Source organism: Sporosarcina sp. FSL K6-5500, assembly GCF_038005665.1.
Taxonomy (GTDB): Bacteria; Bacillota; Bacilli; order Bacillales_A; family Planococcaceae; genus Sporosarcina; species Sporosarcina psychrophila.
The window spans coordinates 1-56,284 of the sequence record NZ_JBBOTP010000002.1 but is presented as its reverse complement, the minus strand read 5'-3'; the positions used below and the strand labels follow the sequence as shown (position 1 = coordinate 56,284).

The 56,284-nt window shown below is 37.0% G+C and carries 56 protein-coding genes and 3 pseudogenes; 26 read left to right on the top strand and 33 right to left on the bottom strand.

All coding sequences use genetic code 11. The features are described from left to right. Nucleotides 1-253: rhodanese-like domain-containing protein (locus MKX62_RS23875; RefSeq protein WP_340742685.1), on the top strand; the 253-nt coding region annotated here is incomplete at its 5' end. A gap of 207 nt (nt 254-460) precedes the next feature. Here MKX62_RS23875 and MKX62_RS23870 read toward each other — a convergent pair. Next, complete coding sequence (locus MKX62_RS23870) at nt 461-733, bottom strand: hypothetical protein (RefSeq protein ID WP_340742684.1); 273 nt, start codon at nt 731-733, stop codon at nt 461-463. Between the two features lie 627 nt (nt 734-1,360). After that, a complete protein-coding gene (locus MKX62_RS23865) occupies nt 1,361-1,813 on the bottom strand; it encodes an Lrp/AsnC family transcriptional regulator (RefSeq protein ID WP_340742683.1) in 453 nt (150 codons plus the stop codon). 169 nt (nt 1,814-1,982) lie between these two features. On the opposite strand from MKX62_RS23865, the gene MKX62_RS23860 reads away from it, so the two are divergent. The 5 genes and pseudogenes from MKX62_RS23860 to MKX62_RS23840 all read left to right on the top strand — a co-directional run. After that, nucleotides 1,983-2,876, top strand: coding sequence for an alpha/beta hydrolase (locus MKX62_RS23860; RefSeq protein WP_340742682.1), 894 nt, complete (start codon nt 1,983-1,985; stop codon nt 2,874-2,876). 443 nt (nt 2,877-3,319) lie between these two features. Next, nucleotides 3,320-3,751 (top strand): MarR family winged helix-turn-helix transcriptional regulator, encoded by a 432-nt coding sequence (locus tag MKX62_RS23855; protein WP_340742681.1) that lies wholly within the window; start codon nt 3,320-3,322, stop codon nt 3,749-3,751. Between the two features lie 7 nt (nt 3,752-3,758). After that, a complete protein-coding gene (locus tag MKX62_RS23850; protein ID WP_340742680.1) occupies nt 3,759-4,151 on the top strand; it encodes a rhodanese-like domain-containing protein in 393 nt (130 codons plus the stop codon). Nucleotides 4,152-4,161: 10 nt separating this feature from the next. Next, nucleotides 4,162-4,593, top strand: a complete 432-nt coding sequence (locus tag MKX62_RS23845; RefSeq protein ID WP_340742687.1) for an EVE domain-containing protein — start codon at nt 4,162-4,164, stop codon at nt 4,591-4,593. A gap of 170 nt (nt 4,594-4,763) precedes the next feature. Then, nucleotides 4,764-5,099, top strand: a pseudogene (locus MKX62_RS23840) (transposase); the annotation flags it as partial. Nucleotides 5,100-5,228: 129 nt separating this feature from the next. Here MKX62_RS23840 and MKX62_RS23835 read toward each other — a convergent pair. The 3 genes from MKX62_RS23835 to MKX62_RS23825 form a co-directional block, all read right to left on the bottom strand. Beyond that, on the bottom strand, nt 5,229-6,530 hold the full coding sequence (locus MKX62_RS23835; RefSeq protein ID WP_340742679.1) for a hypothetical protein: 1,302 nt from the start codon (nt 6,528-6,530) through the stop codon (nt 5,229-5,231). Beyond that, entirely contained in the window at nt 6,523-8,160 is a 1,638-nt protein-coding gene (locus tag MKX62_RS23830; protein WP_340742678.1) for a sensor histidine kinase, read from the bottom strand. Before MKX62_RS23830 ends, MKX62_RS23835 begins: the two co-directional genes overlap by 8 nt. A 110-nt stretch (nt 8,161-8,270) precedes the next feature. Continuing rightward, nucleotides 8,271-8,951 (bottom strand): response regulator transcription factor, encoded by a 681-nt coding sequence (locus MKX62_RS23825; RefSeq protein ID WP_340742677.1) that lies wholly within the window; start codon nt 8,949-8,951, stop codon nt 8,271-8,273. A gap of 609 nt (nt 8,952-9,560) precedes the next feature. Here MKX62_RS23825 and MKX62_RS24540 point away from each other — a divergent pair. Further along, nucleotides 9,561-9,688: pseudogene (locus tag MKX62_RS24540) on the top strand (transposase); the annotation flags it as partial. Nucleotides 9,689-9,932: 244 nt separating this feature from the next. On the opposite strand, the gene MKX62_RS23820 reads toward MKX62_RS24540, so the two are convergent. Further along, nucleotides 9,933-10,094, bottom strand: coding sequence for a hypothetical protein (locus tag MKX62_RS23820; protein WP_340742676.1), 162 nt, complete (start codon nt 10,092-10,094; stop codon nt 9,933-9,935). A 7-nt stretch (nt 10,095-10,101) separates the two neighbouring features. Further along, nucleotides 10,102-12,168 (bottom strand): MobQ family relaxase, encoded by a 2,067-nt coding sequence (gene mobQ, locus MKX62_RS23815; protein WP_340742675.1) that lies wholly within the window; start codon nt 12,166-12,168, stop codon nt 10,102-10,104. Nucleotides 12,169-12,389: 221 nt separating this feature from the next. On the opposite strand from mobQ, the gene MKX62_RS23810 reads away from it, so the two are divergent. Beyond that, nucleotides 12,390-12,605: a hypothetical protein gene (locus MKX62_RS23810; protein ID WP_340742674.1), complete on the top strand. Its 216-nt coding sequence runs from the start codon at nt 12,390-12,392 to the stop codon at nt 12,603-12,605. After that, nucleotides 12,598-12,840 (top strand): hypothetical protein, encoded by a 243-nt coding sequence (locus MKX62_RS23805; RefSeq protein ID WP_340742673.1) that lies wholly within the window; start codon nt 12,598-12,600, stop codon nt 12,838-12,840. The genes MKX62_RS23810 and MKX62_RS23805 overlap by 8 nt, the downstream gene beginning before the upstream one ends. Nucleotides 12,841-13,067: 227 nt before the next feature. Here MKX62_RS23805 and MKX62_RS23800 read toward each other — a convergent pair whose 3' ends face one another. From MKX62_RS23800 to MKX62_RS23775, 6 genes are all read right to left on the bottom strand, one after another. Then, nucleotides 13,068-14,627, bottom strand: a complete 1,560-nt coding sequence (locus tag MKX62_RS23800; protein ID WP_340742672.1) for a primase C-terminal domain-containing protein — start codon at nt 14,625-14,627, stop codon at nt 13,068-13,070. Between the two features lie 743 nt (nt 14,628-15,370). Then, on the bottom strand, nt 15,371-16,309 hold the full coding sequence (locus MKX62_RS23795) for a hypothetical protein (RefSeq protein WP_340742671.1): 939 nt from the start codon (nt 16,307-16,309) through the stop codon (nt 15,371-15,373). A 9-nt stretch (nt 16,310-16,318) separates the two neighbouring features. After that, entirely contained in the window at nt 16,319-16,927 is a 609-nt protein-coding gene (locus MKX62_RS23790; protein WP_340742670.1) for an antibiotic resistance protein VanZ, read from the bottom strand. 421 nt (nt 16,928-17,348) lie between these two features. Beyond that, on the bottom strand, nt 17,349-18,041 hold the full coding sequence (locus MKX62_RS23785; protein WP_340742669.1) for a MerR family transcriptional regulator: 693 nt from the start codon (nt 18,039-18,041) through the stop codon (nt 17,349-17,351). Nucleotides 18,042-18,156: 115 nt separating this feature from the next. Then, complete coding sequence (locus MKX62_RS23780) at nt 18,157-18,444, bottom strand: hypothetical protein (protein ID WP_340742668.1); 288 nt, start codon at nt 18,442-18,444, stop codon at nt 18,157-18,159. A gap of 108 nt (nt 18,445-18,552) precedes the next feature. Further along, nucleotides 18,553-18,948, bottom strand: a complete 396-nt coding sequence (locus MKX62_RS23775; RefSeq protein ID WP_340742667.1) for a MerR family transcriptional regulator — start codon at nt 18,946-18,948, stop codon at nt 18,553-18,555. 198 nt (nt 18,949-19,146) lie between these two features. Here MKX62_RS23775 and MKX62_RS23770 point away from each other — a divergent pair, with 198 nt between their 5' ends. The 3 genes from MKX62_RS23770 (at nt 19,147) to MKX62_RS23760 (ending at nt 22,533) form a co-directional block, all read left to right on the top strand. Then, nucleotides 19,147-19,953 (top strand): AAA family ATPase, encoded by an 807-nt coding sequence (locus tag MKX62_RS23770; RefSeq protein WP_340742666.1) that lies wholly within the window; start codon nt 19,147-19,149, stop codon nt 19,951-19,953. After that, nucleotides 19,946-20,347 carry a hypothetical protein gene (locus tag MKX62_RS23765; RefSeq protein ID WP_340742665.1) on the top strand — a complete coding sequence of 134 codons (402 nt, stop codon included), beginning with the start codon at nt 19,946-19,948 and terminating at the stop codon, nt 20,345-20,347. The genes MKX62_RS23770 and MKX62_RS23765 overlap by 8 nt, the downstream gene beginning before the upstream one ends. Nucleotides 20,348-20,784: 437 nt before the next feature. After that, nucleotides 20,785-22,533, top strand: coding sequence for a DUF4041 domain-containing protein (locus tag MKX62_RS23760; RefSeq protein WP_340742664.1), 1,749 nt, complete (start codon nt 20,785-20,787; stop codon nt 22,531-22,533). A 121-nt stretch (nt 22,534-22,654) separates the two neighbouring features. Here MKX62_RS23760 and MKX62_RS23755 read toward each other — a convergent pair whose 3' ends face one another. Beyond that, nucleotides 22,655-23,287, bottom strand: a complete 633-nt coding sequence (locus MKX62_RS23755) for a hypothetical protein (protein ID WP_340742663.1) — start codon at nt 23,285-23,287, stop codon at nt 22,655-22,657. Between the two features lie 503 nt (nt 23,288-23,790). Beyond that, nucleotides 23,791-25,476 carry a methyl-accepting chemotaxis protein gene (locus tag MKX62_RS23750; protein WP_340742662.1) on the bottom strand — a complete coding sequence of 562 codons (1,686 nt, stop codon included), beginning with the start codon at nt 25,474-25,476 and terminating at the stop codon, nt 23,791-23,793. A 472-nt stretch (nt 25,477-25,948) separates the two neighbouring features. Between MKX62_RS23750 and MKX62_RS23745 the strand changes: the two are divergent. From MKX62_RS23745 to MKX62_RS23715, 7 genes and pseudogenes are all read left to right on the top strand, one after another. Next, nucleotides 25,949-26,050: pseudogene (locus tag MKX62_RS23745) on the top strand (IS3 family transposase); the annotation flags it as partial. A gap of 709 nt (nt 26,051-26,759) precedes the next feature. Then, on the top strand, nt 26,760-27,707 hold the full coding sequence (locus MKX62_RS23740; protein WP_340742661.1) for a PAS domain-containing protein: 948 nt from the start codon (nt 26,760-26,762) through the stop codon (nt 27,705-27,707). After that, complete coding sequence (locus tag MKX62_RS23735) at nt 27,674-28,897, top strand: putative bifunctional diguanylate cyclase/phosphodiesterase (protein WP_340742660.1); 1,224 nt, start codon at nt 27,674-27,676, stop codon at nt 28,895-28,897. Before MKX62_RS23740 ends, MKX62_RS23735 begins: the two co-directional genes overlap by 34 nt. A 16-nt stretch (nt 28,898-28,913) precedes the next feature. Continuing rightward, nucleotides 28,914-29,066: a hypothetical protein gene (locus MKX62_RS23730; RefSeq protein ID WP_340742659.1), complete on the top strand. Its 153-nt coding sequence runs from the start codon at nt 28,914-28,916 to the stop codon at nt 29,064-29,066. Then, nucleotides 29,066-29,287, top strand: coding sequence for a protoglobin domain-containing protein (locus MKX62_RS23725; protein WP_340742658.1), 222 nt, complete (start codon nt 29,066-29,068; stop codon nt 29,285-29,287). Before MKX62_RS23730 ends, MKX62_RS23725 begins: the two co-directional genes overlap by 1 nt. Before the next feature lie 102 nt (nt 29,288-29,389). Then, nucleotides 29,390-30,199: an alpha/beta fold hydrolase gene (locus tag MKX62_RS23720; RefSeq protein WP_340742657.1), complete on the top strand. Its 810-nt coding sequence runs from the start codon at nt 29,390-29,392 to the stop codon at nt 30,197-30,199. A 28-nt stretch (nt 30,200-30,227) separates the two neighbouring features. Continuing rightward, complete coding sequence (locus MKX62_RS23715) at nt 30,228-31,205, top strand: sensor domain-containing diguanylate cyclase (RefSeq protein WP_340742656.1); 978 nt, start codon at nt 30,228-30,230, stop codon at nt 31,203-31,205. A gap of 79 nt (nt 31,206-31,284) precedes the next feature. Here the strand turns inward: MKX62_RS23715 and MKX62_RS23710 are convergent, their stop codons facing one another. Then, complete coding sequence (locus MKX62_RS23710) at nt 31,285-31,902, bottom strand: recombinase family protein (RefSeq protein WP_340742655.1); 618 nt, start codon at nt 31,900-31,902, stop codon at nt 31,285-31,287. Nucleotides 31,903-32,277: 375 nt separating this feature from the next. Between MKX62_RS23710 and MKX62_RS23705 the strand changes: the two genes are divergently transcribed. Together MKX62_RS23705 and MKX62_RS23700 are read left to right on the top strand one after the other, a co-directional pair. Then, nucleotides 32,278-32,901 (top strand): DUF6088 family protein, encoded by a 624-nt coding sequence (locus MKX62_RS23705; protein WP_340742654.1) that lies wholly within the window; start codon nt 32,278-32,280, stop codon nt 32,899-32,901. Next, complete coding sequence (locus tag MKX62_RS23700) at nt 32,898-33,908, top strand: nucleotidyl transferase AbiEii/AbiGii toxin family protein (protein ID WP_340742653.1); 1,011 nt, start codon at nt 32,898-32,900, stop codon at nt 33,906-33,908. The genes MKX62_RS23705 and MKX62_RS23700 overlap by 4 nt, the downstream gene beginning before the upstream one ends. A 286-nt stretch (nt 33,909-34,194) precedes the next feature. Here MKX62_RS23700 and MKX62_RS23695 read toward each other — a convergent pair whose 3' ends face one another. From MKX62_RS23695 to MKX62_RS23685, 3 genes are all read right to left on the bottom strand, one after another. Then, the gene (locus MKX62_RS23695; RefSeq protein ID WP_340742652.1) at nt 34,195-35,199 is read right to left on the bottom strand and encodes a hypothetical protein; all 1,005 of its coding nucleotides are present in this window, start codon (nt 35,197-35,199) and stop codon (nt 34,195-34,197) included. 130 nt (nt 35,200-35,329) lie between these two features. After that, entirely contained in the window at nt 35,330-36,220 is an 891-nt protein-coding gene (locus MKX62_RS23690; protein ID WP_340742651.1) for a hypothetical protein, read from the bottom strand. 201 nt (nt 36,221-36,421) lie between these two features. Then, complete coding sequence (locus tag MKX62_RS23685) at nt 36,422-36,910, bottom strand: JAB domain-containing protein (RefSeq protein ID WP_340742650.1); 489 nt, start codon at nt 36,908-36,910, stop codon at nt 36,422-36,424. Nucleotides 36,911-37,595: 685 nt separating this feature from the next. Here MKX62_RS23685 and MKX62_RS23680 point away from each other — a divergent pair. The 4 genes from MKX62_RS23680 (at nt 37,596) to MKX62_RS23665 (ending at nt 42,919) form a co-directional block, all read left to right on the top strand. Next, nucleotides 37,596-38,300, top strand: a complete 705-nt coding sequence (locus MKX62_RS23680) for a DUF5986 family protein (protein WP_340742686.1) — start codon at nt 37,596-37,598, stop codon at nt 38,298-38,300. A gap of 15 nt (nt 38,301-38,315) precedes the next feature. Beyond that, nucleotides 38,316-39,500, top strand: a complete 1,185-nt coding sequence (locus MKX62_RS23675) for an XRE family transcriptional regulator (protein ID WP_340742649.1) — start codon at nt 38,316-38,318, stop codon at nt 39,498-39,500. Nucleotides 39,501-39,524: 24 nt separating this feature from the next. Beyond that, nucleotides 39,525-41,327: a hypothetical protein gene (locus MKX62_RS23670; protein WP_340742648.1), complete on the top strand. Its 1,803-nt coding sequence runs from the start codon at nt 39,525-39,527 to the stop codon at nt 41,325-41,327. A 626-nt stretch (nt 41,328-41,953) separates the two neighbouring features. Then, nucleotides 41,954-42,919 (top strand): bacteriophage abortive infection AbiH family protein, encoded by a 966-nt coding sequence (locus MKX62_RS23665; protein WP_340742647.1) that lies wholly within the window; start codon nt 41,954-41,956, stop codon nt 42,917-42,919. Nucleotides 42,920-43,094: 175 nt separating this feature from the next. Here MKX62_RS23665 and MKX62_RS23660 read toward each other — a convergent pair whose 3' ends face one another. From MKX62_RS23660 to MKX62_RS23595, 14 genes are all read right to left on the bottom strand, one after another. Beyond that, entirely contained in the window at nt 43,095-44,594 is a 1,500-nt protein-coding gene (locus MKX62_RS23660; protein ID WP_340742646.1) for an ArdC-like ssDNA-binding domain-containing protein, read from the bottom strand. Continuing rightward, nucleotides 44,594-44,773, bottom strand: a complete 180-nt coding sequence (locus tag MKX62_RS23655) for a hypothetical protein (RefSeq protein WP_340742645.1) — start codon at nt 44,771-44,773, stop codon at nt 44,594-44,596. Before MKX62_RS23655 ends, MKX62_RS23660 begins: the two co-directional genes overlap by 1 nt. A gap of 64 nt (nt 44,774-44,837) precedes the next feature. Next, entirely contained in the window at nt 44,838-45,194 is a 357-nt protein-coding gene (locus tag MKX62_RS23650; RefSeq protein WP_340742644.1) for a hypothetical protein, read from the bottom strand. 16 nt (nt 45,195-45,210) lie between these two features. Further along, nucleotides 45,211-46,047, bottom strand: coding sequence for a conjugal transfer protein TrbL family protein (locus tag MKX62_RS23645; RefSeq protein WP_340742643.1), 837 nt, complete (start codon nt 46,045-46,047; stop codon nt 45,211-45,213). A 39-nt stretch (nt 46,048-46,086) separates the two neighbouring features. After that, nucleotides 46,087-47,622 carry a VirD4-like conjugal transfer protein, CD1115 family gene (locus MKX62_RS23640; protein ID WP_340742642.1) on the bottom strand — a complete coding sequence of 512 codons (1,536 nt, stop codon included), beginning with the start codon at nt 47,620-47,622 and terminating at the stop codon, nt 46,087-46,089. 263 nt (nt 47,623-47,885) lie between these two features. Beyond that, entirely contained in the window at nt 47,886-48,296 is a 411-nt protein-coding gene (locus MKX62_RS23635) for a hypothetical protein (RefSeq protein ID WP_340742641.1), read from the bottom strand. Further along, the gene (locus MKX62_RS23630) at nt 48,293-48,847 is read right to left on the bottom strand and encodes a hypothetical protein (protein ID WP_340742640.1); all 555 of its coding nucleotides are present in this window, start codon (nt 48,845-48,847) and stop codon (nt 48,293-48,295) included. Before MKX62_RS23630 ends, MKX62_RS23635 begins: the two co-directional genes overlap by 4 nt. Then, entirely contained in the window at nt 48,844-49,875 is a 1,032-nt protein-coding gene (locus MKX62_RS23625) for a bifunctional lytic transglycosylase/C40 family peptidase (protein WP_340742639.1), read from the bottom strand. Before MKX62_RS23625 ends, MKX62_RS23630 begins: the two co-directional genes overlap by 4 nt. Before the next feature lie 4 nt (nt 49,876-49,879). Then, nucleotides 49,880-51,238, bottom strand: a complete 1,359-nt coding sequence (locus tag MKX62_RS23620) for a type VII secretion protein EssB/YukC (RefSeq protein WP_340742638.1) — start codon at nt 51,236-51,238, stop codon at nt 49,880-49,882. Nucleotides 51,239-51,352: 114 nt separating this feature from the next. Continuing rightward, nucleotides 51,353-53,290 (bottom strand): VirB4 family type IV secretion system protein, encoded by a 1,938-nt coding sequence (locus tag MKX62_RS23615; RefSeq protein ID WP_340742637.1) that lies wholly within the window; start codon nt 53,288-53,290, stop codon nt 51,353-51,355. 13 nt (nt 53,291-53,303) lie between these two features. Further along, complete coding sequence (trsD, locus tag MKX62_RS23610) at nt 53,304-53,975, bottom strand: TrsD/TraD family conjugative transfer protein (protein WP_340742636.1); 672 nt, start codon at nt 53,973-53,975, stop codon at nt 53,304-53,306. Between the two features lie 13 nt (nt 53,976-53,988). Further along, on the bottom strand, nt 53,989-54,333 hold the full coding sequence (locus MKX62_RS23605; RefSeq protein WP_340742635.1) for a hypothetical protein: 345 nt from the start codon (nt 54,331-54,333) through the stop codon (nt 53,989-53,991). A 65-nt stretch (nt 54,334-54,398) separates the two neighbouring features. Further along, a complete protein-coding gene (locus tag MKX62_RS23600; protein WP_340742634.1) occupies nt 54,399-54,737 on the bottom strand; it encodes a CagC family type IV secretion system protein in 339 nt (112 codons plus the stop codon). A gap of 36 nt (nt 54,738-54,773) precedes the next feature. Next, on the bottom strand, nt 54,774-55,322 hold the full coding sequence (locus tag MKX62_RS23595) for a hypothetical protein (RefSeq protein ID WP_340742633.1): 549 nt from the start codon (nt 55,320-55,322) through the stop codon (nt 54,774-54,776). Nucleotides 55,323-55,705: 383 nt separating this feature from the next. Here MKX62_RS23595 and MKX62_RS23590 point away from each other — a divergent pair, with 383 nt between their 5' ends. After that, a complete protein-coding gene (locus MKX62_RS23590; protein ID WP_340742632.1) occupies nt 55,706-56,137 on the top strand; it encodes a MarR family winged helix-turn-helix transcriptional regulator in 432 nt (143 codons plus the stop codon). The last annotated feature ends 147 nt before the right edge of the window (nt 56,138-56,284 follow it).

The following is a 56,284-nucleotide window of genomic DNA, read 5'->3' as shown; positions in this document are numbered from 1 at the left end:
AATTAAGGATGCTAATGTCATCCCCCAACAAGAGCTGCAAGAGCGTTTAAATGAAATACCAAAAGACAAGGAAATTATTGTTTACTGTTGGGATGTCTGGTGTAACACTGCTGCCAAGGTGGCCAAGTATTTATTAGAAGATGGATATAATGTGAAAGAGTTGACGGGGGGGATTGCAGCATGGAAAGAAATGAACTTTCCTGTTTCAGACTCTTCTCAAGGCGTTAACATGTCTGATGGCTGTGGATGTTGACTCTGGTGCAAAATCAAAATTAAGGTGGAATTCGGTGGAAAAGGCGTTAAAACAGGAATAACTTTAGCAGCTAACTTCAGTATCTCGAATTCATCCAACCTTTACGAATACTTCGATAATAGTGGAACGCACTTTGCCTATAATTAAGTGAATATATGAAAACGGAGATAAAATATCTCCGTTTTTTTGTCTTTTTCTTATCTAAATCTATTTTCGATGTTTTTTAAAAAAACGTGAGAAGAAACCTGTTTTTTCTTCTTCGAATGCCACAGCAACCTCCAGCTGTTTTTGTTCCATCGTTTCGGTTAGATCATGGATCAACTTCCTATCTCGCTGCTCAATGACATCTAGAAACTTCTTAGATAAATGCTCGGCTGCTCGTTCAACTGCTTCATCTGCAACCCGATTTATCAAATCATCTAATTCCTCTTTAGAAAACACGATTTTATCCTTACTTTCTTCAATAACGCCTAGCATCATTTCAGCGTTTTTCTTATCATTAACCCTTGAAACGACTGCTTTTGCGGTGATTTCTAAGCTCTGTGTTTTTTCAATGATTTTTTTGAAGTCCGATAACGGGTGTTATGTCAACCGATCGTGCATTCTTCATGCATCCACGCCAAGTGCAAGAACAAGGATGTATGAGCCTAAAAACTTCTGAATTCGGAAGTAAACCTGGGTAACCACTGGTAAATCGTGATTTTTATCAGTTAACCTAAATAAATCGAGTTAACAAATACGTAGAGAAAATCAAACCTTCAAAAAAGTCTACAAACCTTTTTAAGGCTATTCAAGAAAAATCATATATAAATTAAGCAAAAAGCCTTTAAAGCGTTCAGAACGAAATCCGAAGCGCTCCAAGAGCTTTTTTTAGCCTTTACAGGGTTTTCTAACACCTTATAAATAAAGGGTCTATGAGGATCTTCCCCATCGACTGATGTTCAATAACTCATTCACTTATCTCTGTTCACTTAATAGGTCGAAAATAAGTTTCGTTACACTATTGATGGACTTAGCGTATAGAGAATGCGTTTTTCTATGTCGAAATGTGCTTAACGTATGTTTTCCGCGAAATGTAGGCTGTACCCCATTTAGAAGTTATTTAACTCATCCCAGGACAGCAACTTCTTCAATGGAATGCATGAGAGACATATGTTCTATTGGTGACGACATGATAATCAGAATTGTATAGGTTCCATATTTATCGCACTGATTGCCAAACTTTTCAATTGAGTGCGTGGAGTCAGTTACTATTTTTAATAAAAAATTGTGATCACCACTGATACGATGACACTCTTTAATATAAGGAGATGAACGGGCAAATTCAAGAAATGCAGGGCAATCTCTAGTTCGAAACAGTATATACGCTGCCGAACCTTTACCTATTTTTTCCGAAGAAATGATTGTACGATAACCCTCAATAATTCCATTTTCCTCCATTCTTCTGACTCTTTCCGTTACAGCAGGTTGGGAAAGACTCACAAATTTTCCTAGTTCCGTCATTGAAATTCTCGCTTGTTCCTGAAGATAAAACAGGATTTTTTTATCTATTTGGTCCATTTTTACTTCCTCCTTTAAATTTAAGGTTCTATATGCAAAATAAATAGTATTTCTTAGTAAATTGACCATAATTAATGGATTAAGCCATGTAAAATAGGTGATTTAACTAATATAATAAACTTGTCTTATTAAAGTAGCAAGACATTAAAATTCAGTTAGGAGAATGTTTATGAAAGTTTCATTGCAGAAAGCACATCGTTTATTTAAAGGAAACCTGCCGAGTTATTCAGCATCTGTTGAGGAGATTCGTGAGCATATAGAAGCTATTTTTGCCCAACTTCCTGTAGCAAGTGATTTGATTACAGAGGATGTAGACATTGATGGAATGAAAGGTGAATGGCAAATCGTACCAGAGTCGAAAGAAAACCGTGTGCTTTTATATTTACATGGTGGTGGGTTTATGTATGGAAGTATAGCTACACATCGAGGTGAATCCAGCGAATTAGGGAGGGTTGCTAAAGCTCGTACATTATCTATCAATTATCGTCTGGCACCAGAACATCCTTTTCCTGCTCAAATTGACGATGCGATGAAGGCTTACAGTTGGTTGCTGGATCAAGGATATCGGGCCAAAGATATCATTATTGCTGGTGACTCAGCAGGTGGTAATCTTACTGCAGCTCTTATGATGAGCATTCGGGATACCAAGACGCCCTTGCCAGCGGGTGGGGTAATGATTTCTCCATGGATTGATTTGGGACAAAACGGAGAAACATATATAACCAAAGAAAGTGTAGATCCGGTGAACACTAAGGAGGCAATCAAACAATTAGCTGATAATTATTTAAATGGTGTCTCACCGACCGTACCGTATGCCTCGCCTATTTACGGCGATTTGAGAGGATTGCCCCCGATTTACGTAATGGTGGGAGAAGCAGAAATTATGTTAAGCGAGTCATTAACTTTTGTAACACAAGCTGCATTGGCAGGAGTTGATATCCGTTTCAGCTCATGGCCTACTATGATTCATAACTGGTTGTGCTGCCATTCTTTTTTAGAAGAGGCAAAGGATGGGATAATAAGTGCAGGGACATTCATGAACGAATTGTACGAAAAACATTAATCATTTTGGAACAAAAATATAACTATGTTAGATTTACGAAAAGTCTCTCTTTTATTTAGAAAGGGAGACTTTTTTATTTATTATAGGTATCGTAAGCTTTAAGTTTTGATACCTGTTACCTACTGGGAGGCAAGGCCCCTGTCTCTTTTGGAGTTAATTTGCACCTGCTTTAAACGTTATTTTGCACATATCCAAATAAAAAGAGGTGGCAAACTCTACCTCTTAATCGCTTTTATCCAACAATCAGAGCCTATTTGTTTAAGTAAAATTTTTCATGAACTTTGGAACTAAAAATTGCATTTTTTTAGTGCCGGAGTCCCCTATAGACTTTCAGGATTCACTACATTGCTTTTATTTTAAGAACAAAAGGCTTGAAATATAAAATTTAGTCAGTTATGCTGATTATGTGTTAAACTGATTGTCACCGTAGGTGAACACTAAATATGGAGAAATGGAATCAATCATATGGCTTTTTACTTGGAAAGGTTGTTCAGCAAATGGAAACCAATTTCGCTGAGGGACTTGCACCATATGGCATTAATGCTAGACAATATGGAGTACTTTTATTTATAGAAGGAAACCCTTATTCTTCACAAAAAGATATTTCTGAAAACCTACAAATTGATCGGACGACAATGGTAAGTCATATCGATCATTTAGAAAATTCAGGGTTTGTGGAGAGAACAAGGAATCCTAATGATAGAAGGTCCTATAGCCTTTTGCTTACATCAAAAGGTAATGATGTATTAGAATCACGTTGGGAGTTTTTAATCAATACGGAATTAGAAGTTTTAGCACCTTTAAGTCATCAGGAAAGAAAATTGCTAAAGGATTTGCTCGTTAGAATTTGGAGTACATTACAATATGGGAGGTAACAAAATTATGCCCGCACTTGATTATTTTAATGCACGTTTGGAAGCAACAATTAGCCCTATGGATTATTTGAAATCAACACAAATGAATCCAGATAAATACTTTTTGATTGATGTTAGAAACGGCCCAATTCATGTAAGAAGTTTAACAATTAAGGATGCTAATGTCATCCCCCAACAAGAGCTGCAAGAGCGTTTAAATGAAATACCAAAAGACAAGGAAATTATTGTTTACTGTTGGGATGTCTGGTGTAACACTGCTGCCAAGGTGGCCAAGTATTTATTAGAAGATGGATATAATGTGAAAGAGTTGACGGGTGGTATTGCAGCATGGAAAGAAATGAACCTTCCTGTTTCAGACACTTCTCAAGGCGTTAACATACCTGATAGTTGTGGATGTTGACTCTACTATGATGCAAGATAAAAGGTATTGGATTGGCGTTGCTTCACGGGACCATGTGATGAATGCCGTTCAGGGTGGGTTTGCCCAACTTTGTCATGGCAAACAAGCTCCGTTAAAAAAGATGAGCACTGGTGATTGGATTATTTATTACTCTCCAAAGGTGACATTTAAAGAAAAAACTCTGCTTCAAAAGTTTACTGCTATTGGAAAGGTTATTGAAGATAGTGTTTACCAGGTAGAAGTGGGAAGTGATTTCATACCTTACCGTAGAAGTATTGGTTTTGTTTCTTGCAAAGAAACGTCAATTCAGCCATTAATTTCACACCTTTCATTTATTAAAAATTCAAGGTATTGGGGTTATTCTTTTCGATTTGGCCATTTCGAGATAAGTGAAAAAGATTTCAAACTAATTGCAGGAAATATGGTTAATCGAGTAGAGTGAACGAGTCAGAAGTTTGATTCGTTCGACCCTCTCACACCGTGCTTGCGCTATTCACGCACACGGCTCTTCCTAGTCACCATTCACAAAATGTAGCTAATCTTCTTTCTTAAGTCATATATGGGATCCTACCAACAAAAAGCGCAAGACATACGCTAAGTAAAATTTAACATAAGGAAGGGTATCGTCAATACCCATCGACACCATCCATTTGTGGATCTTTCCCTGTAATTGATCAGTGCACGAAAAATAAGAAGCAACAAAAACTAATTCAACGTCATGTCTGGCAAGACTATCCAGATGCAGCAGAAGACTAGAGACACCATTATGAAATCAATGAATTATATGGGGAAAGCAAAGAGACGGTTGAAGGAGTCGTTGTCGTTGCCGATGCCAAAGAAAAGCATGGTATGCGATAAACAAACCTTAGGGGTCTTAAAAAATTGTCTAGGCAGGCGATGCTAACTTTTGCTGCCCAAAACCTGAAAAAGTTAGCGAGCTGGACGTAAAAAACGCCAGCGAGGGCGTAATAGAAGATGAGATTAGGTTGGATTACGGCTAACTCCCTTAAATAAAACGTCGAAATGACATCATCAAAAGGATGATGTCATTTCGACTTCTTCTTGATGAATCACAACTTAAGCTTGGTAGGGGGGAAGTTCCATCACTTTCAGTTTGCCATTCACCATTTTAACTGTGTACGTAAAAGTATTGGTAATTTTGTCGAACTCCCTTACCCCGAACCGCGTGCCGTCTTCATTTTTAAACGCAACGACAAACGTATACACGTCTTTGCTCACTTCAGTCCGACTCAGAATCTCTTTCAGTGAAACTTTAGGTCCTAACTCCAAATACTGTTTTACTAGTGCATGCTTATCATTAAGGTCAGTTTCAGGAAATAAGTTTCTGAGCCCTTGATAGCTCCCTCCGTATAACTCGACAAGTGCTTCAGCATCCTGACTAGCGATAGCCTGCATATAGACCTCAAGCGTCTCTTGTGGGTTCACAGTGACAACTTCCTTTTTACTCTCTTTCTGAGAAGTTGCTGAAGAATTCAATGTTACATCCTTCTTCCACGTTATCACTTTTCCTTTGCTATCGGTAAATAGAAAAACAACCTCCCCTTGCTCACCCTTCATCGTATCCGGATAGATGAATCCTGAAAACTGCCCGTTTCCACTAATGTAAAAGCCATCTTCCCCATTAGCACCGTGTTCCCTCGCTGCTTGGACTGTGTTGACGATCTGGTGTTTCTTAGAATTCCACTTCATTTCAGCTAGCGTAAATCCTTCCGGCACCTGCTTCACGACGAAATCGAAACTATTGCCCTCAGTCGGTTTTGGCGTCTGGTCAATAATGACGAAAATTTCCTTCATAGGCTCCGCTTTCACGACCTCTTTATCGTCAGCAATAACACCATTAGCTGCATTATCCTCTTTTTCTAGAAGCATCAACGTCAAGTTCTTTTTCCACGTTACTTCTTCACCATTCGAATTGGTGAATCGGAAGACAACTTCTCCTTCATCCCCTCTCATCGTGTCTGGATAGATAAATCCAGAAAATTGTCCGTTTCCACTAATATAAAATCCGTCTTCCCCATTAGCACCATGTGCTTTGGCTTCTAAAACCGTATTGACAATCCGGTATTTCTTGGAATTCCACTCCATTTCGGCTAGCGTGAATCCTTCCGGCACCTGCTTCACGACGAAATCGAAACTATTGCCCTCAGTGGGTTTCGACGTCTGATCAATAATGATGAGCACTTCCTTCTGAGGATTTGCTTTAGCATCTTCTTCTTTCGTAGCATTGCCTTGATTGGTTTCAGTTGGCTTCGCATGGATGGTATCCGATGCGTCAGGTTCTTTTTCCGAGGCACAACCACTCGTCATGAGAAGCACGAATAGTACTGAAACGATATAGCCGTATTTTTTGTTATTCATGTAGTTCTCCCCCGCTTTCATATAAAGTAAAAGAAAATGCGACTCCGTTATTCGTATTCATCACACCAAACTCACTATGATGGAGCTCCAGGATGTGTTTGACTATAGATAGTCCCAGACCCGTTCCTCCAGATTTCCGATCTCGAGAGCGCTCAATTCGGTAGAATTGATCCCATACTCTGCTTAAATCGTTCTCAGCAATTGGCATTCCCATATTCTCGATGACCGTAAGTATCTTTCCGGAAGAATCCCGGTCGATGGTAATCGTAATGACACTGTTTTCCACTGCATGGCGTATGGCATTGCTCATTAAATTCAGAATGACTTGTTCGATTCTCCTAGAATCTGCCGTGACGTATTGCTCTTCTTGATGATTAAACTTGTACTGAATACTTCTGTTTTCCATTTGATGAGAAAACGAATCCGCCAAATTTTGAACAAGTCTTGTCATAGAAAAGTGTGACCATGTTAATTGAATCGCCTTGGCCTCGAATTTGGAAAGCTCTAGCATATCCATGATTAATGCATTCATCCGATCTGTCTCATTTACAATGTGATCCAGATACCGTTCTTTTTTATCTCTCGCTACTCCATCCTGCAATCCTTCCGCGAATCCTCTCACAATACCTAATGGGGTTTTTAATTCATGTGATATATTGGCAATCAGTTCTTTCCGAAGTTGTTCCGACCGTCGTTTTTCTTCCATCTCCGCTTGCAACTTATCATTGGTATTGGTCAGTTCCTGTAAGGCCGTATCCAGGTTCTGAGACATCACTTCCAGATTACGGGACAGTTCTCCGAATTCATCCTTCGAGTTAAGTCCGGGACCTCCCGTGAAATCCAAGTTAGCCATACGTGCTGCAGCATGGTTGAGTGTAACTAAAGGACGGGATACAATTCTGGAGAAAATCATTGACAGAATTGTAACGAGCACTAGAATCATAGGAGCAAAATAAACAAAGTATTTCTTAAGTATATCGACTGCTTCCCCAACTGGTTGTAGAGAAGTCATGACAAATAAATAACGAGCAGTAGGTTCATCCGTTGCTAGCGGTTGAATCACAATCGCATATGGAACACCACTCCAATTATCTACCCATTCCAACTGAACAGGCGATCCATCCTGCAAGCGCGATTGATAGTGCTTCAATTTGGGCATCCATTCCTGGAGCGCTTCGTCGATTAGTGTATCCTGATAGAGAGGGTTATACGAGCGATGCTCCGGCACCATCAGATCAATAATCTCCCCTTGCACCCGTGTTAACCCCATTGTGAGTTCCGTTTGATCCTTCTGAATAGTAATAGGTTGCATGACGGTATCATCTTCGTCCATAAAAATACCGTCTATTACCAAATGATCGCCGATTTGAATCCCCTTTGGAAGGGAGTCATATTCCATTCCATCCGTAGGCAGAGGAACAATGATGGTCTTATGGTTTGTTTGCAGCTCTAAAAAGTAAGGATTAAAAATTATCTGTTCAAAACTTTGATTTAAGAGTGAAGTACTCGTATCGTTCTCATTCATAAATGCACCGAGCAACCGTGAGATTTTCTGACGATCGGGTACAACTTGTTCGTATTGTTCCTCGAAGTGACTCATATTCTGTTCTAGAGTATGGATCTTGGACATTCGGTAAAACCGCTCGAAAAAAAGTCCTTCTGCAATCATTACAATTGAAAAAACAATCAAGATCAAACTAGTCGTAACAACAAAAAGTTTAAGGACGACCCCCTGCCTCCTCATCCTTCCAACTCGAACTTGTACCCTACACGGATGACAGTTCCAATGCATTTGCCCTCTGCGCCTAGTTTCGCCCTCAATTTTTTAACGTGGGTGTCTACTGTCCGCAAATCACCTATATAATCGTAGCCCCATACAGCATTTAGAATAAAATCTCGAGACAACACTTTCCCATAATGCTTCGTAAGAAAGAGAAGCAACTCGTATTCTTTCGGTGACAAGGAAATCGATTTTCCCTCTATGGAAACAGTATGGGACTTTCTATTTACCGTCAGCCCGCCAAAGGTGAGTAAATTTCCTTCTCGACCAATCGTACCTTCCGTCCGTTTCAACAGTGCAGTAGCACGGGCCACTAATACTCTTGGACTAAAAGGCTTTGTGACATATTCATCCGCACCAAGCTCGAACCCTCTCAATTGATCATCATCTTCCACCCTAGCTGTGATCATAATAATCGGAACATCTGAATTCCTGCGAATCTGCCTGCACACTGAAAACCCATCCAGTTCGGGCATCATAATGTCCAGCACGATTAGGTCAATGGCTTGTCGTTCAAAAATCTCGAGTGCGAGATTACCGTTCTCCGCTTCGTACACGTCCCATTGTTCCTTTTTGAAATAATCCGTTATAAACTCACGCATCAGCAAGTCATCTTCGACTAACAATAGATTTCTTTTCATGGCTTTCCTCTCCATATCTATCCACGTCGCCCTATCACTATGGGACATGAATACTAATATGATTTCATTCTTCATACACCTCCAGCAGGACTATCTAAACCGAGTATAGAAGATTCCTGTGTACGTCGTGTGTACATCTTGTATGAATTTCATTAAGAATAGCACGGACTTGTTTGTGATAGGAGAGTAACTGTGTTTATCTCCAGCAATAAAATGATATTTTAGAGTACCCCGTCATACTAGCCCATAAAGGGTAAACTCTCTTGCTTGTTCTTCCAACAATTGTTGTCGCTCTTCTTTTGCACTTTCTTTATATCTTCTTCTTTTGGAGGTATTTGATCAGGTGCTTCAAAGTTAAATACACAATTGCAGGAATCTTTTTCACATATCGTAAAAAAACTAATGATCATACTCCATAATTAACTCTACAGGTGCGCTGACAATGGATTTCTTATTAATTGCGCAGAATATTGCATCCAGATCAATGGCACTCACGCCTTCAAACCCTAGATATATAAGCACAGTGGCAATACGTTAACTTTAAAAATCGAGTGAATTGGAAATATAATCGCATTGGATTCCAAAATTCTCGATTTTCAGGTATACCCTTTACTCGCTGAAATCGGCGATATTAAGCGTTTTGACGCTCATCATGCATTAGTAAAATATGCAGGGCTTGTTTGGAAACAGTATCCATCCGACGAATTTGAACTGAGAATACCGGTCGAATGCGCACGAGGTGATAGATGCTTTCTCCATTTTCCAGTTTGCCGCTATAGAAGAATTGGCTGATCATATCGCATGCTAGCTGGCATGCGATATTGTGTATCAAGCGTTTAAATGTAGCCTTTTCAAGAGTTAAAAATGATTTACTAATTATTGGTTCACTGAAGTATTTAAAATCATATGGTGAGACGCATATTGTAAACAAAGTTTCTTCCTATATTGAAGAAAATGGAGACATCTTTGAATTATCAGCACTTAAATCATTAAGGCAGGTCCATGTGCACTAATAAAACTTATCTGTTTCATAAAATAAATTCTAAATGTACACACCTCAATGATACGTGTGATAAATAGCCGTCTGTATTGATTTTTCAAATCGATACGGACGGCTATTTGCATGATTGGATTCTTAACCATAACTTAATTACTTCCTTCTTTGATTCATCCCCTTCTGTTGTTTCATTTGTCTCTGCTGCGCCTTCAATTTCTCAAATTCTTCATACTCCAACTCATCCAATATCCGATCAATTGCTTTACCTTTAAAGAACTGCTCAAATAACGTTTGGGAACTGTAAACGTTCATTTGTTTGCCTCCAAATGTGTCATTGTAAAAAACAGTTCCTTGTTCTGTTGGCACTTCTACAGCTGCTAAAAAAGCATTCGCTTTCTTTTCGGATAATATGTCTTCTGCAACACAATCACTCAACACAAAAGTCTGATAACGAGGGTGTGCCAAATCCTTCAATAATACTGGATCTATTCCTTTCTGTACTCGCAGCAACTCTTGTGCGGACACCTGCTCTCCTCGTAAAACGGCTACATCATACGCTCGTTTCACTCGTACATAATCGGGCACAACTACTAATTGCTCTTTCTTGTATTTTTTCGGTGGCTCACTTGGAAAATTGGCCAATCTTTCTTTTGTAAAAGCCTCTCCGTAATAATCCATTGCCGTCATCAGCCACTCACGCTCAACTAACGACTTATCCGATACATCTAAACTTGGCATCCGTAAATGAATGCGCTCGTCATAATAAGACCCAAATAAACGCAATGCCAGTTGCAATCTTTTGATTTCCTTCAACATACTTTCAAAGTTGTCTTTTTCAGCAGTAGACAGACGGTCCATAGATGCTTTCTGTTGAAGCGATACCCCCTGGTGTTGCATAAAGGTTGCCGCTCGTGTTTGCACAGCTTGTAAGCGCTCCTGTGCTTCTATAACAGTCGTAATCGGTTGTTTTAAAATCGACTGGACTTGTTCCACCACTTCTTCCTCACGCGCCTGCAGCAATGTTTCATTAATTTCCACTTCATTTAAAACACGATCCAAGCGAGCCGTTTCATTGACTAACGCTCGCTTCTCATAAGACGTCCACTGACTCGTTTCTAGCGTTGGATAATACTTCACAGTCAATCGGTCTGCCTCACGATTAAAAAGCTCCTCAGCACGCTCGAAAGCCTCCTCCTGCGCCTGATATCCTTTATAACTTGGCTCATTAAATAATCCGAGATCTACTTGGACCTGCAACTTAACATCCCATAAATAAAGCATCCTTCTTTTATCAGCCAATGACTCAGGTTTCACATACATTTTTAACACTTTAGATAGTTGGCCAAGTTCCTTTTTTTCCGCTGGAGATAACGCTTGTAAAATCAGCTGATGATTTTCTAGATTCATCAGTTTCTCATCCACATCTAGTAGAGAAACAACTTTTTCATTACGTGCTTTCACTTGCCGATTTATTTCCACACGATCTGATGAACGCCCCTCATGCTCCATTTTACGAGCCACGTATCCTTCATGAATCATAGGCTCTTGTTCCAAACCTAACGCTGCATGAGACTTCTCTGTAATTTCGACAGTCACACCAGCAAGTGCTAAATGCTGATTAGCATAGAGTGCCCATGCCTGACGCCACTCCTGTATTTTCTCTCTTTTATTCCAGTCATTCATATCAATTTTCCGAGATTTCTTCGCGCCACTCGCAGTATATAAAGACTCTCCATCTTCATCTAAAATATATTCTTTTTTCGACTTGGCTCCCCAGCTACCATCTTCTAAAAACGGACGCATCGTTAACATCACATGCGCATGAGGATTCTTATCATCATCCCGATGAATCGCGATATCTGCTACCATCCCTTCATCGACAAACACTTCTTGGACAAAGTGCTTTAACAACTCTTTTTGCTGTTGATTCGATAATTCAATAGGGAGTGCCACTGTATACTCACGAGCTAGTTGCGCGTTCTTTGCCTTTTCAATCTTTTCAACTTCATTCCACAAACATTCCCGATCCACACACCAATCTGGCGCGTGGGTTGGTTTTAATATCATCGTATCCGGCATGACCTGACGATGCTGATAGAAATTCTCTTTGTTATAGCGTTCACTAAATAATTTTTCACCACTGCGATATGCTGCACTGGCAACTGCTGACTGCCCTTTCCCTCTTGAAATCACTTGCATACTAAAATGATAAATTGCCATTGAGTATTCCCTCACTTTACATGAGCGCAAGCGAATTTTTCACGTGCTAACGTGACCAATCTTTTAGCACGACACCATTTGGAAGCATAGCGGACAACATGGTGTATAAGTGCGCCCTTAGTTTTCATTTATTCTACCATAGTTGCCTTATTATTTGAATTGTTTTATCTTTTATGTTCTACTATTCTATAATTCCAATCCAACAATGAGGAGTGTTAGACATGAATGAAATACGTAAAAAGATCGAGAAAATTGAAGAAATGAAAGAACAGATTCGCCTGGAAAAAGAAAAGATGAATACACAAATCGGTCGTCAATTACTTGCTAAGTTAAATATTCAGCATGAAGATCTATCAAAAGAAAAAGTTGACGAATTAATTGATACACTTACCACTCTTTATCATGAATATCAAACGCCTGTAAAAACAAATGACTAATGAGCATCTCAAAAAACTTATAGCCGAAAAAAATAAGTTAGAACTTGAACTCAATCGTCTTCAATACACCAAGAACAAACAGCAGCACACCACCTTGTTAATTCAAAAAGGAAAGCTGCTTAATCATTATCTTGATGCAGATCATTTATCCATCGAAGAAACAGAAGAAATGCTCCAGCTGTTCAGTCAATTCATTATTGATAAACGCCCAGAACGCTTCAATAAAACTACTTAACCAAGGTGGAAATTTCTACTTGTGTTAAGTAGTTTTTTCAATACGACCCTTCATACGAAGCGCAAAGGTCCTCGCCCAGCAAGCTGGACTGTGGAACGCCTCCCGCTGTGGGCTCTGCTCCCCTACAAAACCCCTTCTAATATATCTCTTTTCCAGAACTCTAGGATACTCCTAGAAACGTCAAGAACACGTAACTAGAAATATGTAAGGCAGAGTGGAGTATTAATTTAACCTGAGCCATCGAGCGACGAGAGTGACGGGTAGTGCTTGTCAGGGAGCACTCTCAAGAGACTTAATTTTCGGATTAATTCATGGTAGCCTGCAACTGGCTCCAGCTCATTCACATGTTCTTCGATGATTTGGTATACATAAGCTGTGTAAGATTTCTTTTGCGCTCTTACAAGATTGAGTGCATAGGTAATAAACATCTGTACAGTTGTCCAGCCAGTTTTACTTGCGCGTCCTTTTCCTGTAACGGTTTTGATTAGTTTTGTGGAACTTTTCAGTAATACATTTAACGAACTTTGAGGGATACCGATTGCTTCGCACATCTCTTTTTGAGTAAGCCAAATAAACGGCTCTGTCGTCTGTTTTTGAGCCGTAATGTATTCTATGACATCTTCTTCCCATTCATCGTAATGGCTGCGCTGACGATCTTCTCTTGCCTTCTTCACCTTATACCAGCATCTATGCCCAAGTGACACTTTATAAGATGCACCATTTCTCACGTGCAGAGCTAATAATGCCTCTACATATTCTTTGCTCGGCCCGTGGTATTTTCCTGAATATGCCGATTGTAAGATCGTATGTAAATCAGATGCATTCAGAGGAGCTTCTAAGCGCGCGTTAAACTCGTCTAAAAAGTTTTCTGTCCTCTCCATATCCCACCCCTCGCTATAACCAATTAAAGCTAGGGTAAACAACGTATTATTGCGTCCTAACTTCCCTTTGTCCCCATTAATATTTACCGTATGAACAAGCGCATCGAACCACTCACTCTGTAAAACACTGCTTGCTAGTTTTTTAGTAGCCAGGACAAATAACGGACGATCTTTGTTATCATCCTGACGCATTGACCAATCAATGAGCGAACCCACTCCGTACACATTCTCAAGCCCTGTATAAACGATATTAGTCGCATTCGGTAAACGGAAGAAGCCAAAATCATTGCAAAAAACATCTGCCTCCACTGCTTGCAGACTTTGTTTTAAATTATCACTAATACGCTTGGCCACTTTTAAACCGCGAAAATCATTTTTAGGTGAAATAAAGAATGGCTGCTGCAAAGTAAAAAACAGCTGGTAGCCACGTGTTGATTCGACAATGAGTGTCGGTAATCCGATAGAATCGTCCATGCACGTTAAAAGCAGTTCATTTACGGTGTACTTCTTTGTATCAATATCTACGACAAATGTATTGATTTGCTGTAGGTTACGTTCTTCAAAGCCGTTGATATAACGGCGCATTTCATCCGTGTAACCAAATGTGCGGTAAACATTCGGTGTGAAGTGCGTCAATGCTGGTGCATCTTCAAGCAAGGTTTCTTTCGACGTGACGATATAGCCACGTACCCCATTTGCTGTGAAGTGGGCTTTGTCACGCACGACAAAGACAGCACCTTTTTTATGTACTCGATCTTGTTTCTCAGCCTTCACACGAGCCGGTAAGCTCGTCTTTGACTGTTTCTTTTTATATGTCGTGATGCCTTCATGGAGCAACACGTTATAAATTTGCGCCAGTTCTTCCGCTGTCTTTTCCTCTGAAAACGCACAAATAGCCATGGACATATACTCTCCTTCTGTGGGTGAGCGTCCATAGCTATCTCGTTAAAAAGCGCACTTAAAAAAGAGTACGCAAATTTTCAATACAAGGATATTGAAAATAAGGTCTACACTTGCTATAATCAACGTAACATTGAATTATATAATGGTGTGTTACCAGCACTCCATTACATTTATAGCAACAAGATAAGCGATCTTTAATCGGACGCTCTTTTATTTTGTTGTAGACTAACGACGATAAGTCAGTTACCAGCTAACTTATGGACGCTCACTTATTTAGTTGTTGGTTAAAAGTTGGAGTCATTCCTTGTCCCTCGAAAGACATTTAGGAATGGCTTTTTTATTTTGTCTACTACTAGATTACTACTAACTTAAACACAAACAAATAGACTTGTAAACTCATAAAAAACCTAGTTTAGACAGCAGCTTTGTCGATTTTTGCGAATTTCCACTTTCGTGAGGAAGTTGGAGTTAGGTAGAAATTGCAAACTTCTACTTTTCCACCTTTGCTAAGTAGAAATATTTTTCATGTGGAAAAAATCAGTAAAAAAAAACCTTCATGCTTACTCGCACTAGGGTTTTTATGATATGTGTATAAATCAGTATATATTTCAAAAGTAGAAATTTCTACTTTTGATAAGTAGTTACGTTTCTTACGGAAGTGGAAAAGTGGAAATTTCTACTTCTGTTAGAAAGTTGGCGTTATATTACATTTTTGTTACAGTGATTTATTTTGTTAAAAAGGGCTATTATATAGGAATTTCAACATCTCCAGATATCAGCCTTTCAACGATGATATTATTAATTATCCCCACAAATGTTTTAGCTGTTTCGGGTGTAACAATTATAAGATTGTTTTGATCATCAAATGTTACTCTTAAATTTTCTTCCAATCTATCTACAGCTTGCTTAATTTGATCAATTGTATGACTGTTATCTGGTTCATTATATTTAGACAACCTTCTAACTGCACGTGCACTACTGAATAATTTTTGTGTAACCCCTGACTGTTCTAGCCCACTAAATCGGTAATTGGATGAGGATATTGTAAATGTTCCATCTATAAATTTTGTAATTACAGCTTGCGATTTAGCTTTACGATTTTCATTGAGCGTCAACATACTTTCGAATCTATTAACATCATAAACAAATAAATTCAAAGTAGTTCTATCAAGTCTTGCTGTAACTGCAGGAGGAAGTTGAATTCCTTTAGGCACATCCACAACCGTAGTATTTTGTGTAACTGACAAAGATAGTACAGGCTTATTTTTTATAATAGAATTATTAGAGATGGATAGAAAATAGTAAGAGCTTTCATCTTGAATAATTAGAAATTTAATCCCCTCATCTTCTCCGATGTTATGAACTTCTCCCTTTAAAGGACCAAATCTAGAAAACTGAACTATATTATTATTTGGATTAGCTATCAGATTTTCAACTTCTTGCCTAAAAGAAAACAGATAACTATCTTCCGCTATATTGCTAAAGTTAATGTAGTAAGGAATGTCTTCAATTAATGCTGATCCACTCAAAACATTCATTTCAGATTCGTTAGAAACTTTCTCTAATAAATCTGATTCGAAGTGGTGATATATTAGCTCTTTTTCTTCATCTCCAGTTTGTAATAAATAGACTCTGTACAATTTAGAGTTTTTAGATGTGCATACATAAACACGCTCTATAGTCATTTCATTTCCTCATTTCTTATACATCGTTATATGCATTTTTGTTTTTTGTGGATCACCAAGAACATAAACCTTAAATTCTTGATATTTTTTTGATTTAAAAATAAATACATAGTTATTATGTTGTGTTTTACACAAACTAACACCCATTATTATTAATAATATATTCGGAAAGATATCTGTGCTTTTCATGATTAAAATATATATAAGGAATTGAATTATAATAAATACTACGAATGCAATAATTATATTGTTTTCAATAATTAGTACAGCCGGTATAACGATTCCTAATAGGAAAGAAATGACGTTACCATTTATCTCCTCTAGTTTATTTTCTTTAAAATAATCTTTATCTGGAGGCAAAACTTGATTTGTTGATGAATGTGTATATTGTCTTATTAATAATTTTCTCAATAAAAATGAGAGTGTGATAACTAATATCAATAAGATCCCACACCACCAAAAAACATTTAGTTGTAATGAAGTCCCTTTAAAAGCCAAATTCACCTCCAACGGCTGATTAAACTTATCGTCAATTTGCAATAAAAATAAGAAATATGCAGGCGCCATAGCTGTTACAAAATACAACATTCTATAAAACCATCTAGTCCCGTAAAACAAAAAATCCCCCCTTGCATTCTGAATAACCCATTTACTTCCAGACCAAATGCAAAAGATTCATGTATTCTCTTCATCATAGCCCAAATTACAATATTCGACAAAAAATAGTAGAGTTGTTTAGAAAGAAATATTTGCAAACATTTTACTAAGTTTTGATAATAATTGATTTTAAGTTTCGAACTTGACAATTGGATATTATAGAAATCAAAATACGAGGTAATCGTAGAGAAATTTTAAGATATCATAGACGGAATGTAGTTTTTTGGCCGAAACTCATCCAAAATAAAAAGAAGCCCCTTTAAAGTTTGAAAAGAGCTTCGATTAATACGTTCTCAGCAGATAATAAAGCATACTGTATTTTTTGTGCAACTAATATTTTCGTTCAATACAAAATTAAAGTAATTTCATCTTATAGTCAGCATTATATTTCACTTTTTAAGGAAATTTCAATGTTTGCATCAACAAAGTTGCGGATAAATCGGTCTTTCTCCATGTAGTTTTCTTCTGATTTACGGAACCATCTTTTTATAAGCCGTTTCTCTTCTGGCTCCAGTTGCCACAAGACTTCAGCTTCTTCCCGAAGTTTGAATTTAAGCCTGTGCACAGTCAAAAAATCAGTGGTGTACTGGCTTCTTTTTGCTCCCTTTAGGGCATGATTCTCTTCGGTCACTGTCGCTAGCTGCTGTTGAAATCCTGCCATCATTTCTTTCATCGAAATTACTGCATTATTGACGTTTTGAACGTTACGGATAAGGTCGTCTTGTTGATCTAAGTAACGTTGTACCCCGTCAACTCCCCTTGTTTCATCAGTTTTAACCGACGATATGGAAACGGACGGTGGTTCATTCCCCGTATTATCAGAAGTCCCATGACCGGCAACAACAACGTTAGCAGCCGCTACCCGACTCATCTTGGCAACCTCGATCAAATGTTTCATCTGAGAAAGTGCATTTAAGTCCTCACTTGTAAAATCTCTGTTCTTCCCATCGTTACGCTGAAAGACGAATCCACGCTTCTCTAATTCAAGACAATACTTACGTATCGTAACGGTCTCTAACCCCAATCTGCTAGCTATTTCACTAGTTTTCATACTGGTTTCGATAACGTTCTCCATATCATCACCCCAATGACTTATTCAACGCTTTGTTGATTGTTTAGCCCATCAATAAACTTTACAACTAGTAATTCGTTTTTTTGTATAAGTACTCTGAAAAAACACTGATTCTCACTTATTCATTTTCAAATATTTTATTTAAAATATATTTCTCCCCTTTTTCGGTTATCATAATTATGAAGTTTTTATGATTCCTACCATATTGATCAAATCCTTCTGATGTTTCAACTTCCTTTAAATAAACAGATCTTTTAGCCGGATTTGTAGCTCTTATTTTGTTATATCCATCTGTATAAATCATTTTCCAATCCCGCAACATGACCTTTAATTCTTTCTGATTTATCATTTGACCTCTATCAATAATTTTCGTCACCATTTCTTTTAAAGTAATTTCATTTTCCACATACAAACTAATCCCTCCCTTTTATTAAAATATTTGAACTTCCACTTTACTGGAACTCTAATCTTAATTTCTTTGTAGTAAGGTACAACATGCAAAACATTTACATTATTATGCGTTATTGACGTTTTGAACGTTACGGATAAGGTCATCCTGTTGATCTAAGTACCCTTGTACATCGTCCAATCCCCATGCGCCATCGGTTCTAACCAACGATACGGAAACAGACGATGGTTCATTCCCCGTATCATCAGAAGTCCCGTGACCGGCGACAACAACGTTAGCAGCCGCAACTCGACTCATCTTGGCAACCTCAATCAAATGGTTCATCTGAGAAAGTGCATTTAAGTCCTCACTTGTGAAATCCCTGTTCTTCCCATCGTTACGCTTAAAGACGAATCCGCGCTTCTCTAATTCAAGACAATACTTGCGTATCGTAACGGTCTCTAGACCCAATCTGCTGGCTATTTCACTGGTTTTCATCCTGGTTTTGATAACGTTATCCATATCATCACCCCTATGACTTATTCAACGTTACAAAGGCTTTTCCCTTCAACGAAAAATCACCCTAAGATCAATCAACGAAATATTAAAAATAATAAAAGTAGAAGTTTGCAAAGAAGTATTTTGCAAAGTGTTTTTTGTTAAGTTATACTTATTTTATAGATTGAGAACTTGATAACCCAGTATTAAGGAGATGAAAAGATGGCAATTACGATTGTAGTAGGGAACTTTAAAGGTGGCGTAGGGAAAACTAAGGTATCTGTCATGGCAAGTTGGGAACTAGCTTTTGACCGCAATAAAAAGGTGCTACTTGTCGATATGGACCCGCAGGGCAATGCCAGTACATTAATTGCGCGTTCCACAGGGGTCACTGAAATCAATACAAGCATCTTTGAGGGCTTTCAAAATGGCTCGTTGAAGGAATGTATCGTAGAGATGACGGACAATCTGCACGTGATTCCTGCACAGGTATCCTTTAAAAATTTACCGAAATTCTTATATGCCAATGTAGAAGAAGAGATTGATCAAGTTTCGTACTTAAAGAAGCTTCTTGATCCGATTCGTGATGACTATGACTATATTTTCATTGACGTTCCTCCGACAATCAGTGACTTCTCTGATAACGCGATGATGGCTGCTGATTATGTATTAATCATCCTGCAAGCGCAAGAACTATCGTTAGAAGGTGCTGAAACGTATATCAAGTATCTGCAATTCATGGCAGATAACTACGATGCAGATATCCAAGTCGCGGGTGTTCTTCCTGTTCTGCTTCGACCAGGTGGGCGTGTCGATATTTCTACGCTCGAACGTGCAAAAGAAATGTTCGGCAGTGATAACGTCATGGACAGTGTCATCAAGCACTTAGAACGGCTAAAGGCGTGGGATGTCACAGGGATTACGAATAATGATATGCATGACCGCAAAGCACATCAAGTTTTCTTAGATGTCATTGACGAGTTGGAAGCGAAACTGTCCCAATTCGAGGAGGCCGGTAAGTATGAGTAATGAAAAAGGTGGATTAATCAAAAAGAAGAAGAAATCGCCTGTCATGCAGCCTTCTGTACCTGTAAAGAAAAACGATATGGACTTTGGCTATACAGAGCCAAAAAAACAAGAAAAACCTGCATCTGTTAAACCAACAGTAACACCAGAAACAACAAAAATCGCTCCACCTACACCACGTAAGAAATTAGGTGTCGGTAAGGCAAACAGTACAAAAAGCTTAAAAGTACCTACTTTGATTCATAGTGAACTGAATTTACTTGGCTCCTTTATGGACGAGCACAAAACATACGTCATTCTTCAAACGTTGATTGATAGCTATGTTAAAAACGAACTAACAGATCGCCAGCAACGGCAGTTTGAATTTATGGTTGAGGCGTTTTTTGAGGATAAGTAACAAAAGAACACTTAACGAAAGTAGAAATTTCCACCTCTGATATAAGTGATAATAAAAAAAGAACATGTGTACCACACGACACGAGTTCTTTTTTTGTTATCTATAGTTTGCCACAATGACAACTAACTTAAGACTACGTACAAATATCTTTATTCATATTTACATTATTTCTATCAATATTTTACTACAAAATAAATATGAGTATAGACATTACGGGACATTGTCATAACTAAAGGGATAATATGAGGTTTTAGGGTGAATGGATAATTAAGTAATAAGTCTTACGTAATATGGTAGAATTGTCTTATACAGATTAACTGAATGTAAGGAATATACAATGACTCGTCAGTCGAAATATCGAAATCGAATGAATCCGCCTGGTGCAGCATTTTTGTATCTAGGTATAATTTCAAGTTAACGGAGGGGGGAAGGTAGAAATGATAGTTAGTAAAAAGAAATATTTAGAAGCAATAACTATTATTTCAAAGCTCGAGCTAGAGTTTCTAAATCAAAAAGAGCTTTTAAAAAATAAAGAAGACGAATATAACAATCTGCACAATGAAAATCAAAAATTACATAATAAATTTCAATCTCTAAAAAGTGAGATAATAAATTTTAAAACGTTGTCCGCTGATTTAGAGAAGCTTAAAGAGAATTTAATGGATATTGAAGTGGAAAAAGAAGTTTTACTAAGCGATATTAAGACTCTGCATTCTAAAAAAAGTATTCTTGAACAAGAATTAAAAGAATTAGAAATTCAAATACTCAATCTTAAAAGTGAATTTAATTCTCAAAAAGAGCAAAGTAGTTTAATACAAGAAAATATAAAAAACTTATCAAATCAGCGTAATATTCTTAAAAGTCTAGTTGAGGAAATTGAGGTGGAGATTAAGCATCTGGGAGAAAGTAGGTTTATAAAGTCGTCAGAACATGAGCAAACCCTCCGACAACATCTATTAAACGAAATAGAATTATTAACTAAAAGTATAGAGGATAAGAAAGCAACAGTTGGAGAACTGGAATCTGAGACTTTGAAATTGGATGAAGTGAAAGATGAAATAAAGGTTTCAAAAAATAAAATAGACGATTTAAAAAAAGGAATAATCTCTGTACAAGAAGAAAACGATTTACAAGAAGTCGCATTTTATAAAAATATATTTCCATTTACAACAACTGAAAGATTTAAAGAGGAACTTCTAGATAATAATCAAGAACAAAAATTTATGATTAAGAGTAAAACCGTTGTTTTAGAAGGAACTAATTGGACTGTGAATGGTAGTGTCACAGAAGGTAGAAAAATGGCCAACTTAAATATAAAAGCAATGGTACGTGCTTATAATACAGAATGTGATAATACCATTTCATCATTGAGATATAGCAATTTTGAAACTACATTAAATAGAATTGAAAAATCGTTTAAAGACGTAAATAAGCTTAATCAAGGAAATGACTTGTCCCTAAGCACAGAGTATCACAATTTAAAGATTCAAGAACTTCACTTAGTATATGAACTGAAGAAATATGAAAAAAATGAAAAAGAGAAATTACGTATACTTCGTGAAGAAGAACGTGAAAGAAAACAAGTAGAAAAGGAAATAAAAGAAAGGCTAGATGAATTAGATCAACACGAAAAGGTAATTAAAAAGGGCTTAAATGCTACTAACAAAGAGTTTGTAGATTCTAAGGGGACAAATCTAGAGCTCCTAAATAAAGTTAAAGAACTGGAAGATGCTTTGAATCTAATACAGAAGAAAAGGTTTGAAGTAAATGAAAGACATCTAATTGGTAAGTCAGGATATGTTTATATAATTTCTAACATTGGTACTTTAGGTGAAAATGTATTTAAAATTGGCATGACTAGACGATTAGAGCCTCTTGACAGAATAAAAGAATTAAGTGGTGCATCTGTACCGTTTGAATATGATATTCATGCAATGATTTTAACGGATGATGCTCCAAAACTGGAAACTCATTTACATACAAAGTTCTACTCGGATAGAGTAAATATGATTAATAATAGAAAAGAATTCTTTAACGTTACATTAGATAAAATTAAGACAGAAGTATTTTTGATGGTTGGGAAAGATGTAATATTCGAAGATACACCGCATGCCGAGCAATATTATAAAACAATAGCTTTAAGAAAAAAAACTTCAGATGATCTTCAGTATGCTTACTTTAATTAAGGTGACTACTGGAAGAACTTCTTCCGGAATTAAAGAATCACAATTAGAAAAACAAAAGCAATCAGGGAAATTCTTGGCTGCTTTTGTTTTTTAGCTACTTCATTAATTTTAGCAAGGGTATTTAATAATCACCACGAAATTCAGATTCCATTTCTACTTGAAGCTGACGTGCTTCATATTCGTTTTCTTGCTTAGTTTCAAGCAAATTCGAATAATGCATTGATAAAGATCTAAGGTTATCAAAAATATCTTTAAATACTGTAAGGAAATTCTCTAAATCCACTACTACATTATCAAAAGTATTGATATAGAACTGCGGTTCTAAATCCTTACTTAAAGTTAAAGTGTAACGACAAAATGTAATATCGTAAATGGGTTTATCATTTCCTTTTTTGTCTTTAATTGTTCTTTCAATTTTCCCATAAAGTTCATAAATATACGCCTTTAGGTTGCTCATCATTTCGTGAAATACTGCTTCGTCATTCGAATTCTTCAATTCGTTTTCCAAATCGACTACTTTTTTAAACAGACCTTTTAAATCATGGTTCGCATTAAATAGGATTGGGAAAATCAAATTATCGGCTTTTTTGTCTGTATTATCTTTCAAAATCTCTTTTACTAATAATAAAGCTGAATCACTAAACCCTTCTGCGACAACAATCATATTATTAATATGGTCGAAGCGTTGTGTTCGCCAATTCATATAAGCGGTTTTTTCAATAGTATTTACGTTGTATGAAAATATGTCTTTCATCCGGTTTCAAAACCTCCTTTTCCTACTACTTCCAATTCATTCTAGCGCAAGAATAAATTGAAAATTCACTTTCGTTAAATTTCAATATAATGTCTTTTTTTGTATCATTGGAGTGTACCCGTAGGATACATTTTCACTAAAATTAAAACTCTATGGTTTCAAGGTAGTTGGTTTTTAAGGTTAGATGTGCAAAATATTAGTTTAACGTTTACACTGCGACAGCGTTTTAATAAATGAGTGGTTATTGAGGAGAGGAAGGCATAAAAAAAGGGGACTGGCAGGGATAATACTTCCCCCACTAGTCCAACTCTCGCATTTCTAAATAAAAGAGAGGTTTTTCGCAAATCTAACGTATTCATATTTTTCGAGTACACTTACACCAATGTTTTATTTCAATAAATCGTTCAGAATCCGAATCTATAATAATTACGTCCAATTATTATAGATACAAATAATGAATAAATAACAATAAAGTCTAAAACTCTACCAATACTTATCATGTTTTACAGTTTAAACTGCTGCACAAGCCTATTCAATTCTTCAGCTAAAGTTGCTAGATCATTTGAGCTGTTAGCCACCTCTTCCATTGCACTGCTCGCTTGTTCTGATGAAGCAGAAGTTTCTTCAACTCCAGCTGCTGATTGTTCTGTGATTGCTGCTATTTCTTCTATTGAAGCACTCATTTCTTGGCTATTTGCTGCAATATCTGTCAAGTTGGCAGAAATGATATGAATTCGATCGACCATTTCCGTAACAGCTAAACTTATTTTACCAAACGTTTCACCTGTTATTTCAATTTGGCTTGTTCCTTCTTCGACTTCTTTATAACCCTCTTGCAATGATCCACTTACTAAACTAGTTTCACTTTGAATTCGATCTACTATACCTGTAATGTTTAAGACCGAAGCAGATGATTGTTCTGCAAGTTTCTTCACTTCGTCTGCAACGACAGCAAATCCTTTACCTTGTTCTCCGGCACGAGCTGCTTCAATCGCTGCATTGAGTGCTAATAAATTTGTTTGGCCAGAGATATCTTGAATAACCGAAACGAGTTCCGAAATTTGTTGAGTGTGTTTGTCCAACCCTTCTACTTTAACAACTGCCTCATGAACAATTCGATCGATGACAGCCATTTGTTTCGTAGTAGATGCCATTAATTCGCTTCCCTGGTTTGTCATCTCAAGAACTAAATTTGAGGATTGTTGTATGTATGTTCCATTTTCATTGGCATCCATCACTTTTTCCACAAAAGATTCCATTGCAGATGACATACTGCTCGCATTATTCGCTTGGGATTCTGTACCTGTTGCTAGATCCTCCATTGTCATTGCGATTTGAGCCGTGCCTGCTTTTACTTCATTTGCGGATTGTGTTAACTCTTCACTTTGGGTAGAAACAGTTTCTGCAACACCATTAATTTCATCTAATAAATTATGAGTACTAAAGCTCATTTCATTTGTCGATGTAATTAATTGACCAATTTCATCTTTCAAATTCGTTTCTAAAGGTTTACTGCTTAAATCTCCATCAGCAATTAGCTCCATTCGACTCATAACGACACGAAGTGGCCTTGATATTGAATTCGCAGTTATAAATGCGACAAATAAACTTAGAAGAACAACTAGAATGATTACACTGCTTACAATAAGTAATGTTGTTTCCCCACTTGATAACGCTTTTTCTTCCATACTAATAATATGGTTTTCACGATTTGTTGCTGCTTCGCGATAAGTAGCAATCAATTCACGGGCTTCATCATTCGACTCCATAAGATTACTTAAAGCTACTTCTTTATTTCCGTTCTCATATTCAGTAAATACTTTCTCAACAATAAATTCACGCCATTCAGCGGTCCTTTCAATTAAATTTTTAAATTCTTCGGTAGTCCCTATTTTTATAGTAGATTCTTGATTTATTTTACTGTCTTCTGTGTATTGATTAAATAAATCTTTATAACTGCTTTCTCCAGTTAAGATAAATCCTCGAGATGCAGCCATTCTATTTGCCATGTCTATAGCCAACTGTTCATCTGCAATTAAAAGTGGGAGTTCTCTTTCTAAAATCTCTTCCGTAAATTTATTAGTGCTATTTAACGTATAAAAAATATAAGCACCTAATAAAACAATTAAAACAACTACAACAGAAAATCCAAATATCAACTTTGCTCGTATACTTTTGAACTTAAGCATTTTTCATAACAACTCCATTTCTCTTTTTATAAAGATACTTCCAAAAAAGACGAGATAAAATCCTATAATATTTCCGTCTACTTATACTTTAATAGGTATTTCGAAACACTAAATATCTATCATCTCATGTAAGTAATAATACTATACTTTATTGCTCTATGACTATTAATTTAATATGGATTAAAACTATACAGTAAATATAGCAGTGGGAGATCCAATTGATTGTTACATGGAGTGTTTCATAACTTTTTTGAGTTTTGACACCTAGAATCAATGATACCGAAGAATAGGTATCACTTTGGGAGATAGTTTGCGCTTATTTTAAGCGTTATTTTGCACAACCAAATTTAAAACCTAGCTAACCACACTGTTCCTAAAGTACCTTTAACCTTTTGTAGTCGGAAAACTCTTTAAGATGGGCCAGTGCAACGGTAATAATAGGATCATCGCCTGTAACATTAGTTTGGCTGGATTTAAAAGTGCGGGTCATTTTAAAGTAGAAATAGCGAAATATATTGTTTACTACAATCACAAACGGATTAAGGTAAAACTAAAAGGCCAGAGCCCAGTGTAATACCGAGTTCAGACCTGACAGGTTGCCTAACAAATTAAACTGTATAACTTTTTGGGGTCAAGCAGGTACATTGGCTGTGGAGCAAGGTTACGGTCATGGCAGTTCTTTTACCGAAGGGGGATTCTCCCGAAAAAACCTATGTATGATGATGGAAAAATGATTGATTGGCAGAAATTCTATGGTTGCCCTAATTACAAGCATGGTTGTTTCCTCTCGAATTTGTAATGTTATTTCTGGCAAGAAACTTTCTCAAGAAATTATTAAAAAGCGATATGGTAAGTTTCAAACTGTAAAACTAATAGTAGTAAAACGCACGTCCTTCTTGAAGGGCATTTTATACCTTACCGCAAAACTACAAGTAGTCCTGAATTAAAATAAGAAGTTCCGTTAAAAACGTTTCAGAATTAACTTATTGACATTAATTTTCTTTTTCTATGATAGGGGCTAGTTGACACACCATGTACATATTTACAGAGGATAAGAAGCTAACGCAGCAATAATTTCATTGACGATTCAGGAGAAAATACCTACTATTTGATTATATGTTTTTTTCCTATAGAGTTATAAATTGAAGCGTTAAGTAGTCATTTGTAAATTGATAACTTGAATGACTTGAAGCGGAAAGTAAAACCGATTCTTTATGTTTATAAAGGTCGTTTTTTTTAATTATATTACTTAAAAGTAAAGTGTAATACGAGGAGAGTACATTGTGAAAAAGATAAATGAGAAAACACCACACCTTATGCAACTAATAAATCCCTTGGTTGAGAAAGATATAGATGCAAAAAGTCTGGTAAAAGAATTAAATGATATCAAATTTGCGTTGGACCAATCTTCCATTCTGGCTATTACCAATCAAAAAGGAAACATTTTGAGTGTTAACGAACGCTTTTGTGAAATTTCTCAGTACAGTCATGATGAGCTAATTGGTCAAAATCATCGAATATTGAACTCTTCCTATCATACAAAAGAGTTTTTCAAACAAATGTGGGCTACAATTGGAAAAGGTGAAGTGTGGAAAGGCGAGATTCGAAACAAGGCAAAGGACGGCTCTTTTTATTGGGTAGATACAACAATTGTTCCGTTTTTGAATCAACTTGGAAAACCCTATCAATATGTGTCGATACGTAATGACATCAGTGATCGAAAGAAAATGGAAGAAGACATACTGGAAAGTGAAAAAAAATACCGTTTGATCACGGAAAATGCGTTTGACTTGATATCGATTATTGACAAAGAAGGTCATTTTAAATATTTATCTCCGTCACACTTGACAATACTAGGCCATAACCTATCCAATCTGCAATCTAGTCATCTTTTTGAATATGTTCATGAAAAAGATCAAAAGTCTTTGGATGTTGAGTTATCTTTGTTGGCAGCTAAGAAGAAATTACCTACCCAAATAGAGTTCCGGATAAGAACGAGTATGGGTACGTATAAGAACATGGAAACACGAATTAATCCTATCCTTGAGAAGGATGACGTGATAAATGCCTTTGTGTTTGTCATGAGAGATATAACGGAACAGAAAGAATCGGAGGAAAAAATTTATCGCTTGTCTTATCATGACACCTTAACAGCTCTTCCTAATCGTAGAATGTTCATGCAACTACTGGAAAGGAGATGGAGAAAGCAAAATTTGTCACCTCTAAGCTAGGGGTGTTGCTTATCGACTTAGATCATTTTAAATACATAAATGATAACTGGGGGCATGAGAGAGGTGATTTTATATTAAGAGAGGCAGCCCAACGTATTAAGAGTTCGATCTGTCCAAACGATTTGGTTGCGCGACTTGGTGGTGATGAATTCTCTGTTTTAATAAAAGAAGCATCGTCAGAAAAAATCGAACAAGTAGCAAAGCGAATTGTAGCCAACTTCCAAATGCCGTTAGATTTTGGGGAACAACAATATATGCCTTCATGTAGCATTGGTATATCAGTTTTTCCAGACAATGGAGAGAGCGCTGATGAGTTTTTGAATAATGCGAACACTGCTCTTAATTCGGTAAAAGAAAAAGGCCATAAAGGGTTTGCTTTTTTTCATATTGAAATGCAGGAACGCTCATTAGAGCAGACATTACTTGTGAAGGAATTGGAAAAAGCAATCCTACAAGAGCAGTTTCAACTTGAATATCAACCGAAAATCAATCTCTTTGAGAATAAATTAATCGGAATGGAAGCACTTGTTCGTTGGAATCATCCGGAATTGGGCATGATTTCTCCTGGCAAGTTTATACCGTTAGCAGAAGAAACGGGATTAATCCTTCCATTAGGCGAAGCAGTGCTACGTAGTGGATGTCGCCAACATAAAAACTGGCAAGACCTTGGTTACCCACCGATTAGAATGTCAGTGAATATGTCGGCACGCCAAATAGCCAGTCCTAATATAGTAACACGTATAAAAGAAATATTAATGGAGACAGGTTTAGACCCGGTTTGGCTGGAGATAGAAGTGACAGAAAGTATATTCGTAGATATTGATAATGCTTCAACAGTCCTCCAACAAATTAGAGATATTGGTATACATATTTCCATCGATGACTTTGGTACAGGATACAGTTCATTTAGTTATATAAAACATATACCAGTGGATGTCCTAAAAATTGATGCATCCTTTGTTCGGGATATTCATCAAAATGAACAGAGCAAGGCTATTATCCGTGCTATCCTGACAATGGCACAGACACTAGGCATTAAAGTGATTGCCGAAGGAATTGAGAATTGTGAGCAGCTTGAAGCTCTAAAGAATGAGGGTTGTAGTCAAGGACAAGGATTTTTATTTAGTAAACCTTTGTCCATTATAGACTTTGAAGATTATCTGAAGGATTTTGGTAGGAAAATAGAATAATTCTAGGGGGATAATCATGAAATTATTTACAAAGAAAACAATGCAGTGGACAGACTATTTAGAAGGTAATTCAACTAAGAGTATTCCTTCAATGGGTGAAAGAGTATCTGAGAGGCTGACATTTATGGGGGTCAGTCAGGAAACGCTTGACCATATAAAGAGGAAATAGTGGAGAGGTTTTATAACCATATCACTTCAGAAGATCATTTGAAGCAATTGATTACGAAACACTCTACAATAGACCGTTTAAGATTGACAATGGAAAGGTATGTAGAGCAATTACTTCATGCGGAAGTAGATATGGATTACGTACAGACGAGGATTATAATAGGCCAAGTACACAGCCATATCCAGTTAAGCTTGCATTTAATCCAACCAGATAGTCATTGACCATTTCTTTGTCTTGAAACATTTTTGTCCTCCTTAATAAGATAAATGAGTCATACGAATTAGATGAATAGATTTTAATTTCAGAAAAAATGAGGTTTTTTAATGAATCAAAATGTTCTTTTACGTAATAACGTAAATATTTCTGGCAAAGGCACACGGGCAATGATTTTTGCTCCAGGCTTTGGATGTACCCAAAATATGTGGAGGTTGGTGGCACCAGCTTTTGAAGAAAACTATCGTATTATTCTATTTGATTATGTTGGTTCAGGGAAATCTGATTACAATGCTTACTCCCCTAGCAAATACAGTGAACTTCATGGATATGCACAGGATTTATTAGAAATATGTGCTGCACTGGACTTAAAAGAGGGAACTTTTGTTGGGCATTCAGTTGGTAACACCATTGGTATGTTGGCATCTATTCAAGAGCCTGATTTATTTGAACGTCTCATCATGATAGGTCCATCGCCTAGTTATTTAAATGATCAACCCGACTATATAGGGGGATTTGAGAGAGAGGACCTTGATGGATTGATTGATATGATGGAGATGAATTATATTGGCTGGGCAAATTATCTTGCGCAAGTCATTATGAAAAATCCCAATCGTCCAGAGCTTTCAAAAGAATTAGAAGAAAGCTTTTGTTCGACAGATCCAACTGTCGCTCGTCAATTTGCAATAGCAACTTTTTTTTCTGATAATCGAGAAGATTTGAAAAGGGTTGTAGTTCCGTCGCTTATTCTTCAGTGTGCTGAAGATGTAATGGCTCCTATTGAAGTCGGGAACTACATGCACCACCATCTACCAAAAAATACGTTGCGTTTCATGCAGGCTACTGGACATTGCCCACACATGAGCCACCCAGAAGAAACAATTCGTTTGATTAGCGAATATTTGACTGTTGGTATGTAAGCACACTTAGTAAGGAGGAGATAATTTAATGGATGAACAATTGAACTACGCTCCGTGTGGCTACTTATCACTTTCTGATGATGGTACAATTCGAACGATCAATCAAACGTTGCTTAGTTTACTTGGTTACGACCTGTACGAGTTACAGGGGAAACACGTCAATACCATACTACCGGTTTCTAGCAGATCATTTTATCAGCTTTACTTTTTTCCTATGATTAAGCTACAAGAACAGGTGGAGGAGATGTATCTTACATTCAAGTCGAAGACTAATAATGATATTCCAATTCTCCTCAATGCCTTACGTAAAAAGCGTAATGGGGAAATCGTAAATGATTGTGTATTATTTCAGATAAAGAATCGCTACGAGTATGAGCAATCCCTTCTTACGGTAAAAAAGGAAACCGAAAAACGTAACCGTGTTAAGAGTGAGCAAATAGCCGAGTTAGATCTTTTACGAAGGGAATTGGAGTCTAAACAAAAAGAACTGTTAGAAGTAAATGCTCAACTACAGAAATTAGCTTCTACAGATGGATTGACTGGTCTCAAGAATAGGAGAAGTCTACAGGAAGATTTAACTTCAAATATTTCCTTATCCACAAGACTTTCCCAACCACTTTCACTTCTGCTGTTAGATATAGACCATTTTAAAAGGATAAATGATACTTTTGGACATTTGACAGGTGATAAGATTCTTCAAGAGTTGGGTGTATTACTGACAGAAGAATCAAGAAAAGATGATATTTCAGCTCGTTATGGAGGAGAAGAATTTGCAATGATCCTTCCCAATACCAATCAAGCGGATGCAATAAAAATTGCGGAAAGAATTCGTTTGCGTATTGAAAGTGAAGGATGGACAAATCAAACTATTACTATAAGTATTGGAATAGCAACTCTTACTCTAGGAGACACCGTAGATACTTTTCAATCTAGAGCGGATCAGGCACTCTATTCATCAAAGAATCGAGGCCGAAATCGGGTCACTCATGCTTGCTGCATAGAATAAGTCTAGATTATCACTTTAGAAGAAACTCTAAAAACCTCCTTTTCCGTTCTCGGTAAGGAGGTTTTTAGAGTTTCTTCTATTATAATGTGCTAGATGTTTCTTCTTCGAGTGCTTTCACTAATTTATAAAAACTAGTTTTCTTAACCCCAGCTTCCTGCATTGCTTGCACTGCTGTTAATTCTCTAGCTCTCCATTTTCTGTAAACCTCTTTAAACTCTTCTGAAAGCAGAACTTTAGGTCTTCCAAACTGAACCCCATTTTGCAACGCCAAATCAATTCCTTCACGCTGCCGTTTCCGGATGCGTTCTCGTTCCTCTTCAGCCATCCAGGAAAGGATCTGCAAAACCAAATCCGCAATAAACGTTCCCATGCTGTCTTTGTATTGCGTCGTATCGAGTAACGGCATATCCATTACAACAATATCGGCTTCGATGTTCTTCGTCAGGTCATTCCATTCCTGTAGGATTTCTTCTTTGTTCCGACCAAACCGATCCAACGAATGGATATACAATATGTCGCCTTTTCGGATAATCCGTTTGAGCAATTGATAGTTTACACGTTCAAAGTTCTTTCCGCTTTGCTTATCCAAATAGATATCGCGTTCATTAATATCTAATTTTTTCATAGCTTCCAATTGCCGACCTTCATTTTGATCTTTACTGCTGACGCGTATGTAACCAAATTTACGTTGCTCCATAATTCACCTCGAAAAAAGATTCTTTTCCCTCATTATACCTTAAAATAGTTCGTAAAAGTGTATTCAAATTGATGAACGTTCGGAAAGTTTTTTAATACATTTATGAACAATGTTCCTGTTGTTTTTGAGTCCTTTTTAAACCGTTCGTAAAAGTGTACTTTTATGAACGGTAATATTTATCCTGTATCCCAATTCATAAATACACTGGATTTTATCCAAGTTGCCAACTTAATATTGCAATGTAGGAATTTTAAAAGAAAAACAAGTATAAATCATTGAACGTCACTCATCCTATTACTGAAATATAAACGAAATGACTATTTCGTTTATATTTCGTCCCGAATAGTATATAATATAGGGGACGGGGTGATAAAAATGAAACGAATATCTGTACAAACTGAAATAGAAAAGGCAATCCAACAATTAGAAAAAGGTTCACTTATTTCCGCACAAGACTTTTTAGACATTGGGAATTATGATGCTGTCAAAAGAGCGTTGTCCAGGTTAAACGATGAAGGTAAATTAACACGTGTATTACGAGGTTTGTATCAAACACCTAATTACAATGCGTTTCTTAAAAAAGATATTGGAGCTTCTCCAAATAAAGTAGCAGAAAAGTTTGCTGAAAAATTTGGTTGGACGATTGCGCCTGCTGAAGACACTGCATTAAATGAACTCGGTTTATCGACACAAGTACCTGCTAAATACACGTTTATTAGCGATGGTCCAACGAAGAAGTATACATTGGACAATGGGATAGACATTTATTTTAAACATAAAGCAAATAAGGAAATATCTAAGTTATCCAAAAAAGAAGCAATTGTCATTGAAGCCATTCAAACAATTTCACAAGAGAAAATGAATGACCAAATTCGCAAAAAAATATTCAACACATTGAATGAAGATGAAATGAATCATTTGTTAGAACAAGGGAAATCTATGCGCTACTGGATATACGACGAATTGAAAAATATGCAAGATGGGCATGATTACTTATGATTCATATCGCCAACCAATCAGCTAACAATCGTTCAGACTTATTCCAATACACAGCAGCTAAGTTAAAAATGAGCGAAGCTATTATAGAAAAAGACTTTTGGGTATGTTTTATGCTAGAAGTATTGTTTGAACATAGCCCTTTTAAGGATTATTTCGCTTTTAAAGGAGGCACAAGTCTTTCAAAGTCCTTTCAATTAATCGAACGATTTTCTGAAGATATTGACCTTATTTTAGATTGGCGAAAACTAGGTTACGGCCATACAGAGCCATTACAAGATCGCAGCAATACAGCACAAGATCGATTTAAAAAGGAAATCAATACAAAATGCGAAGTGTTTTTAAAAGAAACCTTTATTCCAAAGATGCAAGTCATATTAAAAGAGCTATGCCCTAATGAACAGTTCACTCTTACGATTGATCAAATAGATCCGCAAACGGTCCTAGTTGGATATCCTAAAAATTATGAGGACGCGTCAATTGTTAAAGAAATTCGTTTAGAAATCGGACCACTAGCAGCATGGACACCGGTTTCGTCTTATCCTTTACATGCTTATGTGTATGACATACCCGATTTACCGTTTGAAAAAAAGACGATTACAGTACCAACAGTAGAAGTGTCCCGTACGTTTTGGGAAAAAGCGACCATTCTCCATGCGGAAGCACATCGACCAGAAACGAAGTCACTTCCTGCAAGATATTCACGTCATTATTATGATGTCTATATGATGCAACAGAGTCCAGATATAAAAGCTGTTATCCTTTCACACAAACATTTATTAAATAAAGTAGTCGATTTTAAAAAGCGTTTTTATCGCTTGAATTGGGCTGAGTATGATAAAGCACTACTCGGAAACCTTGTTTTAGTCCCAACGAATATAGCTACTATTCGTGGTTTACAAGATGACTATACTAGCATGAAAAATATGATTTTCGGCGAATATCCAACATTTGAAGAAATTTTAAACGGCTTAACACATTTGCAGGAAGAATTAAATAAGATGGAATAGTTGTCACTGCAAAGAACTGTCTGCAACACATCATGATATATTATAGATGCTAACTACTGTAGAACTTCATGCCATGAAATCAATAGAAAAAGGCGATGGTTCAAATTACGGACCATCGCTTTTTCTATTCGTACAACATATAAAAAACACCTGGCGACCAAACCAGACGATGTACTACAAACAATTCCTATGTCAAGAAGCTTGCTACCTTTATTGTCTTGCATTAAATGAAATTTTCGATGGATGGATTGCTTCTATAAAGTATCACTTCAATTAGTCACTCAATCTATATTTTAGGTTTAAATTTATTTGGATTCATTGTAATTTGAGCATTAATAATACTATGCATCTTTTGGATACAATTATACGAAACCTCCCATTCTCCGAAATCATCTTCTAGAGGATCTTCATATTCGTCTATTTTCAAATCCACATAATCTAGCCATTCCAAAGGTATAGCAGCCTCTTTCCTAATTGAAATCTCTTCCTCCATTAATGATTTTTTATAGTAACTAAGCTTATCTTGGATCGTTTCATCGATTCCTTTTTTTGTTAATCCAGAACCCAAAACCTCTGTAACTTTTATGAGTGCATAGTCATAGTTCGGAAGAGTACCTTCAAGCCAATATTCAAGTTCAGAAATTATTTTTCTAGAATGTCTTACACCGATTTCAAGTTTATATAAACTCCCAAATCGCGAAACCTTGAGTTCTAAAAAACTTATATACATCCCTAATTGATTTATACGTTTGGTTTCATCATTGAAGGCTCTTTCACTTTTATTTAAGCTAGCATGCAAATCCTGTGTCTCCCGTATCGCCACATTTAGATTGTTGCTAAGTTCTCTTACCACTTCTATTTTTGTTGTTGTTTCGTCTTTAAGTTGCTTCATCTCGGATAGATGCTTCTCTACTTCTTCTACCTTAGAAGAAAAAGCACTTCTGGAAATCCATACAAATATCCCTCCGAATAACGTAAGTATCGCAACAATAACGGCGAGCAATGTTAACAGCGCTGTAATATTACCTTCAAGGATTGCGATTCTCGATTTTTGAGTTTCTATTAGTTGCTGGGTAATTTCTTCTTTCGTAAGATAATTTTCTTGTTTTCGAACCATTTCTTGCAGTTCGTTTTTTGAGACCATTACCTCCTTAAGTTTCTCTAATTCTCTTTGCAATTGCTCATTATTAACAGGGATAGGTTCCGTTATTGCATTGACACTAATCCCACCAGCAGTGATACTAAATATAATACAAAAAACTAGTATGCTAAACTTAAAATTTTTCTTCATGTAATCTCCTAGCTGATTTTTTAAAATTTCGGTCTTTTATGGAGCGGCAAACATATTCCATTATCTGACCCGTTTATCGCATAGTATAATGGACGTTTTTAAAAAACTTCATTGTCACTCAACAGTTACCTCACTTATTTTGAGAAGATATGCGCTGTTGTAAAGTTGTTATTTCCACTTGCATTTTCTCTTTCATTTCTTCATGCGTCTTACGCAAAGCTGCCATTTCATCATATAACTTCCGCACTTCCTCATTATGCAGTCGTTCTGCTCCCACCACTGCTTTTTCACAATCTAATTCTTTGCGCTCCGTAAGAAGGGATAAATCTCGTTCATGGTTCGCTTTAGCTTGTTCAAAATCCAATCGTAGCACACGTATTTCCTCGGATATTGTTTGTTTCTCCTGTGATAGCTTCGATATTTTTTCTTCAAATTCAACCTTGTCAGCGTTTGCTTGCTTCGTCCACTCAGTCTTCTCGATTTCAAATTCCCTTTTTAATTTCTCGTTTTCCTCAGCATAGCCTTGATACTTTGTTACTAGCCCACTTAATGTATCGTTCTTATCTTTGTACTCACTAATTAACGCCTGATTATTTTCAAGCATTGTTTGATTGGCAATAAGTTTTTCTTCAAGTTCCTTCACCTGCTCTTTAAATGCCGAAATCCCTTCTGTTTTCATTGCGACTTCCTGTTTGATTTGCTGGTTTTGTTGCTGTAAGTCGGTAATGATGGCTTCTTTACTCTCTAACTTATCAGCCACATCTTTCACCGCATGCTCCTTTAAATAAACGGAACGTTGAATCATATTGACGATTAATTCATACATACGTGTTGTGTGGTGCTCCAGTTCCGTTAAATCTTGCGTATAATCGGATGAGCCTTGCTTAATAGCGTTCATTTCGTACAGTGCAATTGCGCGTTCAAACCATTCTTTACTACTTGTACCACTTGATTCAATGACTTCTCTCACTTTCTCATACATTTCTTCGCTAACTTTCACGCCAAATGTTTTATCTGCCACTTTTGCATCCTCCATTCGTTAACCTATAAATACTGTTAAATCAATGGTTAACCAGGTTATTTATAGTTAACCTAATTATATAATAAATTTTCTGTTTAATCAATCTCGTAGTTCGCCACCTTGCTGACAAGGTGGCGCGATTTTTTACATTTTCATGAGCAAAAGACGTACATGTTGTAAGCCTTTTGTCTTTTTAGTTTTTTACATATAGCCTTTTTCCTTCAACGATAAATAATTTGTTTCGCTTACAACTAAATGGTCAAGAACTTCTACTCCTAATAATTCCCCTGCTTCGCACAAACGCTTTGTAACATCGATGTCCTCCGGGCTTGGTGTGACGTTCTGGCTCGGATGGTTATGCGCCAGAATGATACTTGCCGCGTTTTGTAGGAAAGCTGTTTTGAACACTTCTCGTGGTGTAACAAGGCTTGAATTTAACGTTCCGATATGGCAACGGTGCAAACATTGAATTTGGTTTTTCACGGATAGACAAGCAACTAGAAAAACTTCTCTATCCTCATTGCCAATAAACTTCATGGCGATATTAGCAAAATCCTCTGGGCTACGTACCGTGTAATCCGTTAAGTTCTCAGAAAGATATTTTTTCGGCAACTTGCGACGCTCGGCTTTGATTCTCACAATCTCATAAATAGGTTGTAACTCTAAGTTATTTTCAACAGGGTTTGTCATGGTGGTTCCTCCTTTGTTTTTTCGATTGCTTTAGCCGCAATCACGAAGTCGGAAGGCTGAATTTTTTCCGATTTCTTGGCTATGCCATGCAGCTATTTGCAGCAATCAAAAAGCAAGGAATTGCCTGCAATAGCTCAAAAGTTTTTGTAGCGTAGCGTTTCGAACAAAAAGTTTTGACGATCCTTGCTTTTTGAGGTGAAACACGGATAGGAGCGTGGTAGGCAGAATCTGCCACGATCATTGCCGAATGTTGAACGCAAATGGCAAAGCCCAAGCAGACGGTCCACCTGCTTGGGCGTATGGCGAAAGAAATCGAAAAAAATGCTCTTGATAAAAGGGAATGCCGCAGCATTCCCTTCACTTTGTCTTTTTGTCTTTATATGTAGGTTTTGAATTTCGCCTCGTTTGGTATGACGGCTTGCCGTAAACGATCCAGGAATCTACTCGCTGTTTCATGGTCTTTACAGCGAGTGATTATCGGAACGTTTAATACCAAAGCGACGCGTACCCCTTCACAAAAGCGTTGTTTGCTTTTGATGAAGGGGTAGTGTAGGCAACCGATTAGCAATATACTCTTTATCTACCAAAAGAATTGATATTATCTAACTTCTAATGTATTATCTAACTAAGTAGACTAATGTTATGTTTTTTCTAATCTAATACATATAAGCGAGGTGTGTTTTTGATGATCAATTTAGCCGACGATATTCTGAAAGATTTTGTCAATACACTTATACATGATGACCCTGAATTAAAGCCATTGTTAAGAGAGGCTATTAACAATGTAGATGGTGATGGAGTGGAAAACAGTACTGCAACTGCCAAGTGGGATAATCGCTATAACTCTTTAGTCAAAGTAGCAAAAAAATATGTATTAAAATTTGGCATCATAAAACGTGGTAACTTATGGAAAGCTATATTTATCGTCGGCGAAGATAATTCTATTTACGTTTTCTTCAATCATAAAAACTTAAAAGGTATCATTAAAAAAGGGAAAAGTAATCACTACTTAAAATTACTGAATTTCTTTAATAGACATTTAGATGATCATAAACCGATTAACGAACAACTGAAATGGGATTTAGAAGAAGCAACAGATCCATATTCAGATGAAGCATTGGAAAATCAAGCCCGTGACATCATAAAAATGTTAGAACACGAACCCTCAAAAGTAGTAGTCTTTGCGTTCAATAAATCTTTTATTAGTACAGTTAATGCATATGTGTTTAATAGTAAACATGAACCGATTTGGCATCAAGATTTCACTTCACTAATCGAAAGCAATTATGCATTTGATTTGAATTCAGATAATATTGAAACAGAAAAGAAAGAAAGTACTACTACTATCGATAAGAAGAAACAGATTGTTAAATTGAAAAAAATTAAATAGTTTGGAGATTTTATTATGAATAAGATATTTAATGGACAACGACTAAAGGAAGCTCGACTTTATAACAAGTTAACGATCACCGAATTAGGCGTGAAATTAAATGTCACAAAGCAAATGATTTCGAAGTATGAAAACCAAAATATTGAACCTAGCTTTGAAAAGTCATTACAATTAACAACCATTTTGGGTTATCCTAGAGAATTTTTCTATACAAATGATAAATTCAATATTCAAAACGAAGGGACCTTTTTTCGTTCAAGACTTACAGCTACCCAAAAAGCAAAAAACCCTGCGTCAATCGCTTTAAAGTACTCGGTAATCGTGCGAGATTTTTTAGAGCAGTATATTGATTTTCCCCAATTAGAGGAAAGGGAAAACTATGAACTTCTACAAGATTACAATTTAATCGCGAAAAAAATGCGCAACTTTGTTGGCCTAGATAATGGGCCCATTCCAGATATTATTGAAGTAGCAGAGTTAATGGGATTCACTGTTATTAGTATGAATTATAACGAAAGTAAAGTTGATGCCTTTAGTAGCATGAATGTTATAGAAAATGCCGTTGGAGATATTACCCCTTATTTCGTCATTGCTACAGGAACAGGCGAATCTCGTTCATTTTATAGACAGCAATTCAGTATCGCTCACGAAATGGCACATTGGGTACTCCATCAAAATATAAATCCCCAAGAATTAGATAAAGAAGAATATAAAGTTATGGAAGATGAAGCTAATAAATTGGCATCTATTTTTCTATTACCAGAAGATACATTTGGTGCTGAGCTAGCTACCAGGGTTACAGATGAAATTGATACGTACTACAGCTTAAAGAGAAAATGGAATGTATCTATGGCAGCTATGATTAAACGGGCAAGAGATCTTTCCTTAATTAACGGGGACCAAGAAGTAAAACTTTATAAACAAATGCATTATCGCAAGTGGAAAAATCCAGAGCCATTTGATTTGGAAACTAAAACGACTGTTCCAGTGGCTTTTAAACAATCTTTGGAGTTATTAATAGATGAAGGTATTTTAAAAGGACATGAAATTCCCATTAAAATTGCAGAACAATATAACCTTTATTTAACTCCCAAAATGCTCGCAATGATTTGTGGTGTAGATCCGGCTCTGTTTATTGATAACAGCGAATCTAGGGTTGTATTGAAATTGAAGGATTTTAAAAGAAAGCACAGTAGCTAGATTTATATTAGTGGGGGATAAAAAATGACGTATTGTTTTGCATGGAAGTCTAATAATGAAATTTACATTGTTGCAGATTCTTTAACTTCTTCTGAAAATAGTAATTTAGAAATTGAAGCTGATTATTCTAGCATGGGTGAAAAGTACGGCGAATATAATTCACGCTTCATTACCGAATGGGATACCAAAATTTATGTTAAAGAAAATTTTGTTATTGCATTTTCGGGATATGTAGATACTTATGAGGAAATAAAAAGACATTTGGATTCTATGGTTGGACAATTGCCATATAATCAAATCATTTCTTATCTTCAGGAAATTATATCAGAGGCAGAAGTGATACTTGCGGTTCAACAGAAAGAGAATAACAAATTGTTCGTAGTAAATAAAAGAGAATTTAAAGAAATAAAACATTATATAAGTATCGGAAGTGGTAGAACTATAGCGGATTTAGATAATTTAATGATAGGTTTTTCAAACACATTCCCAGATTTTAAAGAAGAAAATATAGACGATGAACCAAGAAAAAAAATTAGTGCAGCTACTGCATATCTTCAAATGCTTTCTTTGAAACATAACTTTTTAGAATTCGGCGTAGGTGGGACTGTTTGTGGCATCTGCATTTATGATAATAAAATAGTGTGGAATGATGATTTATTATACTTTTTATATGATGAGAATTTTGAAAATAAAAAGCTCATAAATATGATTATTAGAAATAATAGTATTTTGACCGGTTCAGATTTCACTGGATTAACTAAGCTATTCGGAATACCAGAAGTGGATACTGATTTAGATGAAGTACAAACAAGGAAACTTCTTCGATCTATGCATAAAAATATGGCCTCCTATATACCAAGATATATCGTTTTTTTCAGTTTCGAATTAAATAATATTTACTTTTATGATACACATAGAAAAACGCAAACAAGATTAGTAAGAATGTTTCAACGCAGAAGTAAAGGAGAAACAAAATGTGAATTGTTTACTATGCCATTTTTGATTTCCGAATTCTTATTGAAAAATAATAATAAAGATGATTTGATGATTCCTTTTCATTATTTAGAGGGATTACCAACTCCATACTTATCCAGGGACCATTTAATAGAAAACACAGAGAATATAGAAGACGTGGAATTTGAATATGATTATTTTGATCGCCCTTTAGAAAATATTAGAATTAACATGGAAATAGATAAGTATTTTAAATCGGGATTAGATGAATACGAAAATTTAGTTGTTATTAACTTTGAATACTTTGAAGGGAAAATTATTGAATTACGAAACTTTTATAAAGGACTAAACATTCAATATGACAGCTCTAAACTATTAAAAAATGTTTGTGCATTTCTCAAAAAAGAATGGGATCTAGATAAATTTGAAATTCTAGTATTCAGCAAAAATTATCAATTCTTCTATGAAAAAGTAGATGAATTAGAATTGATTTTAATAAGAAATAAGAATGAGTTCTCAGGATTTTTAAACAAATTATTGCATAGTTACTATACAGATCATAGATATTTTCATTTGAATAAAATCTTCATAATTGATGATAGTTCAGATTTCAATGATTTATTTGAAATAATGCCAGATTATAATAAAAACAGAGAAGAAGCAGACATTTTTATGATTAAAAATCAAAACAATGAGTCAAGAGTACTTCATGCTCCCTATTATTACAATGCAGATATAATATTTTCACAGTTATCTGGACTAAGTAATGAGGCCTTGGGATTATGGAGTCCTTCAGAATACTCCAAAGATGAACTTGAAGACATAAAGGAATATTTAAATGAACGAATAGGAAAAGCAGAAGTATTAAATTAACCGATTTATAAGCATCAAATAGGGTCCACCGTAAGATAGGTGGCACTATTTGAGATTTTCGCAGTACACTTTAAATCAAGCTTTATCCCAAAGCTACAGTCAAAGGCAAAGTCTATTCATCTGAAAGCCTAAAATCTTTCTTTTCACTTCTCCAGTAATCCCAAAATAAGTTATTGCATTTCGAGGTGAAACACGGATAGAGGCATGGTAGCCAGAATCTGCCACGTTCATTGCCAAATGTTGAACACAAATGGCAAAGCCCAAGCAAATAGTCTAGATGCTTGGGCGCAAGGCGAAAGAAATCGAAAAAATGCTCATAAAAAAAGGGAATACGAATGCATTCCCTTACCTTATTTGTATTCAGCTATTGAACTTCGCCTCGTTTGGTATGACGGCTTGCCGTAAACGATCCAGGAATCTACTCGCTGTTTCATGGTTTTTACAGCGAGTGATTATCGGAACGTTTAATGCCAAAGCGACACGTACCCCTTCACAAAAGTGGTGTTTACTTTTGATGAAGGGGTAGTGCATGGCAAACATCTGGTATGATAGGACTATACAATTAAATTAGAACGTTTTTTATTTTTAGGCAACCTTTATAATAGTATAGATTGGAGATGGTAAATATGAATAAATTGTTTATTATAGGAAATGGTTTTGATGTAGCCCATGGATTAAAAACATCGTATGATGATTTTCGGAAACATTTAATTTTAGATACTCAAATTGAAATGGATAGTTTAATTATTCCCGAATCGAAACCAACGCCAGATGGAGATATTACATATGATGAAATAGAAGTATTATCTATGTTGTTCTATTTAATCAGTGAGGCTGAGTCTAATACTGAAAAATGGAGTAATATAGAAGCTTCTCTAGCGAATTTAAATTTTGATGAAGTTTTTGATTATTCTCCTGAAGTTTTAGATCGTGATGGAGATATAGACTTATGGAAAACATCTTATAATAATGAAGATATTGCATCAAATCTTGTTATCCCTACATCAACAATTCAACGATTATTTTTAGAATGGATTAATACAATAGATATCACTAGAACAAAATCAAAGATTGATTTTTCGGATCTAGTAGGAGAGAAAGATTTATTTTTAACATTTAATTATACAGAGACATTAGAAGAAATTTATAATGTCTCTAGTAATCAAATTTGTTATATTCATGGGAAACAAAATGAAGAAATTTACTTTGGTCATGGTGATGGTGATACTGATGATGTAACAGATTATTTTATGGAAAATTATATTGGGTCGGAAAATAGTTTAGCTGAAATTCATGAAAAACTTCGTAAGAAGACTGAAATAGCTTTAAATAATAATATGTATTTTTTTGAAAGATTATCTAATGATAATGTCCGAGAAATATATTCTTATGGATTCTCATTCAGTGAAGTAGATATGGTATATCTAGAAGAGATTTCTAAACGAGTGAATACGCAAAAAGTAATATGGTATTTCAATGATTTCGATGAACAGAACCATGATGATTATATTGAAACTCTAATAAAGTACGGATTCAAAGGTGATTTTAGTACGTTTAATATTTCGAATAACGAAATTATAAAGAAAGGTTAAACTGACTTATGAAACAACTTTAAAATCACTTAACAAATTACCTGATAGGTGGTTAGTACATTTTTAATAACCAAATTAAACCCGCTATTGAAATAATCAAACGAGCTTATGAATATCAAACAAAATAATATTTCAGAAGTAACTAAGAGTCATGAACTTTAGTTACTCCTATTCTTTAATCAATTTGAATTTTATAATCCAAGTTCTTCTTTGCTTTTGTTCCCGCAATCCTAGTATTTGTTTCTCCTCCCTGCACTCGTTCAATCCTCTTCTGCTCTCCCTCCAATACCGGCTTAAAACTCCTTAATTCCTCCTTCCCATAGACATAAGCTCCAATCAAATGATTTTCAGATTCTGCAGCATGAAGAAATGATGACTTTGCTTCTTTTACATCTTGATAATCTACAATTGGAGTGTTTGTCGCTTTATGATACAGTTCAATGCTTGACTCTGGCCCATATACTTCTTGGAGCGCAAATTGCTCGGAAAAACTCTTGTACATTTTTGCTGCAGCAGGATGCTGATCAATGACATTCATCAAAATGATTTCCTTTCCTTTCAACATCTCCCTAGTAATTACTTCGCCTCGTTCATCCCTTAATTCTTGCGGTTGACGATGGTATTTTGCAATTTCAAATCCGTTATACCTGGCATCAAATACTTCAACGGCTGTGACTGAACTTTTAACATATTGGAAAGCAGGCAATGACTTGGCCAATTGTTCAACGTGAACGACCGGCTGGGTAAGCATGGGGTTCTGAATGACTTGCTGTAGCTGCTCGTACAATTGTGGATGTAGGACAATATCAATCGTGGCTAATGTTTTTTCTAGCGTCGCCTGAATCTCTGTTAATGCCTGTCTCATGAGGTCCGTATCCTTTGCCCACGTTGCAATATAACCTAACGAAAAATGACTTGTATCGAAGCCTAAGTATGCCATTGTTGCACATGCCACTGATTCCGCCTGTGCCTCTTTATGGGCACGGCTTGCCTCGTTAAAATGTCCTTCTCGACCATGCAACTGCGCATGTGCAAATTCGTGAATGAGCGTTCTTAACTTTGCAACGGGATTATTCTCTGTTGCATTAACGACAATTTCATTTGTTGAAGGTACATAATAGCCACGCCCTTTTTCCTGAATCGAATATGCCTTTTCTGCCACATTTAACTGTTTATATTGGGTTAAGTAGTTTTTCATATTCTCATATAAGGCTGTCGCATCTTCATCCGTTTGAAAACGGTCATTGACAAAATCCCGCGTTACTTTAAGTGGCTCTCCATCTGTTTGTGCAATATCAAACACCGTCACCCACTTATAACGTACCAACACAGTATCCATTTTAGGGTTACCCTTTTCATCGTATAAAGGCTTCTTTGTCGCCCGGTCTAGGACGGGGTGTTGTTCAAAAATTGGTGCGCGAATTTGAATCCCTTTCTCCCCTTTTTGCACAAAGCGTTGGTGCTTTTTCCAAGCTTGAAATCCTGCGACATACGTAGCTTTCGGATCTTGCATAAAGACTAAAATTTGATTGTCAATTGAGTACTGACGCATACTCGCCATGAAATGCAAATAGCGTTTGAAATCTTCTTGGTTCGCAAATTGGGTCAGTTGCTCTTCTAATCTAGCTGTTAACTCTTTCGTTCGCTCTTCATATTTATTCGGCTGCAGGGGCATTATACCTCACCTCGCTTTTGGAATAACGGAACGTATCGCTGTTCATCTTCAAACGGCACTTCTAAATAAGCGATAATATCGTACTCCAATAGATCAGGGACTTCTACAATCGTTAATAAATCACGCTTATCCCGATAAATAGGCTTATCACTGAACTCAACTTCTTCACGTCGATACATACTTTTAACTCCTCTCTTATTATCATAAGTAGAAATTTCCACTTTTGATAAGTATACTTTTAATTCATCTACTCAATTTTATAGTAGCTCCCTCTACCCGTTTTCCCTCCTCATCCAATTCGTACAACGTCACATTGTCCTTTGATTCCTGTTCGATCTCATACTGATAGGAGAGTTCCTGTTCACCATCTTTTGTAGTATAAAGATTTAACGTATTATCTTCTACGGTCCATTCAAAAGAATTATTAAACATCCCCATTTCTATGAGCACGGTATCATTATCATTGAATGTAACCATCCCTCCACCACCTGCTGATTCTGTCCCCGTCCATTTGCCAATCAAATCACTTTTACTATCACCACAAGCTGCTAACAACAAGAGCACGAGTACCGCAAGTAGTGGAAACCGAGCCTTTTTCATAACGCCAACCTCCCATCTATTTTAGAAGCCTCATCATCGAGACCCGTGTCGCCGATTTGCCGAGCGAAATACCACCTTTTGCTCCCCCACTGGAATACCACATCGAACGTAATACGCTCGGTCCACGAATGATTAACACACCACAGCCGATTATGAGCATGAAATCATACCAACTATTAAAATTAGCAAGTAACTGCACAAGCGCTGCCATTAACAACACTTGCGTCACGATACTTACAATCTGACTTAAAAACTCACGCCACCAGATTTCACTAAAATCATAATTCTCTGTGGCAATCGTAATTGCTGCGAAGACGCTAAAGACCTCCAGAATAATCAGGTCAACATGATAGACGCAAATTTTAAACGTAAATATAACAAAGACGACAATTAAAAACAAAAGCAATAAAGTCGCTGCCATAGTTCCCGTTCCAAATATATCGACGACCATCGTTGAAGCGATAGAGTCTGTAATAATATCTGAAGAACTTCCTGCTATTTCAACAAACATATACTCCATCAACGGATACAAAATTTCCCTCACAACAAAATATAAAATGACCGGTAATAAAAACACCATGGCACTCGCCTTAATGGAACTCATAATGATTTCTGAAATATTGCCTTCGTGATTCGTTGCTTCATTGAGCATGGCATTTAGTATACGGAACAGCACAATTGCCACGAGCAGTACACCTCCGAAAACAGCGAATACACTGTACACATCTAAAAATAAGCCACTCAACGCTTCATGATTGAACAACACTTCCGCTAAAAATTTAAAAACGGCTGTTAACATATCATTCAACCAATCATCAATCATCTCCATCACTTTATCTTTTACAGAAAACAACTGGCAAACCTCCTTTTAACGAAGCCCTATGCACAGCTACTATTTTTCAAACTCCATATTGCTATTCAACTCCTCTAATGCACTTTCAAACGTGACTTCTTGCTCAACAACTTCAAAACCGAAAAATTCCTGTTCTAGTGCCTCTTGCTCGGTCTGTTTCACTTGTGCTTTTTCTATTATTTCCTTTTCAAACCGCTGTTGTGCCTGCTCCAATTTCTGCAATTGCTCAGTAGACGGGGTGGAACGGTAATCAACATGCTTTACTTCATATTGCTCCGTCACGCCAGGAAACAGCTGGAATTGAAAAGCTTTCTTCATTTTAATGGGAGGCTTATGTTGAAATAAAATGATGCCCGTATCAGCAGGCATTTGCATAATCTCTCCTGCCGTCATCAAATCACGAGCAGTAAAACTTTCGCTCTCACTCATGCTGCTTGTTCGATTTTCCTTGCCATACTGCTTGGATTCCGATTCGGCATCGACTTTCACTGTTGTTTTATCAAGTAAATCCTTAAAGTAAGTCGCTGACGTTCGGTTCGCTGCGTTTAAACAGATTTTGACGCCACAATTCCCTAAAATAGACTCCGCTTTCTTATCCCCGTAGCGATCTTGCAGCTGCGAAATCGTTTGGATAATCGTCGCAACACTAATTCCATAACCACGACATGTCGCTAAAAACTCCTCGTAATTATCGAATTTTCCGAGATTCACAAACTCATCTAAAATGAAATTCACATTTCTCGGTAGCTTTGCATGATGATTTGCCGCAAATTCGTACAGCTCATTAAATAGCTGACTAAAAAACAAATTCACTAAGCTTTGCCATGACTGATCCATTAACGGGATTATCACGTACAGCATTATTTTTTTATGGCCAATATCCGTTAAATGAAAATCGCTAAAACTCGTAAACTCCGCAACTTCGCTATCAATATAATCAGCAATTGTCGTCAAAAGGGATACGATGATACTCCCCTGCATTTCCTGCTTCGCTTTCTTGTAGCCAAGTTCATAAGCACGTCTTGCAGGGTGCTTAAAATCTAACTGGAGAAACTGCTTATCTAACTCACTTTCTCCGTTTCCATCTTCTGTGCCGAACGTTTGCATAAACTCTAACAGACCTCTCATATTGCGTTGTTTCGGCTCTAACTCATGAATCGCATATAAGATCAACGCTTTAAGCAAAGCACGTTGTGAGTAATACCAAACATCACGTTTTCCGTCCTTGTTCGCACTATCAACCATTTTCGTTGCAACGGTCGTTGCCTGTGTTTCCTTGCGTACATAATCAAGTGGATTATGGCGATCACTCGCCTCCATATTCATGAAATTAATAACGTGGAGTTCATAGCCCTGCGCTTGTTTGATCGCTGCCGTTTTTTCATACACTTCCGCTTTTGGATCGGTAATGACAATGCTATTTTCCGTTTCATAAAGTACATTCGTGATTACAAATGACTGTGTTTTATAGCTTCCCGGACCACCGACCACCATAATATTGCGATTCGGCTTCGATTCATTTGGCTGGATTAGAATTTTCTTATTATAAAATCCTAAAATGGTTCCATTCATCATTTATCAGCCCCTTCTACTTTCAAAACAAGAACTAGATGCTATAAAATTGAGTTAAATATATTTTAAGGAGCCAATGTGCTTGGCTGCCTTAGCAACTGTCTACTCATTATTCTTAGGTATAACTGTAGTCTCTACATTAAAATTGAATCGGATGGTGGTTAACATGATAAACATCTTGATTTTTACTACACTAACTACAATCAGTAATCAGTTAACATCCCTACTTGGTTCTGCCTTAGTAACAGTTGCTTTGGCTCCTAAAGCTATATTTCCCTTCGAAGCGTCTGAAAAAACGCCTCACGCACCTCTTGCTCAGACTTGGCGATAAAATTGCCGTCTAGAATCTCCTTTTCCTTCGCCCATCGAGCCGAGCCATGATAGGCATTTTTCTCATGAATTGCCCACCCATCCTTTTTCGTCTTACGCTTGAGCTGAATAAATGCACTATAAAACAAGTTGAGCACGGTTAAAACAATAAACAACGGATTCTGACTCGTGACATAGCCTTTGATTGTTTGAATTGGATGGAGAAAAATGTCTTGTAAACTCCCAAGCATTGCACTTGTGGTTAAACTAAGCTTCAATTCACTCAATAACAAAATCAGATCAATGAACAGCACGATGACGATTTCAAATGCAAGAAAGCTAATACCAAACCACATTAGCTTTTTCATACGCCGTCCACCTCTGTCATATTGCCAATCACTTTTATATCACCAATTAAAAATTGCCCATTGTTCTTTAATACCGATATTTCATACAATTGACTGCCATGATTCACTAATGCATCATCTAAAAAGTAATTGGTCGTTGTGTACACTAAAAACGTATGGGGCGTAGAAGGATTCATATACACTTGCACACTTTCCAGTTCGTTTTTCATGTCCACAGCAGGTGGAGCGAGTGATGAAGCACCTTTTAGCTTATTCAACACATCTACTTTGACCAAATTTGATAATTCCTCAAAACGAGTGACGTAAGACTCGTTATCATAGTTCAAATACACATGGAAAGTCTGTTCAATAAACTGCACTTCCTCCCCCGTTACTTGCAAGCCTGTCACGGCCGATAACTCATCTACTTTTCCTTTCAATACTTGAATCTTTTGCTCCTTCCGCTCAACAGCATCTTTTAAAGTAGATTTATCTCCTGATAAAACAAATACGGAACCCGCTAGAATGAACACAGCTACTAGAAGAATGCCGATGACAATTCCTTGCTTCATCCCTCCTCACCTCCTACAAAATCAACAATGCGTCCGTATCCATATAAATGCTCCTGCCAGTAGCGGTCGTTTAAATTAGAAAACCCGATACCACCGCCGTTTGCATCAAACATTTTGCCGTTGCCAACATACATTCCGATATGTGTCACGGGTCTGCCTGCGTTATACGTTCCTGTAAAAAAGATAAAGTCTCCTGGCTGCAATTCATCGGCTGTGATCTTTTTCGATATATCGTATTGCTCTTGCGCTGTCCGTGGGAGATTAGCGCCAATTTCCCGAAAAGCCCATACCATCAAGCCTGAGCAATCGAAGGATGTTTTCGGATTCATGCCCCCGAATTGATACGGATAGCCATCGAATTGCTGCATTGTTTCATAGACGACTTGAAAATCTGCTGAAGCATTCGCTACATCAATGACTTGTCCGTCACGCATTGTGCCTACATAACGCTTCACATGTTCCACGTAAGCTGGATCTCCGTAACTCGCCCATCCCAGTTTTTCTGCTTCTTGCTGGGAAAACGTTTGTGCCAATTCCTCTGAATGGATTCCTCCGTTTTTAGCAATGAAATCAATATAGCCCAACCCGTAATTGTAGCTTTGAATAGCCGTATCTAAATCCACTTCGCTTTTTTGCATCTTCTCTAGCACTTTATTGAAATGAGCCACACCTACTTCAATCGAATACATCGGATCGGTAATCGTATTCGGGGCTAAACCAATCGACTCGCTCGATTGCATAATATCCATTGAAGCTGTACCTCCACTTTCCTGCATCATAATTGCAAGAACGAGGGCTATATGTTCTTCTAAACCATATCCAGAAAGCGCTGCCTGAACAGCGCCTTCATACTGCAGCACTGCCGACGACAACTGACTACCGACTGTATAACTTCCTGGAGGTTGCGACGTTTGTTCAGAAAACAGCATAACAACAACGAGAATGAGCAGGAAAACAGGAACTAAAATCACCCATAACAGCTTTCGACCATCTTTAGAAAACGCCAGCCTTGCAAGTAAGAGTTTCATGGATTTAGCCCTCCTTTAGCTCCTCTATTTTCGCCTCCAATTCATCGATTTTCGTTTGTTGCACTTTCAATTGATCTGCTTGATTCGGAGAATCTTCAGACTGGATCGTCGTCATTTTTTCCTTCGCTACGGCTATTTCACTTTTTATTTGCGCCATTTCAATCGCACTTTGTAACGTCGCATCCTGTGTTTTATTCAACACTTCGCGAGCCCCTGCCATATCCCCATTCGTTATAAATGTCTGACCCATCCGCTGTAATGTTTCTACATCTGAAATAAACGGTAAATCTGCTGTCATTTGCGCCACATCATAACTAACTATGGCTTTCTCGTGTGCAAGCTTTTGAGTAAGGGCTTCTTCAACCGTTGAGAGCCGTAAATCTAGCACCACTTTTTCATCCTTGTTTGCATATAGCTGCGCAATCACTTGTTCTAACATTTTCGGTTCCGTATCAAGTGCCAGCTGCCATTGTTCTTTTTCGAGTAACTTCTTCGAAACATCGTTCGGTGAATCGCCTAAAACAAGAAATAATGGAATGGCTTTTTCGTAATTTTCTTGCTCGAAAAATGCATCGGCTTGCTGCTTTTTCTCTCGTGCTTCATACGTTGCTTCAAGCTGGACAAGCGCTAGTTGTTGCTGATCATTGGCATCATATTTCACATAGCCAATTGCACCGAGTGCAAGAACTGCCGTCAACACCACACCTAATATCGAGCGATTTTTCCACTTCTTCTTTTCCGACACTTGTTCCTTCACTGTGTGATAGGCGACAAAATCATATGCCTCGGTAAGTAACGCCTGCATTTCCTCCATCGTTTTAGCCGATAAAATCGAACGAACTAGATCATTCGATTTTTTTTCTAAACGCTCAGGCTCGGTTAAACATTTTTCATATGGATAATTCGTTAAAATCATCAATATAAGTGCCTTATACCGTTGTAAATGCGTATACTTTTCTTCTTTTGGCATCACACGGTTGGCACGGTAGCCATATCGTATCGTTGACATGGGATGATAAAAGACCGTTGCTGGATGCAAGCTCACGTGAAACGGCTCCTTCGTTACAATCTCGTCTAGCAATATGGCTTGGGCAATCGCGAGCTTCACGACATACGTTTCTTGTTTAATCGCTGCTACTGGCTTTAAATGCTCGGAGAAATGAAAGGTTAGCACAACATGCCCTTCTGTTTCTTCAATTTTTTGCAACGAAAGAAAGGATGGAATATCATTCGACGTCAAATACGTTTTTATTTCTTCTAGCTTGTCATACGTAAACTCACTACGACTCATCGTAAACTGCGCAAACTGCTCTGTTATTTTGATGCTACCAAAGGAAAAATTATAAATTTTAGTTGTAGTCATGTCAGCACCTCCTAACATTCCAAGATATAGTTAACTTAAAAACCTCCATTTACATATGGTTAACCAGTTAACCCATGTTTATTTTCGTTTTCTATATTTCAAAAGTAGATATATTTATTTTTGGATTTTCCCCATGTTCAACGCTTCTTGCTTTTCCAATTCTGTCATGTGAATCCGTTCCGCATAATTCGGAACGTGCTCGGCACCCACCTCATATACTTCCTCGTAACGAACAGGATCTTTTAAACGAAGTTCTTCTTCCGTCAACTCAATCCGCATAAATGCTCGCTGAGTTCCGTGAATCATCAGTGCCTCCCCTTGTTTCCGTCTTTCTAACAGCTTTCTCTCCTTGTCGCTGAACGTCATCCTCAACTTCCGGGTAATATCGTCCACACCTTTATTGTCTAAACCGAAAAATACCTTCGTATAACTGTTGCCAATAATCGCTTCCCCAACATTTTGCCCATTCGCCATTTGACCGTCCAAGACATCTTGGATTTGCTGTGTCCCTGCAATAGCCCCAGCGTTATATTTTCGGAATCGCTTATACGCCTGGTAGAAAAAACTCGCTGCATCAGGATTTTGCGTTAAGAAGTGGAACTCATCAACGAACAGTTTCACGTTCTCCTCTGTATTTTCCGTAATGTTGTCCCATAAATAACTAAACGTGTTTAAATACGCAGCACCCTGCACTTCTGCTTCATTTTGTAAGGGCTTTAAATCAAAGGACACAAGATCACTCTGTAAGTTAATATTCGTGTGCCCGTTAAAAATCGTTTTACTGCCGTTGACGTAGCTTTCCAAAATATAATGGAAATCCTCAATACGACCGTAACGATCCGAATCCGTTTCCTTTAACTTCGAAAGTGCCTCGTAGACATCCGATAAGATGGGATAGGACGTGCTTGGGACATCACGGAAACTGGTAAACTCATGGACCCCTGTATCTCTATACACTTGCCGCAGCGTCGCATCCAACACAGCTTTTTCCACTTGCGTAATGTCTTGCTTCAACACCTGAAAGAAACCGAGTAAACGTTGAATCTTATCCTTTAAAATCATTTCCATATCAGCCGTTGTTTCATCTGCTACATGCTCAGAATACACTTCTAGCGGATTGATTTTTGTCGTTGAATTACTGCTTAGGTGTACGACCGTGCCCCCTAAATGCTCGACTATGCTCGTATATTCATTTTCAGGATCGATAATAAACACTTTCACGCCACGGGCAAAATAACGCAAAATTTTCTGCACCATATACGTCGTTTTCCCGACACCACTCGTCCCAATCACGACCACGTTTTGATTCAATGTATTTTTACGGTCCAAATAATCAATCGCAATTAAACTCCCTGTGTCTTTATTTACCCCCTCTACATCACTGCGTGGATTAATCGTCAAAATTTCCGCATCATCAAATGGGAACATACTACTCGCTGCCTCTGTATTGGACTGTTTATACGTGTAATCACCAAGCAGATTCTCTAAAATCGGCATCGCACTCCAAAACGTTTGGTACATCGCTTTAAACGGCGTCATTGCTTTTAATTGCAACTTCGTTAGCGTATTTTGGACAGAATCACTGAGCGCATTGAGCTCCTCTAGCGAGTTCGCTTGCAAATAAATGTAGGTGTACTGATAAATATAGATCGATTCATTTTCAAGAAATTTCATCAGTTGATGTTCGGCTGCCTCCACCTGTTTCTCAAGTTGGCGTTTTTTAAGTGGATCAAATGTTTTCAACACTTCGGCCTGCTTATTTTTAATCGTTTTATTGTAGTGATCCACCATCTTATTCGCATTGGATGACTCTAAAAATTGAACGATCGTAATATTTCCCTTCTTACGCTTTAATTCAGAAAGCCAATTGCCATAACGACTTTTCGGATAATCAATAATAGCAATGACACGTATGAAGTTGTCGCCTGATTCAATATGGTCGGCATATTCCTCCCACGAAAAAGGGTAAATCATATCTAAACTTGATCCATCCAATACTTCATCCAAACCCAATTCCCGACTCACTTGCATCGGTTTCTTGCGTTTAAGCATCGCACTCCCTCCCCTAATGGTTTGAAAAATTAACTAAATGCTGCAATACTTCCCGACATTCCTTCGCTGTCAATTGGCGAGCAGTCATATCATACGTGCTCAATGTATTTTCAAGCTGGCGAATAAATAGCGTCACTTTCTCCTCTAGTTCAATCGCCGTTTGCTCCAACGAGGCGAGATGCTTTTTCGGTATCTTTTCATGCAGAACGACAATATGCCGTTTCGTTGTCATTTCCTGTGAGGAAGCGATTGTTGAAAATGTATCGACGTAGCTCGCAATTAGCGAGAGCTTTGCCTTGTTTTCCGGTTCCTCCTGCTGCACTTGTAAATAACGATGTTGCCAAAACAATACGTACTCACTAAAATCAACAGGCATCGTAATATCTAAATACTGCTGGATTTCTCCACTATTTTCACCGAGAGTAGACATCAAAAAAGCATTGAACTCGTCAAACACATCTTCCTGCTCGGTAACGGTCAACAAATCTAAATTGATACCGCTTGCTTGAATGAGTGCCACTAAATAACCTTGCTTCGTCACGAAAAAATCATTGTATTGCGCTTCAATTAACGACATCTCCTGCAGACTCTGTTTCCCGTTTTGAAGCGCCCTTGGTTCATCTTCAAACACATAGGCTTCAATGGACGCTTTCTTTTTGGAAACACCAAATAATTTCTCCCACAAACACTTCACCACCTCATCTAAAGAAACGCTCCTTCTTCTTTCGCATGTAAAAGAGCTTCTGTCTCTGTTTATAATCCATTCGTAATTTCAAATAATCCTGAAAGCGAATATTTTGTCGGTAGCGAATCGGGCGAGAGGATAGAAATGCTAAAATCATAATGAGTACAATTAAAATAAGCATCAACTTGAACAGCATGAGCCACACATTATGAGGGGGTAGCGCAAGTACGATAAACCCAATCACTGTAGGAGGCAACAAGTAAATGGCAAGCTCCCGTAATGTGATTCCAAGAAATATGCCATACCCCGACTCGACGTTTTCTGGAAAAACGAACTTCTTTCCTTTATGTTCATTCATATTAATCTACACCTTTCAAAAGTAGATTTTTCTACTTTTGTTAAGTAGTTTTTTATTACTTCTACTTATGTGAACAATGAGTACACCCATGGTAATAGCCATATCACAGCTGCGGCCAACCCGACAAGCGCACAAACACGACCAACACTTTTAAATACTTCATTTTTCTCATGCGGATCATCTGCTGAAGGCATACGCTTGATAATAATAAATAAAGCTGCACAAATCCCGACTAAAACCACAAGTGCTGTTAAAATGCCTTTCACGACATTGGCTGCATTTGTGAGCTTAGCTTGGACTTGTCCAGCTGAGGCAAAAACGATTTCGGGTGTAACTACTAAACAAATCACCAGAGCCAAAGCTGTGCCAAATGCTAAGCGCATTTTTCCATGTTGTTTTGTCATACACAAACCTACTTTCATTATTCATTTATCTATCCACTATTCCTCTCGCTTCATTTCTACGAATTGTTGGGGTACGTTTTCCTTTTGTTGTTGCATGTTCGATAACTTTCTTTTCGCCTCTTGAACGGTTGGAAATCCTTCTGAAAGCTGTTCGAGGTCCCCTTTCCTGACGCGTCCGATAAAGATGTCTTTCTGTTTCTTTTCTCGCTGCTCGACTTCAAACAACTGCAACTTCTCCTCGTAACGCTTCACGGCTTGATCCAATTCCATGCCGTACACGCTCAGGAATCCTTCTAAAAAACTCGTACCAGCAAAACTTACTTCCGCAAGCAAGCGACCGCGCTTGCCTTGAAAAACTGTTCCATCCACTTGCTCCATCTTCTCAGCATCTTGAAAATTTCCTTGCTGCAGAAAGTACTGACGCAATTTTAATGGCTTTACCTCGATTTGTGCCTCTACTTCGTCCTGGATAAGTTCTTGTCGAACAGCCGAAATAGGTTGTCCATCGTTCTCTCCACCGCGCACAAAACGCCCATCATGCTCAATCTGTATAGGTCGATTACTACTCAACCATCGCTCTATCATTAGACGTATCACCTACTTTTACATAGTATACAATGTTATTTCTCTAAAAAAGTCGATTGTTGTCAAAATATTATACGTATTTAATAAAAGGCGTATTTTTGTTATGATTGCAATAAATTTGTAATGGTAGTTTATAGGTTATTCGCTATGAATTAAGGAAAATGACATTTTGAGTGTGCGACAATCACGCCCAATTGTTTAAGTAAACTTTTTCACAAAATTTGAAACTACTAATTACTTTTTTTCAATACTGGAGCCCACTATAATCTTGTAAGGATTCACTACATTGCTTTTATTTTAAGAACAAAAAGCTTGAAATATAATTATAGTCAGTTATACTGATTATAAGCAACACTGATTATTGCTGGAGGTGAATAATAAAATTGGAGAAATGGAATCAATCATATGGCTTTTTACTTGGAAAGGTTGTTCAGCAAATGGAAACCAATTTCGCTGAGGGACTTGCACCATATGGCATTAACGCTAGACAATATGGAGTACTTTTATTTATCGAAGGAAACCCTTACTCTTCACAAAAAGATATATCTGAAAACCTACAAATTGATCGGACAACAATGGTAAGTCATATCGATCATTTAGAAAATTCAGGATTTGTGGAGAGGACAAGGAATCCTAATGACAGGAGATCCTATAGCCTTTTGCTTACATCAAAAGGTAATGATGTATTAGAATCACGTTGGGAGTTTTTAATCAATGCGGAATTAGAAGTTTTAGCACCTTTAAGTCATCAGGAAAGAAAATTGCTAAAGGATTTGCTTGTTAGAATTTGGAATACATTACAATATGGGAGGTAACAAAATTATGCACGCACTTGATTATTTTAATGCACGTTTGGAAGCAACAATTAGCCCTATGGATTATTTGAAATTAACACAAATGAATCCAGATAAATACTTTTTGATTGATGTTAGAAACGGCCCAATTCATGTAAGAAGTTTAAT

Excerpts from the sequence above, each read along its gene's own strand:
- MKX62_RS23870 (WP_340742684.1), bottom strand. The coding sequence starts at position 733 with ATGATGCTAGGCGTTATTGAAGAAAGTAAGGATAAAATCGTGTTTTCT.
- MKX62_RS23865 (WP_340742683.1), bottom strand. The coding sequence starts at position 1,813 with ATGGACCAAATAGATAAAAAAATCCTGTTTTATCTTCAGGAACAAGCG.
- MKX62_RS23860 (WP_340742682.1), top strand. The coding sequence starts at position 1,983 with ATGAAAGTTTCATTGCAGAAAGCACATCGTTTATTTAAAGGAAACCTG.
- MKX62_RS23855 (WP_340742681.1), top strand. The coding sequence starts at position 3,320 with ATGGAGAAATGGAATCAATCATATGGCTTTTTACTTGGAAAGGTTGTT.
- MKX62_RS23850 (WP_340742680.1), top strand. The coding sequence starts at position 3,759 with ATGCCCGCACTTGATTATTTTAATGCACGTTTGGAAGCAACAATTAGC.
- MKX62_RS23845 (WP_340742687.1), top strand. The coding sequence starts at position 4,162 with ATGCAAGATAAAAGGTATTGGATTGGCGTTGCTTCACGGGACCATGTG.
- MKX62_RS23835 (WP_340742679.1), bottom strand. The coding sequence starts at position 6,530 with ATGAATAACAAAAAATACGGCTATATCGTTTCAGTACTATTCGTGCTT.
- MKX62_RS23830 (WP_340742678.1), bottom strand. The coding sequence starts at position 8,160 with ATGTCCAAGATCCATACTCTAGAACAGAATATGAGTCACTTCGAGGAA.
- MKX62_RS23825 (WP_340742677.1), bottom strand. The coding sequence starts at position 8,951 with ATGAAAAGAAATCTATTGTTAGTCGAAGATGACTTGCTGATGCGTGAG.
- MKX62_RS23820 (WP_340742676.1), bottom strand. The coding sequence starts at position 10,094 with ATGGTTAAGAATCCAATCATGCAAATAGCCGTCCGTATCGATTTGAAA.
- mobQ (WP_340742675.1), bottom strand. The coding sequence starts at position 12,168 with ATGGCAATTTATCATTTTAGTATGCAAGTGATTTCAAGAGGGAAAGGG.
- MKX62_RS23810 (WP_340742674.1), top strand. The coding sequence starts at position 12,390 with ATGAATGAAATACGTAAAAAGATCGAGAAAATTGAAGAAATGAAAGAA.
- MKX62_RS23805 (WP_340742673.1), top strand. The coding sequence starts at position 12,598 with ATGACTAATGAGCATCTCAAAAAACTTATAGCCGAAAAAAATAAGTTA.
- MKX62_RS23800 (WP_340742672.1), bottom strand. The coding sequence starts at position 14,627 with ATGTCCATGGCTATTTGTGCGTTTTCAGAGGAAAAGACAGCGGAAGAA.
- MKX62_RS23795 (WP_340742671.1), bottom strand. The coding sequence starts at position 16,309 with ATGACTATAGAGCGTGTTTATGTATGCACATCTAAAAACTCTAAATTG.
- MKX62_RS23785 (WP_340742669.1), bottom strand. The coding sequence starts at position 18,041 with ATGGAGAACGTTATCGAAACCAGTATGAAAACTAGTGAAATAGCTAGC.
- MKX62_RS23775 (WP_340742667.1), bottom strand. The coding sequence starts at position 18,948 with ATGGATAACGTTATCAAAACCAGGATGAAAACCAGTGAAATAGCCAGC.
- MKX62_RS23770 (WP_340742666.1), top strand. The coding sequence starts at position 19,147 with ATGGCAATTACGATTGTAGTAGGGAACTTTAAAGGTGGCGTAGGGAAA.
- MKX62_RS23765 (WP_340742665.1), top strand. The coding sequence starts at position 19,946 with ATGAGTAATGAAAAAGGTGGATTAATCAAAAAGAAGAAGAAATCGCCT.
- MKX62_RS23760 (WP_340742664.1), top strand. The coding sequence starts at position 20,785 with ATGATAGTTAGTAAAAAGAAATATTTAGAAGCAATAACTATTATTTCA.
- MKX62_RS23755 (WP_340742663.1), bottom strand. The coding sequence starts at position 23,287 with ATGAAAGACATATTTTCATACAACGTAAATACTATTGAAAAAACCGCT.
- MKX62_RS23750 (WP_340742662.1), bottom strand. The coding sequence starts at position 25,476 with ATGCTTAAGTTCAAAAGTATACGAGCAAAGTTGATATTTGGATTTTCT.
- MKX62_RS23735 (WP_340742660.1), top strand. The coding sequence starts at position 27,674 with ATGGAGAAAGCAAAATTTGTCACCTCTAAGCTAGGGGTGTTGCTTATC.
- MKX62_RS23730 (WP_340742659.1), top strand. The coding sequence starts at position 28,914 with ATGAAATTATTTACAAAGAAAACAATGCAGTGGACAGACTATTTAGAA.
- MKX62_RS23720 (WP_340742657.1), top strand. The coding sequence starts at position 29,390 with ATGAATCAAAATGTTCTTTTACGTAATAACGTAAATATTTCTGGCAAA.
- MKX62_RS23715 (WP_340742656.1), top strand. The coding sequence starts at position 30,228 with ATGGATGAACAATTGAACTACGCTCCGTGTGGCTACTTATCACTTTCT.
- MKX62_RS23710 (WP_340742655.1), bottom strand. The coding sequence starts at position 31,902 with ATGGAGCAACGTAAATTTGGTTACATACGCGTCAGCAGTAAAGATCAA.
- MKX62_RS23705 (WP_340742654.1), top strand. The coding sequence starts at position 32,278 with ATGAAACGAATATCTGTACAAACTGAAATAGAAAAGGCAATCCAACAA.
- MKX62_RS23700 (WP_340742653.1), top strand. The coding sequence starts at position 32,898 with ATGATTCATATCGCCAACCAATCAGCTAACAATCGTTCAGACTTATTC.
- MKX62_RS23695 (WP_340742652.1), bottom strand. The coding sequence starts at position 35,199 with ATGAAGAAAAATTTTAAGTTTAGCATACTAGTTTTTTGTATTATATTT.
- MKX62_RS23685 (WP_340742650.1), bottom strand. The coding sequence starts at position 36,910 with ATGACAAACCCTGTTGAAAATAACTTAGAGTTACAACCTATTTATGAG.
- MKX62_RS23680 (WP_340742686.1), top strand. The coding sequence starts at position 37,596 with ATGATCAATTTAGCCGACGATATTCTGAAAGATTTTGTCAATACACTT.
- MKX62_RS23675 (WP_340742649.1), top strand. The coding sequence starts at position 38,316 with ATGAATAAGATATTTAATGGACAACGACTAAAGGAAGCTCGACTTTAT.
- MKX62_RS23670 (WP_340742648.1), top strand. The coding sequence starts at position 39,525 with ATGACGTATTGTTTTGCATGGAAGTCTAATAATGAAATTTACATTGTT.
- MKX62_RS23665 (WP_340742647.1), top strand. The coding sequence starts at position 41,954 with ATGAATAAATTGTTTATTATAGGAAATGGTTTTGATGTAGCCCATGGA.
- MKX62_RS23660 (WP_340742646.1), bottom strand. The coding sequence starts at position 44,594 with ATGCCCCTGCAGCCGAATAAATATGAAGAGCGAACGAAAGAGTTAACA.
- MKX62_RS23655 (WP_340742645.1), bottom strand. The coding sequence starts at position 44,773 with ATGTATCGACGTGAAGAAGTTGAGTTCAGTGATAAGCCTATTTATCGG.
- MKX62_RS23650 (WP_340742644.1), bottom strand. The coding sequence starts at position 45,194 with ATGAAAAAGGCTCGGTTTCCACTACTTGCGGTACTCGTGCTCTTGTTG.
- MKX62_RS23640 (WP_340742642.1), bottom strand. The coding sequence starts at position 47,622 with ATGATGAATGGAACCATTTTAGGATTTTATAATAAGAAAATTCTAATC.
- MKX62_RS23635 (WP_340742641.1), bottom strand. The coding sequence starts at position 48,296 with ATGAAAAAGCTAATGTGGTTTGGTATTAGCTTTCTTGCATTTGAAATC.
- MKX62_RS23630 (WP_340742640.1), bottom strand. The coding sequence starts at position 48,847 with ATGAAGCAAGGAATTGTCATCGGCATTCTTCTAGTAGCTGTGTTCATT.
- MKX62_RS23625 (WP_340742639.1), bottom strand. The coding sequence starts at position 49,875 with ATGAAACTCTTACTTGCAAGGCTGGCGTTTTCTAAAGATGGTCGAAAG.
- MKX62_RS23620 (WP_340742638.1), bottom strand. The coding sequence starts at position 51,238 with ATGACTACAACTAAAATTTATAATTTTTCCTTTGGTAGCATCAAAATA.
- MKX62_RS23615 (WP_340742637.1), bottom strand. The coding sequence starts at position 53,290 with ATGCTTAAACGCAAGAAACCGATGCAAGTGAGTCGGGAATTGGGTTTG.
- MKX62_RS23605 (WP_340742635.1), bottom strand. The coding sequence starts at position 54,333 with ATGAATGAACATAAAGGAAAGAAGTTCGTTTTTCCAGAAAACGTCGAG.
- MKX62_RS23600 (WP_340742634.1), bottom strand. The coding sequence starts at position 54,737 with ATGACAAAACAACATGGAAAAATGCGCTTAGCATTTGGCACAGCTTTG.
- MKX62_RS23595 (WP_340742633.1), bottom strand. The coding sequence starts at position 55,322 with ATGATAGAGCGATGGTTGAGTAGTAATCGACCTATACAGATTGAGCAT.